This is a genomic window from Ochrobactrum sp. AN78, assembly GCF_029909885.1.
GTDB lineage: Bacteria > Pseudomonadota > Alphaproteobacteria > Rhizobiales > Rhizobiaceae > Brucella > Brucella quorumnocens.
In genome coordinates this window covers 115343-172156 of the sequence record NZ_JASAMU010000007.1, presented here as the reverse complement: position 1 = coordinate 172156, position 56814 = coordinate 115343, and the positions used below count along the sequence as shown (strand labels likewise).

Here is a 56814-nt window from a genome sequence, read left to right as displayed (position 1 = left end):
AGCCATAATATGCCGCACGTCTTTGAAGTTGCTGATCGCATCCATATTCAAAGGCTTGGAAAACGAGCAGCGGTTGTAAAGCCATCGGAAATATCGATGTCAGATGCGGTGGCAATTATGACCGGTGCCAAAACACTCTGATGCATTTTTTGCACGAGTGTTTGCTGGATAGAAGTGAGCTGGCCGGAGCCTATTTAATATAGTGCTCCGGCTTTTTTGCTCGGAGGCCTTTATTTCTGGCTCGATGCAGTCTGGCGTTCGATGAGTTTGAAGCCGACATCGACGAGTGATGACGCTACAGGACGTTCTTCTGTGTCGCCTTTCTCGAAAAGATTGAGCAGTAATTCTCCGGTTTTCACGCCAATTCCAATCGCGTCGACACGTATTGTTGTTATCGCAGGAACCGATTGGCGTGCGATATCGAAGTCGCCAAAACCCATCAACGACAATTGCTCGGGCACTTTAATGCCACGGCGATGACATTCCATCAGGGCGCCGAAAGCAGAAATATCCGACACTGCAAAAACGGCTTCAACATCAGGTGCGCGCTCAAGCAGGGTTGAAAGAGTTCGCGCGCCGTGATCATGCGAAACGGGTGCTGTTCCTTCGCGAACGATCAGTTCATCACTCACCCCCGCTTCGCTCAAAACAGAGGCAAAGCCCATCAGTCTGCTTTCACCACGTAAATCGATAGCATCGGCGTCAGTGCGTGAACCGAGCGCGCCGATGCGTCGATGTCCGAGCGATAAGAGATATCGTGCGGCAGCGCGCCCTACTTCGTAATTGGAAAAGCCGACTGAATGGTCAATAGGCTTGTCAGGCTTGCCCCATATTTCAACGATTGGAATATCGGCACGTAGCAGCATTTCATTGGCAGCTTTTGTATGAACTGTTCCCGCGACTACAATCGCATCAGGGCGCCGCTCAAGCATAGCACGAATAATGCGCTCTTCTTCTTCGAGCTTATACATCGTGAAGCCGATCAGTAGCTGGTAGCCTTTCGGGCGTAAGGATTCTGCCAGTCCTTGAGCCGTATCGGCAAAATTGGAGTTCGTAAGGGTTGGCAGAATGGCCGTGATAAAGTTGGTGCGTCGCGAAGAAAGGCTACCCGCAACCCGGTCCGGGACATAGCTTAGCTGCTCGATGGCTTCCATCACCCGTTTGCGGGTCGCTTCAGACACGAGATCTGGGTCTGCGAGCACGCGTGACACAGTCATTTGCGATACGCCCGCGAGGCGGGAAACGTCTCGCATGGTTGCTTTTCTGGCGGGCGAGGTGATCATGCAAAGTCCTGTTTGATCGGTTGGTTCATCACACGGTCAGGGTCACTTGAGTCGTCGGTATCTGCTCGTAAACGACATGGTAGAAGCGCCCTTCGAACATTTCCATCATCCTGTCTGTGATGACACGTCCTTCGAGCCGCACAGGCGAAGCTAAGGCTTCTTCCACTGCCGCCAACGACGGATAATCTATTTCTTGCACCATGGCGATAGACGGTGAACCGGGGTCCACATTCAACATGCGCATGACCCGCACCGCTTGCGCATTTGGCATGCGTTTCCAGACCGGAAGCAACTGTTCTTTCACGATGCGAAAGAATTCCTCCTCGCGTCCAGGGTGAATTGTACCTTCAAAAATTGCTGAGCGTGTATGCATGAAGAGTTCCCTGCGAGCCAGTTTTGGTATTGCAATGATATCGATAACATGCACTATTGCAAACAGCAAGAATAGGAATGACTAACTTCGCAGTGGGATCTGAGTTCAGGTGTTAGGATTCGGCATAATTAGACGATCCGAAGCGATTTACCTGGAACTGTCGCGCTGCAAGGAGATCAAGATCGAGTGTGGCTTTAGGGGTAGTAATTCTTGAGTTTTCGATGTTATCGAAAACATCGAACAATAATATAAGAGCGAATGTCAACGTATAACGATGATGTCTTGCTTTCATTCAAGGAGGATTGAGTGAGGGTGGGAATTGGAGGAGAAATCATGCGTATTCTGAAAACAATTCGTGACTTAGCCATGGGGTTAACAATGGCTGGTGTGGCTGGCATGTTCAGTATGGTCGATGCCCATGCTGTGACTATCAGTGATATTACGGCTCGTGGTACCGTCAAGATAGGCGTTCTGACAGGTGCCCCACCGATGGGTATGGTTGATGAAAAGGGTAATCCAACTGGTTACGACGTAGACGTCGCCAATCTGCTTGGTACCTATCTTAACCTCCCGGTTGAAGTTGTCCCGCTGACGCCGCCAGCACGTATTCCTGCTCTGCAAACCGGCAAGGTCGATTTCCTCGTTGCAACGCTTTCTCCCACGGGCGAGCGCGCAAAAACCGTGATGTTCACCCAGCCGTACAATGCGTTCAATATGGACATTATTTCTGGTCCTGATCAGAACTTTGCCAAGCTGGAAGATCTGGCTGGCAAGCGTGTGTCGGTAAACCGTGGCTCGACCCAGGAAACAGCGCTCCGTAAAGCAGCAATTCAGGGCCTCGAAATCGTTGTCTATGAAGATGATTCAACAAGCGCGCAGGCATTGATTGCCGGGCAGGTGGATGCCGTCGCGCTCCCTTCAACGGTTGGTGAAGCGATCATCAAGCAGCGCCCGGAAGCAGGTCTTAAGGTCGGTTTCACCTTCTTCCAGCAGGGCAATTCAATGGCGACCAAGCTTGAAGATTTCGAGCTTCGTCAATGGCTGAATACCGCTATCTATCTGATGAAGATTTCCGGCGATCTGGACAAGATTGCGGTGAAGTGGACCGGCCGTCCGATGCCAGACCTGCCATCTTTCTGATTGTTTTCCCGTCGGTGCCTCAGCGCACCGACGGATTTTTATCACATCGATGCATAGAAGAATCCGCACAAGCGCTGATATTCAGCGGGAGGCCGGACCATGTCCTACACTTTTCAGTTCGGGGTCATCGCCCAATACCAGGATGCGCTGCTGGCGGGCATTTGGCTGACGATCAAACTGTCAATCATGTCTATCATTTTGGGTTGCGCAGGTGGCGTTTTGTTCGCCTCGCTGCGGTCAATGAATAGCGGTATAATTCGCTTTCTGATCGATGCTTATGTCGAGATCATACGCAATACGCCATTTCTGGTGCAGTTGTTTATCATCTATTTCGGTCTGCCTGCTGCAGGCTTCCGCGTGGGTGCTGAAGTCGCGGCCCTCATCGGCATGACAATCAATCTTACAGCCTATTCCACGGAAATCATCCGCTCAGGCATTGAAGCGGTACATAAATCGCAGATTGAGGCTGGTGAGGCACTCGGGTTCACACGACTGCAGATTTATCGCCATGTGATCATTCTGCCAGCCTTGGCAAAAGTCTATCCCGCCTTGTGCAGCCAGTTCGTGTTGATGATGCTCGCATCCAGCGTCTGTTCGGTGATTTCAACGCAGGAACTCGCCGCATCTGCCGCCTTTGTAGAATCGCAAACCTACCGCTCATTCGAGGTCTATATCGTCGTGACCCTGATTTATCTGGGGTTAGCATTGTGCTTGCGCGGGGCCCTTGCGCTGGTCGGGCTCTGGCTGTTTGGTCGTCGGGTTGCCCGCCGAGCGGTCGTAGCAATTCCGGAGGCCTCAGCATGACGTTTAGAAGTTTTGGTCCCGACGAATTTCTGTTTCTGCTTACGGGGTTGCAGTGGACGGTATTGCTGACCGCGATCGCATTGATTGGCGGTGGTATCGCTGGTTTTCTGATCGCTTTGGCTCGTGTTTCAACAATCAAATGGCTGCGTGTGGCCGCTGGCACTTACATCCAGATTATTCAGGGCATTCCGGTGCTGATGATCCTGTTCCTCTCTTACTATGGTTTGAGTCTTGCAGGGTTTGATTTGCACCCTCTACTGGCTGCCGGGGCATCGATGTCGATATATGCTTCGGGCTATCTGGCAGAGATTTGGCGCGGCTGCATTCAGTCGGTTCCCAAACAGCAGTGGGAAGCATCGGAGTCTCTCGCTCTGACCCGTGTTCAACAATATCGCTATGTGATCCTGCCGCAAGCTGTTCGCATATCGTTACCGTCAACGGTCGGTTTTGCAGTACAGGTTGTCAAGAATACCTCCATCGCGTCGATCATCGGCTTTGTCGAACTCGCCCGCGCAGGCACACTCATCAATAATGCAACGTTCCAGCCATTCCGCGTATTTGTGGTGGTCGCAGCGCTCTATTTTGCCGTTTGCTACCCATTGTCATTGCTATCGCGCTGGCTGGAAAGGAGGCTTAATGTCTGAAGTCATCATCAAGAATGTGCACAAGAGTTTCGGTAGCGTCGAAGTGCTTAAGGGCGTTTCGCTTACGGTCGAGCGCGGAGAAGTTTTTGCTCTGATCGGTCGCTCAGGATCGGGCAAAAGCACATTGCTGCGTTGTATCAATGGGCTCGAGAAGATCAACTCCGGTGAGATCGAAATCGCCGGGCACAAGGTGACAAGTGACGCGGCTCAGTTGCGTAAACTGCGCAAAGACGTGGGTATCGTCTTTCAAAGCTATAACCTGTTTCCGCATCTGACGGTCGGCGAAAACATTATGCTCGCGCCAAAAATCGTGAAGAATGTTTCAAAAGCCGACGCTCGTAAAAAGGCCGAAGAGGTTTTGAAGCTCGTCGGGCTTTCTGAAAAATTCGATGCTTATCCTGATCAATTGTCTGGCGGACAGCAGCAACGCGTCGCAATTGCACGCTCGCTGGCAATGCAGCCTAAAGTCATGCTGTTTGACGAAGTGACATCGGCACTCGATCCGGAACTGACGGAAGAAGTGTTAAACGTGATGGAAGAACTGGCGCGTGGTGGCATGACGATGATCCTCGTTACGCACGAAATGGCGTTTGCCAGACGCGTCGCGACGAAGACCATCTTCATGCATCAGGGCACGATCTGGGAGGAGGGGCCTTCAGCTGAGCTGTTTACCAATCCAAAGACAGCTGAACTTCGTCAGTTCGTCAAATCGGACGTCAAATAATTCCCGAAATATCCAATAAAGAGAAATAGTATGTCCGTTGAAATACTCCAGCTTTGCCCGTTGATCCCCGCAATGGAGCTAAGCCTGAACGAGCAATATAAAGTCCATCGCTGGTTCGAGGTCAAAGACCAGAATGCCTTCCTGAATACACATGCTGACAAAATCAAGGGCGTCGTCACCGGCGGTCATATTGGGATTCCAAATGAACTCGCAGATCGCTTGCCTGGTCTTGAAATCGTTGCCATCAACGGCGTCGGGTTTGACAAGGTCGATCTGCCAAAGGCACGCCAAAGAGCATATCGCGTTTCAAATACGCCCGATGTTTTGACAACGGATGTCGCTGATACGGCGGTTGGTCTCATTATCGCTCAGGCGCGCCACATTGCGAGTGCTGATGACCATGTCCGTAAGGGTAGCTGGCCAAAGGCCGAAATCGGGCTTGGTACACGCGTCAGTGGGCGTCGCTATGGAATATTTGGGCTCGGTCGTATAGGCAAGGCAATTGCCCGGCGGCTGGAAGGCTTTGATGGTCAGATCAGCTATACAGGCAGGGCGAAACAGGATGTTGCTTACGATTATTACTCGAGCCTTCTGGAACTAGCGCAAAATTGCGATGTTCTGGTGATCGCAGCCGCAGCCAGTGCTGAGACACGCCATGCGATCGATGCTGACGTGCTCGCGGCCCTTGGATCAAATGGTGTGCTGATTAATATCGCGCGTGGTTCTCTTGTCGATGAAAAGGCGCTGGTTAAGGCCTTGCAGTCCGGGCAACTTGGTGGTGCCGGACTGGACGTCTTTGATAATGAGCCAACGGTTCCTGCAGAACTCTTTGACATGCCCAATGTGGTGCTGACACCGCACATCGGCAGTGGAACGCATCAGACCCGAAAGGCTATGGCTGATCTTGTGTTGGCAAATCTGAGCGCGCATTTTAGCGGCAAAGAACTGGTGACTCCGGTCGTATAGCCAACATTTCAAACAGGCTGAAAACAATGAAGGCGACCAATGGCCGCCTTTCTTACGATAGCTTGCCGTCGAGCAGGCGCATCATTTCGGCGGAATCCTTGTCGCCCAATCCTGCCGCACAGAGAAGCCGGTGAATTTCAACAACCTGACCGGTCATTGGTAGCGGGGTTTTCGTCTTCATGGCGAAAGCTTGGAGTGCGTCCAGGTCTTTCAGCATATTGTCGATGCGTCCGGTAAGTGTGTAGTCGCGGGCCGCGAACTTTCCCATGAACTCCTGCATGATACGGTTGTCGGCTCGTCCGCCTGCCAGTGCTTGTGGAATGATTGCCGGGTTCACACCGCCAGCTTCTGCGAGTTTGACTGCTTCCGCCATGGCCTGAAATGCTACGGCACAGAAAAGCTGGTTGATGAGCTTGGTTGTCTGGCCCGCTCCGCTTGGGCCCATCAATGTATAGTTGGCGCTAAGATGTTGCATCACGGTATAGGCGTGATCGAAATCTGCCTTTTCTCCGCCCGCGACGATGGTCAATTCGCCAGTCAGTGCGCGCGGTGCGCCACCTGAAAGAGGGCAATCAACCCATTTCATGCCGGTTTCAGAGGCGAGCTTCTCGGCCATCTTCACGGTTTCTGACGGATCGATGGACGACATATCGATGAGGGTTTTCGCCGCCGATGCGGCTTGTGCAACACCACCTTCTCCAAACACAACGCTGCGCACGATATTGGCATGGTTGAGGCTCAGAATGACAAAGTCACTATCTGCGGTAGCTTGAGCCGGGGATGCTGCGGCTGTTGCACCTTTGTCGACCAGCCTTGCGACTTTATCCGCATCAAGGTCAAAAACGCTCACCTGATTGTCTGTTTCCAGTAATCGGGTGGCGATTGCTGTGCCCATAATGCCTGCGCCAATCACAGCAACATTTGAAGTCGTCTTCATCACTCTTCTCCCATGACTGACGCCAGTTTCTGCAATCAAACGCTTGCGGTCATACCGCCATCGACATGAAGCACTTGACCATTGACGAACGACGAGGCGTTACCGCTCAAATAGATTGCTGCACCCACCAGTTCTTCGACATTGCCCCATCGACCTGCCGGTGTCCGCATTTCAAGCCAGCCCGTGAATTCAGGATTATCGACCAGCGCCTGATTGAGTGGAGTTTTAAAATAGCCCGGAGCGATAGCATTGATCTGGAGGCCATATTTTGCCCAGTCTGTTGCCATGCCGCGCGTCAGGTTGCGCACTGCGCCTTTCGTTGCAGTATAGGGTGCGATGGATGGGCGGGCTAGTTCACTTTGAACTGAGGCAATATTGATAATCTTGCCGTGTTTACGACCGATCATATGACGCGCGACGGCTTGCCCGACGTAAAAGACGCTGGAAACATTGGTTGCGAGTAATTGTTGCCATTTGTCGTCGGGAAAGTCTTCAAGCGGCGCACGAAATTGCATGCCAGCATTGTTGATGAGAATTTCGATAGGCCCGATTTCGCGTTCAATCGCGTCGATGCCTGCCTTCACCGCTTCAATGTCGGTGACGTCGAAATGGGAGGCATGTGCCTTGTGGCCCATATTGTTAAGGCTTTGAACTGCCGTTTCGACTTTGGCATGATCGCGACCGTTGATAACTACTTCGGCACCATGCTCGGCGAGACCCTGAGCCAGAGCTAACCCGATCCCCTGGCTTGAGCCGGTAATCAGGGCCAGTTTGCCCGTCAGGTCGAAGAGCGGAAATGTCATTGGTTCCTCCCGGATATTCAGATGCTTTAACAGTGATCGACAGTATTGTTCTTGCATAAATGTTATCGATAACATATGCAAGTTAGATCAGGGAGGACCGGATGAAAACTGTCGTCATTCACGCAGCGAAAGACCTCAGAATTGAGGAGCGCGAACCTGAAGCTGTAAGCTCAGGTCAGGTCGAGATTGCCATTCAGGCAGGTGGGATTTGTGGTTCCGACCTCCATTATTATAATCATGGCGGTATTGGTGCCATTCGCCTGCGCGAGCCGATGATACTTGGTCACGAAGTGGCGGGAACCATCACAGCTCTGGGGAGTGGTGTGAGTGGTTTGGCTATTGGCGATCAGGTGGCCATCTCGCCAAGCAGGCCGTGCAATGCCTGTCAATATTGTCTCAAGGGCATACAAAACCACTGCCTCAATATGCGCTTCTATGGCAGTGCCATGCCTATGCCGCATATTCAGGGTGCCTTTCGTCAAAGGTTGGTTGTGGAAAGCTGGCAATGCCACAAAGTCGCCGATAGCATCTCCATTCATGAAGCTGCATTTTCAGAACCGCTAGCTGTCACGCTTCATGCTGTCGCGCGCGCTGGATCTCTGCTGAATAAGCGAGTTCTTGTAACCGGTTGTGGACCGATTGGCGCTTTGATTGTGATTGCAGCACGCGCCCATGGTGCGCGCGAGATCGTGGCAACAGACGTGATGGAGTCTGTTCTCAAAAAGGTGAGGGAAGTTGGCGCAGATCGCACTATTAATGTGGCGTCGAACCTCGAGCAACTGGAGAGTTATGCCGCAAACAAAGGTTATTTCGACATCATGTTTGAAGCGTCTGGGAATGAACACGCGATGCGGGCAGGACTAGAGATCTTAAAACCGCTTGGCATTCTGGTACAAGTAGGCCTCGGTGGCGACGTCTCCATTCCGCAAAATCTAGTCGTGTCGAAAGAGATCGATATGCGCGGCTCGTTCCGTTTTCACGAAGAGTTCGGCCTCGCGGTCGATATGATCAACCGCAAAGCCGTCGATGTGAAGCCACTTTTGAGTTCGGTCTATCCGCTTGAAGACGTTCTCTCAGCTTTTGAGATTGCCGGGGACCGCAGCCAATCCATGAAGGTTCAGTTGAGTTTTTAAGACTTAGTTGCCGGGAGCTCTCGCATAGCGGTTCATCCCAATGTCTCGTGACGTTGCACGGCGGTGAATTTCGGCCATGGTCGAATGAAACGCTGCGTTGCGTTGCTCCAATTTGGCATGCTCTGCGAGGTGAGCCGGAACGAGTTCACGAATTTCGGCGAGGATAGCGGCCTCATCGATTGAGCGCATACGACCTTGATGAACGATGATTTCACCGGCGACCATAACAGTCTCGATTGATGAACCGTTCTCTGAATAGACGAGATGCCGTGCAATGTCATTGAGCGGGGTAAAGCTGAGTGTAGTGAGATCGAGTATCACTAAGTCTGCTGCTTTGCCGACTTCGAGTGAGCCAGTGACGTTTTCGAGCATCGCACTGCGCGCACCGTTGATGGTGGCCATCTTTAGAATTTCGTCGGCATAGATCCACTGTTTGTAGTCTGGGCCAGATACACTATGGATCAGTCCTGCCACACGCATAACGTCGAAAATGCGCGCGGTATCGTTTGAAGAAACGCCGTCCGTTCCAAGTCCGATGGTCACACCTGCATCCATCAGCTGGCGAATGGGCGCAATGCCTGCGCCGAGCTTCTGATTGGAAATAGCGTTATGAGCGATGGAGCATCCGGCCGCGCCCATCAATTCTATGTCTTGTTCGCTGACCCAGACAGAATGCGCAACAGTAGTGTTACGCGAGAGAACCCCCAAATCGTGCATGTAAGAGATTAGGGTTTTGCCATAGAGTTCGTGGCCAGTAACAGCTTGGGTTTTTGTTTCCAGAATATGGGTATGCAAAGGCACGCCCATGTCCACAGCAAGCGCGTAACACGCCTGAAGCAACTCCGCTGAGCAACGTTGTGGTGCTGATGGTGCCAGCATGAAATTGATACGTCCGGCTGTGCCGTGCAGCGTCGAAAAAGCTGAACGACAATAATCCATATAGGCGTCAGCCGACATCGGTGGCCCGAAGTCGAGCTGCTTCTGCAATTCGAGCGGCGTTACTTCGCGGGCATAAGGCAGCGCATCCAATGTATGAATATTCATTGCAGCGCTCGACACATTGGCCCTAATGCCAGCGTCTTCATATGCTTTGAAAACTGCTAAAAGCCGTGAAAGATCATGTGCAGGGGGGTCGAAGAAATCGTCGCATATGGTTGTGACGCCATTGCGCAATGACTCCATCGCTAAAAGCAGGCTGCGAAGATAAAGCAGTCTTTCATCAATGACTGGCCCCATTAGCAACGGATAGGCATAGAGCAACCAGATTTCGAGAGGCATGCCTTCATAGCGCCCGCGAAAGAACGTCTCGCTGGAATGGGTATGAGCGTTGACAAGACCAGGCATGATCAGCCGGTTCTTGCCATCAATAATGGTTGCATCGGGAGCAGACGCGATTTTTTGCCCGATAGTAGAAATTCGGCCGTTCTCAATCAGGATGTCGCCCTGAAATGGGCGACTTCCATGCTGTGCGCACATTGTCAGAACAGTCGCGTTTTTGATTATCGTCTGCTTCTGTATCAAGGTCATCGATCCGTCCTGAAATATTACACTCTAATTCTCTTACTGATCTCGCAACTCACTAAAACCGCTGACAGCTTTTATGCCACCGCGTAACTGTGTGCTGACCCATATGCCGACAACAGTGGCAATGTATGGAAGCGCAAGCAGGAGATCATGCGGAACGCGATCGCCGAAAGCGAGCTGTGCCCTGATGCCAAGCGCACCCACGACTGCGAAGAATGTGGCAGCCAGACTTGCACCAATCGGATGGCCCGCACCGAAAATGACGGCGGCAAAACCCATGAAGCCGCGACCGGCAGTCATGTTCTGAGTAAAGATCTGAAGGCTACCCGCTGCAAGTTCTGCACCCGCAAGTGCACATAATATCCCGCCAATCATCAGTGCGACGAGGCGCATCACAGCTGGATTGACGCCAACGCTGCGCGCAGCAAACGGATGCTCACCAGCGGCAGCCAGACGCAAGCCGAAGCGCGTTCTCCGCAAGACGACCCACATGGCGATGACAACAAATGGCATCATCAGAACGAGGACCGAAAGAGAACCGTATGCGCCGAAGGACGGGCCCAAACGTGGTAGACCGAAAGGGGCGCTTACGGCTGCTTGTGTTCCGAAAATCGACTGTACGGCAAGAGCTGTGCCACCAAGACCCAATCCCGTGAGCCCGAGACCCGCAATGATCTGATTTGCTTTGAGTTTTTCGATCACAAACCAGAACAGGATCGATCCGACAACACAGACGACAATTGCAATCAGAAGTGCCAGCCAGATCGATTGTGTGAGTACAATGCCGATGATTGTCGCGCAGGCACCTGCGATCATCAGGCCTTCAAGGCCCAGATGCCAGATACCGGTTCGCTGAGCGATGACGCCTGCAAGGGTGACATAAATCAATGGTGTACCTGAACGCAGGATCGCGATTACGAAGTCTTCCATATCCGGCCTCCGAGTTTTGCTATCCGGTCGACGACACTGGATTTTGCGGTAATGAAAAGAGCAATAGCTGCATTGATGATGTCGATTGCCGAGGAAGGCAGACCAGCCATAATGGGGAGATAAAGAGCGGCTGACGCGAGGCCACCGAAAAACAAAGCTACAAAAGCGGTTCCGACAACAGAGAAATTGGCCACAAGTGCGATAAGGATCGCCGTAAACCCATGCCCCGGCAGGAAGCCGCCGGTCAGACGACCGTTGGGGCCCATGAATTCAATTGTACCTGCAAGACCTGCAAGGGCACCGCTCAAAAGGAAACTGGTAAGTCCGATACGCCATGTCCGCGCACCCTGCCATTGCACCATTGTCGGGTTGCGCCCGGCGAGTCCCGACAGCACGCCGAAAGCCGTTCGATTGACTAAAAACCACATCGCAAGACCAACGATAACGGCGATGGCAATGATGGTGGGCGATAGTCCGAGAGAGTCGCTGATGCGGTAGACGCTCGCAAGTGGGCGGCTCGATGCCTGCTGTCCTGTCCGGGAGGGGTCTTTGAGAGGCCCCGCCGTGACATAGAGGAGAAACAGCCCCGCAATGAAATTTCCCATGAGGGTGGTGATGACTTCATCAGCGCCGGATTTCAGTCGCAGCAGTCCGGGCCAGAGAGCCCATAACGCGCCACCGGTCATGCCAGCAAGGAAGCAACCGGTTATGAGGACTGGCGCTGGCGCACCATTCAGCCATTCGGCCATGAATGCAGCTGCAATGGCACCCATATAGAATTGCCCTTGCGCACCGATATTGAAGTAGCCAGCGCGAAAGGACACGGCCACACCAACCGCTGTGATGAACAGTGGCAGGCCCCATCGCAGAGCCTGTTGCAGCGCGCCGGGCCGCAGGAAGGCGCCTTCGGCAATCGAATGGAACATCAGTCCTGTTGAGTAACCAGCAGCTTGAAAGATGATGCCACAGAGCGCGAGGCCGATCAGAATGAAGATCAGCGCGCGAAAAACGGAAACGAGCCGGTCAATCATTGATGGACTCCTGTCATAGCGGCACCAACCGCAGCAAGGTCGTAAGGCGGTCGGAATTCGGCGACGATGCGGCCTGAAAGCATGACGATAACGCGATCCGAGATGTCAAAGATTTCATCAAGATCAGATGAGATGAACATCAATCCGCAACCGCGCGCACGTGCCTTGCGCATGGAATCCCAAACGAAAGAGGTCGCACCGATATCCAGTCCGCGAGTCGGTTGCGCTGCGAGTATAAGCCGTGCGTCCTGATCCATTTCGCGAGACAGAATGACCTTCTGTGCATTGCCACCCGAAAGCGAACCTGCGCGTTGGCTTACTTCTGAATAGCGCACGTCCCATTCTTTGAGAGCCGTGTCGCATTGTTTACGGATGGTTGCTGGACTGATTGTTGACAACAGCGATTTCTGAAGAAGGCTGCGTGCAGCCCAGTTTTCCCAAAGCGAACTGGTCAGGCTGAGGCCTTCTACATTGCGTTCAAAAGGAATTATGCGCAGGCCGGCTGCTCTTCGTGCAGCAAGAGGTGCACTGGTTAAACTCTTACTGTCGATAGTAATGTTGCCATCCAATACATCTGCCATCGCGGCAATCGCGCGGACCAACGTTCGCTGCCCATTGCCTTCAACACCCGCCACACCGATTATTTCGCCGGGGTGAATATCGAGATTAACCTGGTCAAGCGCCGGACCTTCCGGGTCGGGCCGCGTTGAAACATTAGTCATGCTCAGTATTGGTCTGCTTTCTTGCACAACCACGTCTTCATGTACGTGTGTGACGATAGTCGTGCCGGTCAGTGCGGCTTTATCGTCCTCATTGAGATTTTTGGCGGCAGTAGCACCTATAATCAACTCGGCTAATTTGTCGGCATTTATCCCTTCACAGGGCAGTGGTCCATCAACGAGCTTTCCACCACGCAGGACCGTAACAGTATCGGCAATCGCAAGAACTTCTCTGATCTTGTGCAGAATAAGGATTACTGTAACGCCGCGTTCTTTAAGACGGCGGACGCGCTCAAACAGTTTGTCTGCACCTTCCGGTGACAGAACTGCGGTCGGCTCATCGAGGATCAGGAGCTTGGCATCGGAGACGAGAGCACGCGCGATTTCAACGCCTTGCTGAGTTTCAACCGGCAGGTCGCGGATACGCTGTTGGGCTTTCACCTTCACATCAAGCGCGTCGAGATGTGGTTGCCAGCGCTTTTCCAGGCTTTTTTTTGAGAAGAGACCTCCACCTTCTGCGCCGAATTGCATGGCCTCGGCAACGGTGAAGGACGGTGGAAGCGCAAAACTCTGATGCACAAGTTCGACGCCCGAACGACGAGCATCCTTGACGTTGCCGCCCAGTAATGGGCGGCCATCAATTTTCAGTTCGCCAGATGCTGGACGAACGAGGCCAGCCAGAACTCTGGCGAAAGTCGTTTTTCCGGCGCCGTTCTGGCCAACGACGGCGTGGATCTTGCCACGTTCGAAGACGGCTCCGACATCGGAGAGCGCAACGATGGAACCGTATCTCACGGTCACGTCGTGGCATTCGAATATGGGGGGGCTGGCCTTGTTCATAGAAGCATGATCCAGTCGGAAATCAGAGCGTTGTATTGAACGGAACTTTCAGTGATCCGTTTAGGATCGCTGTGCGTGCCGCTGCTATTTCCGGTTCGACTTCTTTTGCCTTGGCGACAAGGTCTGCCGGTCCCTGCTCCGCGAAAAGCGGTGACGGAATAAAATCGATCACACCGGTTCCAAGCCCCGTATGCTCATGCGTGCCGCCAGCAAAATCTTTTCCGACAGCCTTGGTGACTTCATTATAGAGCGAATTGCCGAAGTCGAGACCTACGATCGAAATCACGTTCTTCGGGCCTTGGGGGAACTGAGCAGGATCAAGCACGCTTACGAGGCGTCCTTCGCCTTCTTTCGCTGCAGCAATAATGCCGAAATCGGTTGCCGCAGCGTCCGTCTGAATGAAATCGATGCCGCTTGAATACATCTGTGTCGCGATTTCCTGACCCTTTGCCGGGTCTTGGAATGAACCTGCAAAAGCAACCGCCACAGATGCATCCGGACGCACAGACAAAGCACCAGCCTTGAATGCATTATAATCGGCGTTGATTGGTGGAATAGATACGCCGCCGATGAAGCCAAGCTTACCGGATTTGCTTAGGCGCGCTGCAAAAATGCCTGACAGATAACAGCCAAGATAATAGTCATAGGAGACTGTTACGACGTTTGGAATTGCAGGCTCAAAAGGATCGGCGAAGAGCTGGACCCATTTGGTATTTGGATAGGAAGGGGCTAAAGCCTTAAAGGGTTCTGCAACTTCGTTGAACGTTGAAACAATCACGGAAGCGCCTGCATCGCCCAGAGTGCGGAAGATAGTTTCGTAAGTCGCAGGGTCCTGCGCATAGACAGCGCGTGACTGAAAGCCGTGTTCGTCGGCAAGTTGCTTGAGCTTGGCAATCATAGAATCCACAGCACTCGCATCACCTGCAGCCTGCGTATGGACAAGCGCGACGAGCCCACCTGCGGCATAGGATGCTGCGGTCAGCAGGCCATTGGTCATGCTGAAAGCGGCCAGGCCTGCCGTAGTCTTCAGAAAGCTTCTGCGGTCGACGGAGCGGTGCAGTAGATTAATTTGATTTGAATCTTTGTTCGTCATGTTCCCATTTCCTTGCTCTGGAAGTTCGGTATCCGAATTTTTATTGGGGCGGCTCACGCGCCGCCCTTGGTTTTACGGATGCAATGTTGCATTCGTCTGCTTATGCGCCGGGCGAAAATGATGCCGGGTTCATAATCATCACGTCCTGCGTCTGGATTGCATCAAGCGCCCAGACACCGGAGATAAATGTTTGCCATTCGGGATCAGCATACATGGCGGTACGCCGCGCTTCGCGATCTGCGAGACTATCATAGCGCCACATCAGAACAGTCCGGTGGAGATGCCCGATTTCGCTGACATAGAGGCCGAGAAACGTATTGAGGTGCCGTTTCTGGATCGGCAGACCTTCGGTTTCATATTTCTTGAGCCAGCCTTCGACTGTGCCGGGCTTGAAAGTATAAGTGCGATGCTCGACGATCATTAAGAGGCCTCCTTGAGAATGAATTCAGCGGCGCGCTCCCCGATCATGATCGCCGGAGCATTGGTGTTACCGCTTGAGATGATTGGCATGATTGAAGCATCTGCAACGCGCAGGCCTTCAATGCCGTGAACTTTCAGCTGCGCATCGACAACTGCCATCGGATCGTTGCCCATTTTGCAGGTGCCAACCGGATGGAACGTTGTCATGGCATTGGCGCGCAGCCATTTGGTCAGTTCCGCATCGGTCTCCACCGCCGGGCCGGGAGCGAGTTCCTTACCACGATATTTGTCAAACGCTTTCTGCTTGATGACATCCCGCGTCATGCGGATGGCGTTGATCATCGTGCGAATGTCGAACTCGGTTTGCAGATAATTGGCATTGATGCGCGGACGGTCCATCGGATTGGCTGAACGCAGACTGATCTGGCCGCGACTTTCCGGATTGACAGGACCGACACGCAACGAGAAACCATGATTGGCTTCTACGCGTTCCTTCTTGAACGGGTTTGGGAAATGTAGGTTTGCGGTCTTTTCAAGCGCAGGCATGAAATGCAGCTGGATATCGGGTGCTGCAAGATCAGCGCGTGACCTAACGAATGCACCTGCCTCGTAAGGGAAGGTCGTGGTGATACCTTCCCCAAACAACATTCCCTGAATGACCGATAATGTCAGTTTGTCGGCGCGCAGATCAGAATAGAGCGTGACTGGCTCGCGGCATTCATAAGCCATGACACAATCGACATGGTCCTGAAGGTTCTTGCCAACGCCGGGCAGGTCCTGCACGACCTTGATGTTGTGTTCGGCCAGTTCGTTGGCTGCGCCAATACCCGAAAGCATGAGGATTTGCGGGGAGTTGACCACGCCTGCCGACAGGATGACCTCACGATTTGCGTGGACTTTGGTGACATTGCCTTTTCGGCTGTACTCGACTCCGATGGCGCGGCCATTTTCGATCAGCACACGTCTCGTGTGGGCGCGGGTAATGATTGTCAGATTTGGGCGTTTCTTCGCAGGACGCAGGAACGCATAGGCCGCAGAGCAGCGCTTGCCTTTAGTAATGGTAAAGTCGTATCGACCAAACCCTTCCTGCTCTTTGCCGTTAAAGTCGTCGTTCAATGGATACCCGGCTTGTTCGCCAGCTTCGTTGAACACGTCGAGCAAACCATTCCAGCCGCGGGCGCGGCAGACTGTCAATTCGCCTTCAGTGCTATGAAAATCATCCTTACGCTGCACATGGGTTTCAGATCGCAGGAATGCCGGAAGTACCTCATCATATGACCATCCCGTTGCTCCCATTTGCGCCCAGCGATCATAGTCGTGACGGTTTCCTCGCACATAGATCATGCCGTTGATTGTGGAGGTGCCACCAAGCACTTTTCCACGCGGCCAGTAAAGTGAGCGGTCATTGAGGTGCGGCTCTGGCTCTGTGTGATAATGCCAGTTGTAGATGCCCGAATGAAACAGCTTGCCCATCAACATGGGGAGCCGGAACAACGGGTTGAGGTCCTGCCCACCAGCCTCCAGCAAAAGCACCTTGTTGGCCGGATCGGCGGAAAGGCGATTGGCGAGAACACACCCAGCCGAACCGGCACCGATGATGATATAATCGAATTTCTTCGTTGCGGCCATGTTACCAAGCGATGGGCTGAGCACCCATCTCCTCCAGAAAATCGTTACAAAGAATGAATGGATTGGGACGGGCCAGTACTTCGTCAGCGCGAGCCGGATGATCGCGCAGGACACAGCGCAGATTTCCGCCTACTGTTTCGTCAATGCCTGCCAGTTTGAGTGCTTGTGCGGCCGCGTCGCCAAATCCGAGAAACACCAACGGCTTTCCACGTGCTGCAAGGGCCAGCAGTGTTTCTACGATCAAAGGTCTCCAGAGAACCAGGTGGCCTTGTGATTGATGAGGGTCAATATCGACCTTGAAACGGGTCAGTGTCAGCGAAGCATTAAGCAGCAGCGCGCCTTCCGAAACCCATCGATCGGCAATTTTGGAAGGGTGTTCCAGCTCGACTGTACCGTTTTCAATTGCAGCCAGTGTCTTTGGCCAGTCGTTGAAACTCCGCGCATAAGACAAGTCGCCCGTACGTGCAGCGACAGTTTGTTGTGTGTAAGCGCGGATGCTTTTGGAGAACATTTTGTCGAGCTCGTTCCAACCCGCAAGATTTCCCGCTTCAAAAGCGCGTCCGGTCGCAAAGCCCGGTTCAGGATAGGGGTCCTGACCAAGGACCACGCAAGTCACTTGGTCTGGGGAAATGCCATCGAATGCGCGCAAGCAATGAGTTCCGACAGGCATTCCCGGAAAGTGTTTTCCACGGCGAACGGGAAAAATTGGCTCCCATACTTCCAGTTCCAGTTCGGACGGGATTCCTTGGAAATTGAGTGCGGCATGTCCGAGCAGAGTACGCCATGGCTCATGCAGATCGGCAGACCAATCTGACAGAAACTCCTCCATTGCAGCCCGTAGCAGCATAGCCATTTGCACCCTCCCCAAGGTCGCGGTCATCAGGCGTTATTCAGGAACCTGACCGTTTTGTCAGCTTTTTATGAAAAGAAGTTGACCATCTTGTCAACTTCTTTTTTATTAGTGCTTCGATTCCAAAGGTCTCATACAGTCGTATTGATAGGCCTGTGGATGATTGCGCGTTAATGAACGGGGCAATAGGTCCGGGATAAGATATTTAAAAACAATGGGATAACCAATGGTAGAGCAAAGCAGATCGGTTGAAATGGAGCCTGCACATCAGGCGGCTTCTGATGAGCCGATCAGAGCGAGAAACGTTCTAAAGATACTCACAGCTGCCGTTGAGATTTTTTCTCGCAAGGGTCTCGATGGGGCGCGTATCGTTGAAATTGCGAAGGCATCGGGGCTGCCCAAGGGCAATGTCTATTATTACTTTTCGTCCAAGGAAGAGATTTATAACGCGGCGATTGACCAGCTGATTCACAGCTGGGATGATGCGTTCAGGCATATTGCAGCTGACCGTGAACCGGCGGAAGCGATTGAAGCCTATGTCCGTGCAAAGCTTAATCATGCATGGGAAAATGCAGCCGAAACGCGCCTTTTTGCCAATGAGATACTGCAGGGTGCAGAGCACCTTTCTATAAACGCACGCGAACACATGCGGCGCGTCACATCAGAAAAAGCAGGCGTGATCGATGCGTGGGCCGCACAAGGCAAAATTGTGCCTGTGGATGCGCGACATCTGTTCATTTTGCTTTGGTCAGCAACGCAATTTTATGTCGAGTTTGAAGCTCTCGCCTGCGATGCACTTGATGTTAGTGAGCTGAAGGAAGCCGACTATGCGAAAGCTGCAAAGACCATAACCGAGACGATCCTGCGCGGACTCTTAGTGGCGTAGAATGCATTTGGCGCTGATATTTACAGCGCCAAATGATTGTACTTTCTTTGGCTGATTTAGTGTTTTTGCTGGCTGAGTGTATCGCGCAGTTTCAACATATCTGCGCAGACTTCTTCCAGATCCGCCACATCAAACCCGTCGGCATAGCGGAAGCCGTGCCGCGCAAGGACTGCTTTCAGAGCGCCCGTATATTCTGCACGACCCTCCTTGATGACGAGCCCTTTTTCCTCTTCAAAAGATGAGTTCCAGTCAATTGCTTCCTGCTGACTGACGCCTTTCGGCAGGTTCAGATGCAAGGCTCTGTTTTCGAGTTTGACCGGATAGCCACCCGGTAAACCATTTGGTCCCGGAACATGGCCGGTCCATGATTTGTTGGCCGCATAGGCCGCAATCAGAGTGACGCCGCTTGCGCCGGAAATTTCGATTGCCGGTTCGGTGGTTAGTTTCACTGCTTCAAATTCCTTGAAGACGTCAGTGATTTCCTTGCCGTCAATGAACACCCTACACGGGCGAGTGCGAATCCGTTCGGCAGCGTGTTTGCGCCATGCTGCAAGGTTTTGATAATGCGCGATCACTTGCACCCGTTTTTGATCAGTGATGCCTTTCGCTCCGGCAAAGACATTGGAAAGTATAGCAACATTGCCGGTTCCACTCAGCACTTTGTAACCCATCGCAGTGATCATGCCGTTCACGACGTCTGGAAAGCCACAATTGATGAGTGCAGTTTCAGGTGAAAGCTTGCTTATTGATCTTGCCATGCGGCTTGAAATGAGCGCCTGAAACACCGCGGTCGCTGAAAGGCCACCTTCAGCGACAAGGGCTGTCCACTGGTTACCGGTATCCGAAATGACGCTGGAAGTTTGTATTGATGCGCCCTGCACGGCGATGGCTGGCTTTGTGTCTGCAATCAGCTGATCGGTTGCGCCTTCCTTCACCAGATCAATTTCATAGGTATCAAAGGTGATTGATTTACTGAACATGGCTGCGCGTGCGTTGCACGCTGTCTTCAGCCAGCTGAGGCGATCACGATTACGCCCGGCAATCACCACATGCAATACTTCTTCCGAAGTGGCAGCAAGGTCGAGCGCGATGCGACCGGAAAAAGCGCCGGTACCGGAAATCAAAACGTCAGTCTTCAGATTTTTTTCGGCTAATGTCATGGGCTTGTTCCTCCTTATTATTGATTGAGCCGGTCCCAGCAATCATCTTTGGTTTTGGGTAGCTTGTGCTTCATGATGCGCTGGCTTGGCGTGCGTTCAAACGCTTCGACGAAAGCGATGTAACGCGGCAGCTGATAGTGAGCGAGACGACTTTTCAGCCAGTCGTTCAATGAGTTGGCATCGGGTGCGCTGTCAATTTTTGGTTGGACGAAAAGCTTGATGTCCTGCTCGCCAATCTCGGCAGCAACACCGATCATTGCGCAGTCCTCCACATCAGGATGATCGGAAGCGACATGCTCAACTTCCCAGGCCGAAACATTTTCGCCCTTGCAGCGTACGCTGTCTGTCATACGTCCATGGAAGAAGAGGTTCCCGTCTTCACCCCAGGATCCCAGATCGCCCGTAAAAAAGCCGTCTGCACGTAAAGCTTTGGCAGTGGCTTCGGGATTGCGATAATAGCCGGGGAAAATAGCACCTTCGATTGAGGTGGTTACGACAATCTCGCCTTTCCCCTCTGTAACGATTGTGCCGTGTTCATCGACAAGCTTGACCGTGAACCATGGAACCGTTCGCCCCACTGCGCCGACAATGCCGCTGTCATTAAATGTGGTGAGGCTGGAGGCTTCTGTCATGCCGTAGCATTCTCTAATTTGAATGCCGAAACGCTCCTCAAAAGCCCGCCAAACTTCCGTCGCGCAACCACCGCCCCATGCGATGCGCACGTTGTGATCACGGTCTTTTTCCGATGGTGGTTGTTTCAAGAGGATCTGGATGATGCCGCCCAAATGGTGGATATGAGTTGAACTTGCCTGTCGCAATTCATCCCAGAAGCGGCTGGCGCTGAAACGGTCAGAGATTGTGAGGGTGACGTTTCGTACAAGTGGCAAGAGCAAAACCTGCGCTCCGCCAATGTGGAAGAATGGCTCCCACATATAAAAGTCGTCATGGTCTTTTGCATCCGAGCACACTGCGACAGCTTCTGCTGCGAGACGCAGCATTCGGTGTGTTACCAACACGCCTTTTGCGGGGCCGGTTGTGCCGGATGTATACATGATTGCTGCAATATCGTCGGCAATAGGAAGTGCTGATTCAAACTGCACACTCGCTTCATAATCGGGCATTGCTGGGCTGCTGATTTCGATGATGGCGGGCAATTGGGCCGCGTCGCAATCGGCAAGGATCGAACAATATTCGCTGTCTGCAACGATCAGCGAAGGCTGGCTGTGACTTACTATATACTCCAGCCCCGCGCCCTTGAGTGCGGTATTGACGGGAATCCATATCGCGCCTGAACGCGTAACAGCGTAGATGACTGCAAGTGCTGCCGGGCTGTTGCGCATCATGACCGCAACGCGATCTTTTGGGCGGATACCGTTTTCGCGCAGCTTGTTGGCGATTATCGCAGATGCGTTCTCCAGCCTTGCAAAGCTGATGTCGCCTGTGGGGTGCCGGGCAAACAGGTTATCAGGGGTGTTTGCAGCCTTTTCCAGCAATAGATCTATGAATGTATGGGAGGTCGGCATGGTCTTTAAACCTGTAAATTTGGATTAGCCTGTCTCACATTGCCGGCCTGTCCATCAGACCAGCAATCGGGAGGAAATGGTGAGAGTTTGGTTGGAAGCTTGCCGGGGTCAGCTCCGCTTGAACTTGTCTGCCAGAAGCAAGACAACTGTGACGATAGTTAGAACCACAACGGAAACGGCAGCCAGTGTCGGATTGAGCTGCAGGATCATGTCGTCCCACATCTGTTTAGGCAGCGTTGATTTCAGTCCACCACTCACAAAGATCGCGATAGTCAGTTCATCAAAGGATGTGACGAAGGCGAACAGAAATGCAGAGACGATGCCGCCGCTAATCAGTGGAACGGTGATCAGCCGCAATGTTTGGAAGCGACCTGCGCCCAAGGACAATGCTGCCTGATCGAGCCGCCAGTCGTAACTTTTCAATACAGCGGCAATCGCAACGAAGGTGAATGGAATAGACAGAACCGTATGACCAATCACCAAGCCTGTGTTGGTTGCGACTAAGCCAATCTGTGCGAACAGATAGAACAGGCCCACTGCGATGACGATACGTGGAACGATCATCGGCGCCAGCATGAAGGCGAAGATCAGTCCACTCCAGCGCGAGCGGGAACGTGCAACTGCAAGCGCTGCAAATCCACCAATAAGTGTTGCAAGAATGGCTGTGACGAAGGCTACGCCGAAAGATCGTACAGTGGCAGATGTCCAGATCGGAGAGTTGAAATAGGTCTCAAACCAGCGAAGGCTGTAGCCCGGAGGTGGGAACTCCAGGAAGTTGGAGCTGGTGAATGCAATCGGGATCACAAGCAAAGTTGGCGCGATCAGGAATACCAGCACTGCTGTTACATAGGCCGGAAGAATATGCAGGCGCGGCGGCAGATGGTCGCTGAAAATTGCCGTAACGCTCGCGAGCTTTTCGAGGAACACAAGGCCCCAACGGCGCAGAATACTGTCAGAAGTCGCGTCGCGTGTTCCTGCACCCGATGAGAGTGAGGACAGGCCGAAGAGATGATTGTAAATCCAGCAGGCGAGCATGGCCGTGACCAGCAGCATCGTGGCAAGCACGCCAGCAAAGGCCCAATTTACCAGCTCCTGCACCTGCACGATGATCAGCTGAGCCAGCATTGTTTGCTGACGTCCGCCGAGGAAAGCCGGTACGATAAAGAAACCGAGCGAGGTGATGAAGGTGAGCAACCCACCCGCAGCCATTCCGGGAATCGACAGAGGGAAATAGACCATCCAGAACCGGTGTGAGTTTCCTGCACCAAGAGTGCCCGCCGCCTGGCCGAGCCTGCGGTCAATGCCTGCCATGACTGGCATCATGGTGAGTACAGCCAGCGGCATCATGGCATGGACCATACCGACGATCACGCCGAACTCGTTATACATTAATGGCAATGGCCCGTTGATCAGCCCGGCACCGCTCAACAGCCGGTTCAAGATGCCATCATTGCCGAGAAGCAACATCCAGGAAAACGTCTTGACGAGATAGCTGGTCCAGAAGGGAACGAGCACCAGCAACAGCATCTGATTGCGACGGCTTTCTTTCAGGCCCGAAAGCCAATAAGCAAGCGGATATCCCAACAGCAGAGAAAATAGGGCCGTCAGGGCTGCAATACGAAATGTGATGCTGAGAATGCGCCAATAGACCTCAGTGTCGATTAGGCGCGCATAGTGAACAGTTGTCAGAGTTCCACTGGTGTCTTGAACACTCAGCGCGAGAAGACGGAACACTGGCACCAGAAAAAAGATGCACAGAAAAGCGATTGCCGGAAGCGCCAGCCACAACGGTCCGAATTTGAATGGACCCGATTTCAGAAAGGCGGGCAAGCCAGATTTGTTTGTTGCTGTATTCATGCCACCAACACCGCTTGCTGATTGTGCCAGTGATAGGTAATCGGATCACCCGCAGATGGCATGTCGCTTACGCCATCATGAAGAACGATAATTGTCTCACCACCCTTCAGGGTGACAAGAAGGCGGGTATCGGAACCGACGTAGACGACTTCAGAAACAGTTCCGCTGATATTGCTGACTTTGGAGTTGTCATTATTGCCCTGTTTCATCTGTTCTGGGCGCAGAACGATGTGTGCTTCACTGCCGACCGGAAGCTTATGCTTATTGAGAACGGAGAACTGTCCATGTTGCGTTTCAACGAGAGCGTGATCGGCTAACTGTTCAGTTATTTTACCGCCAAGAATATTGGACATGCCTATAAACTTCGCCGCAAACACGCTGGCCGGTTCGCTGTAAATCTGGCGTGGCGTGCCTAACTGTTCAATCTTGGCATGATTCATCAGGCAGATGCGGTCGGAGAGAACCAGCGCTTCTTCCTGATCATGTGTTACGTAGATGACCGTTGTTCCGAATTCGCGATGCAGGCGCTTGATTTCAAACTGCATATGTTCGCGCAGGTTCTTGTCCAATGCGCCAAGCGGTTCATCCATCAAAATAATCTGCGGGCGGTAAACGAAGCAGCGGGCGAGAGCCACGCGCTGCTGTTGCCCACCAGAAAGCTCGCGCGGAAAGCGCGACGCGAATTTTTCGAGCTGCACCTTGGCCAGTGTTTCCGAAACACGAGCGCTGACTTCCTTTGAGTTTGTACCACGCATTTTCAACGGAAAGGCAATGTTCTCGCTGACCGTCATGTGTGGAAACAGCGCGTAATGCTGAAACACCAAACCCATGTCGCGTTTGTTCACCGCCGTGTGGGTGTAGTTTTTCCCATCAACCCACAGCTCGCCGTGGGTAGGCTCCACCAGACCGGAGATCATCTGCAAAAGCGTGGTTTTCCCGGAACCAGAAGGGCCAAGAAGGGTGACAAACTCGCCGGTATTGACGGTCAGGTTGCTGGGCTCAAGAGCTGTGACGCTGCCATACTCTTTGCCAAGTCCCTTAATCAGCATCTTCGGGTTTTCTTGTGGTGTTTCTGCATTCATGTGGGAACCCTGGATACGCTGATAGCAGCGCAAATTAGTGTAATGTTCATCGGGGGATGCAGACAAACACTTTGCGGACTGCTTTCACGTCACGTGAAAGCAGGGCAGTGTGGTCGTCTGGAAGCGTATGTAAGCCTGTCTTAAAACAGCAACCAGCTATTGAACCGCTCAGTCATTTCCGCGCGGTTGGCGCTCCACCAGTCTTCATCCGCAAGGCGCATTTTGCTGATGTTGTGTGGTGCAGTTGGCAGAATTTTCGCGCGCTCAGCCGGGATGAAGTCGTAAGCCTTCTTGTTAGTGGGGCCGTAAGCAAGCTCTTCAGTAAACAGTGCCTGCTGTTCCGGGCGCGCACAGAACTTGATGAACTCGCGTGCTTGATCTGCGCGTGGATTGCCTTTTGGAATGGCCCATCCTTCGATGGAATAAAGTCCCTGATCCCAATGGATTTCGGCAGCTACATTGCCATCTATTGCCGACTGCAGACGAGCATTCCATCCGCTGATCATTGAAACTTCACCGCTTTGCAGGAGCTGTGTCGATTGTGCGCCGCCTGTCCACCACACGGAGATGTGATCCTTAATCTTGTCAAGGCTGGCAAAGGCGCGATCAACGTCCAGCGGATAAAGCTCTGCGAGCGGAACCCCATCGGCAAGCAGTGCCTGCTCAAGTGTGTCGATTGGGTTTTTGCGCAAGGAACGGCGTCCGGGGAACTTTTCAACATTCCAGTAGTCGGTCCAGCTTTGCGGAATATTATCTTTCAACAGGTCCGTGCGGGTCGCAAAGATGTGGCAATAGATCGTGATGCCGAGAAAATCGTCAAAGACGGCTTCCGGCATGATGTCTGGCACCTGATCCTTGGTGATGCCGGTCGGTTCCAGTAGACTTGATTCGGAAAGGATTTTACGCGCCGAAAGTGTCAGCGTGCTCAAATCCCAAATGTAGCTCTTCGTTTCAACGATGGACTTGAACTGTGCTGTCGGCTCCGCTTCGCGGGCAACATTGACAATCTTGATGCCGGTTTCTTTTTCAAACGGATCGTAAAATGCCTTGCGGAAAGCGCTGTTAAACGGGCCACCCGGATCAGCCAGCGTCAGTGTTGACTGAGCGTAAGCAGGGCGGAGAATAGCGGGTGTTGCAAGTGCTGCGGTGGCGCCTGCAAGCAAAGTGCGGCGGGTCAGCGTGAATGGTGATTTCGTAGTCATGATGCTCCCTTTATTATTCTTTCAAAACGTTCTGGTGTTCTGAAGGGGTTCCCCTGCCTAAGCAGTTTTAATTCTGATCGGTGTGCCGATCTTATAGTGCGGGAATTAGCGTTCACCACATCCCGCAGACTTTGATACAGTTAAAAATCAGGATGCCTTGCGGGCCTGACGGGCAGCAAAAAATGCTTCCATCATGCGGGCAGGTTCGCCTGTTGCGTAAGCTTCGCGCTGAATACGTACGCCAGCGGAAAGCGCATCCTGCAGGCCCGGTTCGGTCATTTCATAGAAACGCTGACGGTTAAGACGCATTGCGACTGGCGGCTTACCAGCTAGTTCTTCGCCCAATGCCTGTGCTGCAGCATGAACCTGATCCTGTGGAACGATGGTGTTGATGAGGCCAATCTGATGCGCTTCGTTTGAATCGAGCAAACGACCTGTGAGAACCAGATCCACTGTACGGGCAAAACCGATCATTTCACGCATAATCCACGAACCAGTGGTTGTCGGAATACCGGAATTGATTTCCGGCTGCCCGATGCGAACATCCGCATGAGCAATGCGGATATCGCAAAGAAGAGCGACCTGAAAGGCAGAACCGGCGGCGACGCCGTTCAGCGCTGCAATGATCGGCTTGGATAGAGTTCTGATCCGCGTGTAGAGCTTTTCCCACTCTCCGATCCAGACTTCGGCACGATCGGCATCGAATGTCTTAGTTTCGTTCAGGTCTTGGCCCGCTCCGAAGGCACGTTCACCGGCTCCGGTCAGAATTACAGCCTTCACCGCTGTATTTTCTTCTGCAGCCTGAAAAGCTTCGATTAGCTGATTGCGCATCGTAACGTTCCACGCATTCATCACTTCTGGTCGGTTCAACGTGATCGTCAGTACCGAATTTTTAAGTGAGGTGAGGATGAACTCAGGCATCTATGTGTTCCCATCGACTATTGTAATGCAATAACTACTATTGTATTTTGAATTTTGTAATTGTAGTTTGTCAAGGCTGTTTTAGTAATTTATGGAAAAGGCATGACGAAGCGGGAGCAATGCTCGACCGTTTCAAGGCCAGTTTGTTTGTGTATAAATAGGCGGTAAATCGCTCTTAGGTCAGGGCGTGGTAATGAAAGAACCAGTGGATTTGACAAAAGAACAGCAATCGAAATCGCCGGAAGATTCAGCAGATGCTAGCGGCGAAAACTCTGGTCGTGGTGACGCGCTTATGGTGCGGTCTGTGGAAAAGGCTTTCCGCGTTCTGGGGGCTTTTAACTCGGATCAGTCTACGTTGAGCCTATCCCAAATTGTTACTCTGACAGACCTTGATATGAGTGCGGCACAGCGGTTTACCCATACGCTGATGAAACTTGGATTTCTCGCGAAAGATCCAGTCACACGCCAGTTCGAGTTGACGGCAAAGACGCTGGATTTAGGTTTTCACTATGTTCGGGCAAACAAGCTGATTGATCGTGCGATGCCCTATTTGCAGCATCTGAGCAAAGAAACAGAAGAAACGATCAATCTCACAGTGCCCGATGGCACCGAGATTGTATTTGTGTCGCGTTTTCTGAGCCGTCATGTGCTGAATACCGACGTTATCATCGGCACACGAATGCCTGCCTATTGCACTGCTCCAGGACTGGCGATTCTCTCGCGCTTGCCTGAAGAGGAAGCACAGGCGATTCTTGATCAGACTCAGTTCCGTAGCTTCAACGCCAATACGATCATCGATCCGAAAGTGATCATGGATGATATTCGTCGCTTCCGCGAAGACGGTTACGCGACTGCGTTTGAGCAGGTTTATCATGGAGACGGGTCGATTGCATCGGCGATTACTGGGCCGAACGGGCGGCCCATTGCTGCAATCAACATTGCAGCATCGCTGGCGCGGTATTCGCGCGAGGATATCGTTTCGCGTTTCAGCCCCTATGTGATTGCGGCTTCAAGGACGATTTCCAAAGCCTGACGCCACGCGCTACCAATACCGTCGTAACAACAGACGGTATCCCACTCTGTCGCAGGTTCTAAAAACACCGTTGACAGATTTGTTGCCATGCGAAATGTTTGTATAAAAATAATAGATATTGCATTGCAATAGCAAATGGGGAATCAAATGAATGCGACGCCTTCAAAAGGGCAGCTCGTTGCCGCAGTTGCGCCAACGGGCAAGCCCCTGACTTTTGCTTTTGACGGAGTTGAAATTCAGGGATTTGAGGGGCAATCGGTTCTCGCAGCACTTCTGCAGAGTGGCCATGTGTTGCGCTATTCCGAATTTGACGGAATGCCGCGTGCGGGGTTTTGTCTTATGGCTGCTTGTCAGGATTGCTGGGTGTGGACGTCCGAGGGGAAACGTCTGAGGTCCTGTTCAACCGGCTTGCATCAGGGCATGAACTTGTTGAGCCGCTTTGAAGCTTGGGGGCAGTCATGATGCGACCTCTCATCGTCGGATCAGGTCCTGCTGGTATCAGTGCTGCCCAAACCGTTGTCGATAATGCGAAGCTGATTGAACAACTGACCGGCCAGATTGTGAAGCCAGTTGTGCTGAGCGAAGCTAAGTTTCCAGGCGGTCAGGGATTGCATAGGCTCAATTCGCGGATGGGATTTGACCCTCGGAAATTATATAGAAATGAAGAGGCGAAATATCGGAACTTTCATGAAAATGCCGATGCGCTGATCGAGCAAATCGATTACCGTCCGCTTACGACCGTCTGGTCACTTTATGAAGGTACAGCCTTTGTAGAAAGTGCGGGTGAAGTGGATGAGCTACCTTATTCGCATGTGATTATTGCGACTGGTGCAACTGATAAGGTCATGCCGTTTAAGGGCTGGACCCTGCCGGGAGTTTATTCGCTCGGTGGGTCGCAGGTTGCCTTAAAAGATCAGGGCAGTTTCATCGGCCGAAAAGTGGTGTTTGCAGGCAGCTCGCCGCTGCTGCTTCTGGCTGCATTACAATATCATCGGCTGGGCGCAAAAAACATTGTGGTGCTGGACACGACACCGTTTCGCGCGAAACTCAGCGCCTTGCCCGGTCTGCGACACAGCTTCAAAACGGCGTGGCAAGGTGCGCGCTATATGGCCGAGTTGAAGAGCGCAGGAATTCCAATTCACAGCGGCGTTGTACTCGAAGAGGTTCGAGGCGAAACCCACGTTGAAAGTCTTCTCTACCGCGACCGGAAAGGCCGTACCCAGAAGCTCGATTGTGATGCGATTGCTCTGGGATATGGGCTCCGTGCCGAAACCCAGCTTGCTGAACTTGCCGGTTGTCGTTTTGAATTTGACAGCGATTTTCGGCAGTGGCTACCTGCTACTGATATGGATGGTCGCGGCGCTGAAGGCGTCTATCTGGCGGGCGATGGCGCTTCAATCGGTGGGGCCGATTGTGCAATTCAAAGCGGAAAGCTGGCAGCGCTTGCGATGATTGAAGACATTGCTGTTAAGGCAAGCGTGACGATGCCGCAAGTCGCGAGGGCCGAATTGCAACAAGCAAAACGCCGAACCAGTCATGCCGTTCGTCAGTACCGAGCATTCCAGCGCAATCTTGCCCAGATATTCCGCTGGCCTGTCGATAATGTGTCTGTGATCAGTGACGATACTGTTGTCTGTCGCTGCGAAGGCGTTTTAGCTGGCGACATCAGACAGAGTATAGCTAAAGAAGTCGGCCCTGTTGAAGTGAACCGTGTGAAGGCAATTACCCGCTGCGGCATGGGGCGTTGTCAGGGACGCTTCTGCGGTCTGGCGCTCGCGGAAATTACATCACAGGCAAGTGGTCGTCCGATTGAAGATGTCGGTCGGCTGCGCGCGCAGGCGCCGGTCAAGCCACTTAATGTTGGCGCTGCACGAGTTGTTTCATCATGACATCGGCAAGAGAAACACAAACGCTTGTCATCGGCGGCGGTTTGAATGGGGCATTCACGGCCCTTTTTCTGGCGCGGGCCGGACATCGTGTGACGGTTCTTGAAAAGGGATATGTTGGCGCGCAGTCGAGTGGTGCCAATTTTGGCAATCTGCGTTTGCAGGGGCGTGATGTCCGGCAATATCCACTCTCCTTGCGGGCGCAGGAATTATGGGAGCAACTCGATCAGCTTATCGGTGATACATGCGAATATGACCGTTCGGGACATATCTATCTTGCCTATAATGATGAGGAAGTGGACAAACTTGAAGCTTATGCAAAAACTTCGCGTCAGTTTGGTCTGCAAATCGAAGATTTGGACGGCGCCGAGATACGCAGGCGTTACCCCTATCTGAGTGACAAAATCGTCGCGGGAACTTATTCAGCGCGTGATGCGACAGCAAATCCGCGCCTTACTACGCCAGCCGTTATGCGCGCGGCAAGGGCACTTGGGGCTGAGCTGATTGAAAACTGCGAATTTTTGACGGCAAAGACCATGCGAAATGGCTTTGTGGTTGAAACGCAGTCGCATGGCATATTTAGGTCTGATCAGCTGGTCAACGCAGCCGGAGCTTGGGGTAGAGCCATTGCTCAGCAATTTGATGAGGAAACACCGCTTTTCTCAGCCGGGCCCCCGCAATTTGTGACCGAGCCTTTGCCTTACTTCATCCGCCCATCGGTACAGGCGGTGGCGGGTAACGTCATTTTCCGTCAGATCCCGCGTGGGAATGTCATTGTTGCGGGCTATCCTCGCACGGCCAGTGATCTCAAGCATCAACGTACCGTGGTTCCGCCATTGAAAACCCTTGCCGGAATGAGGAGCCTTGCTGAAGTTGCACCTGTGCTGGGTGATGCGCAGGTCATCCGGGTATGGTCAGGCATGGAGGGCTATCTGCCAGACATGATCCCGATCATTAGTCCAAGCGCTACAACGCAAGGGCTTTTTCATGCTTTCGGCTGTTGCGGTCACGGGTTTCAGATTGCTCCGGGCGTAGGTGCAGTTCTTGCCGAGATGATCCTGCATGGAAGTTCCGAAACGCCCGTTGGCGATTTCTCGATCCATCGCTTTCACGATGCAGTTGTCGCTCACGATAAAATCAAAAAAGAGTTCGATTAAGTTGCTGTGTTGCGCCGATAAGTTCTCGCGTATCGGCGCATTGCAATTGCGATCATTTAAGAAAGTGTCAGAAGCGCGTCGGCGGCATCACCATCTATGATGAGGCCGTTGACAATGCCGCTTTTTAACAGCGCTTTTGCTGCCGCTGCTTTTTCTTGACCGGCGATAAGCAACACCACTTGAACTTTCTGCAACTCTTCAAAACCAAGCGCTATGGTGCGCTGGTTCATTTCATGATCGATCTGGCGACCTTCCTCGTCAAAGAAGATGCCGTTGGTATCACCAATCGCCCCAGCAGCCCGCAAGCTTTCCAATTCGGATTTGCTCAGCATGTTCTGACGGCGTAACAATGAATCCTCGGTCAGTTCACCAGCACTGATGAAGCAGACCGAAACGGTGCGGGCGATCTCCATTGCACGTGCGACTGAGCGTTGGGAGATCAGCACCTTTCTGTCTTCTGCAGAATCGGCGATGAACGGCACTGGCAGGAAAAAGCCCTGTCCACCAGTGCGGCGGGCCAACATATGCACAACCTCAAACGGATTATAGGCAGAGTTTGCCGTCAGCGATCCCATGACCGAAATGAACCGGGCTTGCGGTGCGCGTACACCCGCTAGTTGTAGTGTCATCTGTTCAATGGTGCGGCCCCATCCTGTGCCCACTGTCGCTTCCTGATTGTCAGCCAGAAAATTCTTGAGGTAAGTTGCAGCTGCAACGCCAACGGCTCGGAACGAAACCTGCTTGCGAATTTCTGAAGCTGTATCGTCCGCCGCATCGAAGCCAAATGGTGGCGTAGAAACGCAAAAATTCAATCCAAAGCGCTGCATCAGCGCATTCTCGACGGGTAGTGTACCTGCATTCTGATGATCGATAGAAATACTGACAAGACCACTTTCGCGGGCTTCACCGAGGATTTTGTTTACGCGGGCACGCGTTAATCCCAGTCTGGAAGCAGTCGCCTCCTGGTTGAATCCTCCAACGTAATAGAGCCACGCCACGCGCACCATCAGGCCGTCTTCAGATTCACTCATTGGTCCCTCACTCGATTACCTGGTTCGAAATTACAAATGTATTTCTATTTGACATTTGTAATTTGTCGACGCTTAATATCAAATATTCCGAGGGACAAGAGCGCGAAAGAGCGACCGGGTCAATTGGAATGCGGGACTGACGCGATAGCGGGATGAGGACGTCTTTCTCTGGAGGAGCAGAGTCTGACGACCGCGCTACGACAGTTTTGGAGGAGCAGCGAAGGTAACGCGGGGCGTGTGTAGCTTTCGCTGAAAGCGTCTGGGGTAGATGCGGCATCAAAAGCGATGACGTCACTAAACTGAGGTGCGGAAGTTTAACAATTTGAAGCTGGACAGTGGAGCCAACCACGTCACTTCTGGGAGGAATAAAATGGGATCGGGATTTTTCAAGAAATCTGTCGCTGTTGCAGCTTTGGCCGTGCTGATGGGCACTGCGAGCGCATCGGCGACTAATGTTGCATGGGTGCATTCCAATGCTGCCGCACAGTCTGAACAGCGTGCGAAGGCCGGCTTTGATGCATGGCTGAAGGAAACCGCCAAGGACTGGAAGATTAGTGTTCTTGATAGCGGTGGCTCCGGCGAGCGCACGGCTTCTAATATTCAGGATGCTGCCTCGCGTGGCGTGGATGCGATCATCGTCAGCATGTCCGATCTGCGCGCATCGCGCGCTGCCATCGATGCAGCTGTTGCCGCTAAAATTCCGGTTTTCGCTATCGATAGCGGTCAGGTCGATGGCGTGCTCGTCGATGTGACGACCAATAACTGGGCCATGTCAGCGTCGGTATCTCCTTATCTGCTCAACGAAATGGGCGGAAAAGGCAATCTTATTTTCCTGCGTATGGCGGAGCATCATGGTACGCGCAAACGCGGTGACGTTATGGCGACGGTTCTGAAGGAATATCCTGAAATTAAGGTCATCGCCGAACACAATATCGACTATACGGCCTTCTTCGAAGACACCACCAGTACCATGCAGGACTATGCTTCGCGCTTTGGTGAAGAGATCAACGCCGTATGGGCACCTTGGGACGAGCCAGCACAGGCCGCTATCAATTCGCTCACCGCAGCAGGCCTTAAGAATGTGAAAGTCATCGGTATTGATGGCCATCCACAAGCCATCGAGGAAGTCTGCAAGCCAGATAGCCTTATGATCGCAACGGTTTCTCAGCCTTTTGAAAAGATGGGCGCACAGACTGGCGAATGGATCGAAAGCATCGTGGTCAAGAAGGAAGATGCCGCAACTGTCATTCCGTCCAAAACCGTCTATCTCGATGCGCCGCTTGTAACAAAGCAGAACTGCAAGGACTTCCTCCCGAAGAAATAGGCACCCATGCCTGCAACTGGCCGGGGCGTGTTCGTTCCGCGTTCCGGCCTCTTTTTCTGAAACTCGAAATTTATCCACGGGAGTTCTTCGATGGCCGTGAGCCTTTCACAGATCGTCATGTCCTATCCCGGCACGCTGGCACTCGACCAGGTCAGCGCTGAATTCCGATTTGATGAGGTGCATGGCCTGATCGGAGAAAATGGTGCCGGGAAGACCACGTTGGTCAGCATTCTTGGCGGCAGCAAAAGCCCAACTTCTGGCAATATCACCATCGATGGGACAGAGGTTAAGCTTAGCAGTGCCGGTGACGCTCTGCGCAAAGGTATTGCACATGTCTCACAGGAAGGTAGCCTTGTCCCCGGTTTGACTGCTGCGCAGAACATTCTGCTTGGCGACGAGCCGCGCATGGGATTTGGCGTCATCGACAAGAAAAAACTTGTCGCTCGCGCAGAAGAACTTCTCAAGCGCTGGTTTCCGCAAGTTTCCATCGATCTCGATAAACAGGTCGATATGCTGCCGATGGCAGATCAGAAAATTATCGAAATTATCCGCGCTCTGCGCGGCAATGTGCGACTGCTCATTCTGGATGAACCAACGGCAACATTACCCGCTCGCGAAAAAGAGAGCCTTTGGGAAATCATCAAAACCTTGCCACAACAAGGCGTTGGTATCGTCCTGATCAGCCACTTTCTGTCCGAAATAAAAGCGCTGAGTGATCGCATTACCGTTCTGCGGGATGGTCGGCATATCGCGACTCTTCAGGCCGAAGATTCGAGCGAAGCGCACTTGATCGACCTGATGCTTCAGCGTTCTGGCGGTAAGGACACCGTCGAACAGGACTTTCAACATACCCGCAATCTTGGACCGGTGGTTTTGGAGGTCAGTGACTGGCACACGGGCGGCGTCAGTGCCGATCATTTTGTCATCCGCGCGGGCGAGATCGTCGGATTTATCGGTTTGACGGGAGCAGGGCATTTTGGCTTCGCCCGCTCACTTTATGCTGCGAGCGGAGTGACTTCTGGAACGTGTCGGTTTCAGGGCGAGGTGCTCAGCAAAGTCGATGCCCGAACCATGCAGAAGAACGGTGTTGCGCTCGTCCCCGACCATCGCATGGAGAACTCTCTCATCGGCGATTGGGATGTGCGGGAAAATCTCGCAATGGTCCATCCGTCGCACGCGACTTTGGGCGGTACAGGCATATTGTCTATGCGCCGCGAAGCAAATGAAGCCGATCGCACAATGCAGCTTATGAACGTCAAAGCGCAGTCACGCAGCCAGTTCGTGAAAGATCTGAGTGGCGGCAACAAACAAAAAGTTTCGATCGGCAAATGGCTTTATGGCGCTGACAATCATTATCGTTTGATGATCTTCATCGAGCCCACGGAAGGTGTCGATATTGGTGCCAAGCGCGAGATTCACGCACAGATGCGCAGGCTTGCCGACAAGGGTGTCGCTATTCTCGTTACCACATCCGATCTTCTGGAAATCGCTGACGTGGCAGACCGCGTCATTCCCTTCGTGAATGGCAAGCCCGGACCTCAGATCGAGCGCGGCACGTTTTCCGAAGCGAAGTTTATTGCTGCAATGGCAGGAGTTACCTCATGAATGCCCGATCTTCAGCGGTTTCACCGCAATCATCCCGTCACGCCCAGAGCTTCGGTAAAAAACTGAAAGGCGAATGGCTGCTCAAATATAGTACGCTCTTCGTGCTGTTTCTCTTGTTTGCAGGATTCTCGCTGACGGTTGATCGCTTTCTGACAACAAACAATCTGCTCAATATTATCCAACAGATTTCTATGCTGACGATAGTGGGCGCTGGGCTGACCTTCGGATTTGCGGCTCGTGAGATGGACTTATCGGTTGGCTACATGGTCGGCATGGCGGGTATTCTGGTGCCGCTTATGCTGGTTGCAGGATTTCCTTTGCCTGTGGCCTTGCTTGCCGGTCTGGGGGCCGGTCTGGTGGTTGGCTCCGTCAACGCAATTTTGGTCACATTTGTCGGCGTGCCGTCGCTTATTGCTACATTGGCCATAGGCTCAATCCTCTACGGCATCAACTTTCTGATGACTGGTGGGCGCGCTATCTATGGCGGACTGCCGGCGAATTATCTCTGGCTCGGCCAGGGGCAGCTGTTCGGAATTCCGGTGCTCGCTTATGCCATGGTGATCGTGGTTCTCTTTGCCTGGTTCCTAATGGAACGCACCGTGTTCGGTCGTTACATTTATGCCGTGGGCGGCAATCTGAAAGCTGCAGAGCTTTCGGGCGTAAATGGTCGCTTCTATCGCGCTGCGGCTCTTGTTGCCTGCTCGATTTTTGCAGCGGTAGCGGGTGCACTTCTTGCAGCACGGCTTGGCTCAGGGCAGCCAAATGCAGGCGAACGCTACCTGCTCGACGGTCTTGCCACCGTGTTCATCGGCATGACGATGTTCCGTCCGGGCACAGCCACAATCGCAGGCACATTTTTCGGCGCACTCTTTATCGGTGTCATCAATAACGGCCTCAACCTCATTGGCATGGATACATACATCCAGAGCATTGTGAAGGGCCTCATTATTCTCGTAGCGGTCGCAGTTGTTTCGCGCACCACCAAATTGAAGCTCCTTTGAGAGCACACGCAAGGCATTGAACTCAACATCATGAAACAAAAACAACAGACAAGTCCGTCGGAGGCGCACGTGCAAAATCCGAGTAACTCTAATCTTCTCGAACTATACCGGACGATGCGGCGCATCCGCACTTTCGAAGAGCGTGTTGGCGAATTGTTTGTACGCGGCCAGACAGCAGGTTCCATGCTTCATCTTTCCATTGGGGAAGAAGCAGCAGCTGCCGGTGTTTGCGCTGCCATGCAGCCCCAAGACACGTTCACGACTCATCATCGTGGCCATGGCATTTTTCTGGCGCGCGGCGCTGACCCAAAACAGATGATGGCGGAAATCGGCGGTAAGGAAACTGGCTATTGCCATGGCAAGGGTGGTTCCATGCACATTGCCGATATGGCGCTGGGCCATCTTGGTGCCAATGCGATCGTTGGCGGCGGCATTCCTTCGGTCGTTGGCGCTGGTCTTTCCAGCAAATATCTCAAGAAGAACTCCGTTTCGCTCGCATTTTTCGGCGATGGCGCAATGCAGCAGGGCATTCTTTATGAGAGCATGAATATGGCAGCGCTTTGGGGCTTGCCCGTGGTTTTCGTGTGCATCAACAACCAGTATGGCATGGGCACACGCGTCGATCAGGCGACAGCCAATACGGCATTTGATCAGCGCGCACATGCGTTTGGTCTCAATGGCGCCATCGTCGACGGCATTGATGTGGAAGAAGTGAAGGCGACTGCACAATGGCTGATTGATGATGCACGCCTTGGCAAGCCGGGCTTCCTTTCCGTCAATTGTTATCGTTTCTTTGGTCATGCTCGTATGGACAAAAGCCCGTATCGTGCAGAAGCGGAAGAGGCGGAAGGTCGTAAGAAAGACCCGGTGAAATTCACACGTGACCGGCTGGTTTCGGAAGGTCTGGCGCAAGAAACGGCGCTTGATGCGATGGATAGCGGTATAACTGCCGAAATGGACGCGACCATTGATTTCACCGTCGAGTCTAAGGCCCCGCCGCTCACCTCAATGTTCAGGGATGTCTATGCGGTGGGCGAACCCGAGCCTGAACCCGTCCGCACCCGTATCGACCGCGTACTTTCCAGGGATGAAGCATAATGGTTGCCATGACTTACCGCGATGCGCTGCGTAAAGCGCTTGATGATGCCATGGCTGAAGACAACACCATTGTCGTCATTGGAGAAGAAGTGGGCCGCTACGGTGGTGCTTATGGGGTGACGAAAGACCTTATCGGCAAATATGGGGCTGAACGGCTTATCGATACCCCTATTTCCGAGCCTGCAATTATCGGTGCCGCAGTGGGCGCTGCCATGACTGGCCTGCGTCCGGTCGCGGAGCTGATGTATATCGACTTTCTTGGGATGACGATGGACCAGCTTGCCAATCAGGCGGCCAAAATTCGCTACATGTTTGGTGGCCAGATCGGTGTGCCGATGGTGTTGCGCACACAGGGTGGTACGGGACGTTCGGCGGGCGCACAGCATTCGCAGAGTTTAGAGGCGTGGATCATGCATACGCCGGGCTTGCGGCTTGTTATGCCTGCCACCGTGCAGGACGCCTATCATTTGTTGCGCCAAAGCTTAACGAAACCTGATCCGGTCGTCTTTATCGAGCACAAGGCACTTTATACGCGCAAGGAAGAAGTCGATCTGGATGCGGAACCGCTTGAGTGGGGTAAGGCCGCAGTACGCCGTACGGGCAAGGATCTGGTTATCGTGACCTATTCGCGCCAGCTTCACTATGCGCTGGAAGCCGCCGAAAAGCTGGCTGCCAAGGGTATTGAAGCGACGGTCATTGATCTTCGCACGCTCAACCCGCTTGATTTTGACACTGTACGCGAACATGTCGAGCGCGTCGGTAAAGCCATGGTTGTTTCCGAAGGCGTGATGACAGCGGGCGTTGCAGCCGAACTTTCGGCCCGTATTACAGAAGAATGCTTCGACTATCTGGAGCAGCCTGTCGTTCGCGTTGCCGGTGAAGATATTCCGATTTCGGTTTCGCAGGACCTTGAAGCTGGCAGTGTGCCGACAGTGGATCTTATCCGGTCGGTCGCAGAGAGAATGCTGTCATGACAGAACGTATTCTGAAAATGCCGCGTCTCGGCGAGACGATGGAAGAGGGAAAGATTGTCGGCTTCCTCGTCAATCCCGGCGACAGTTTCAAGCGCGGTGATTCAATCATCGAGATTGAGACCGACAAGACGGTTGCCGAGTTTCCTGCACTTGGCGACGGCACGCTCAATGAATGGATCGGATCGATTGGGGATCATGTCGTTGTCGGTGCACCGCTGGCGCGCATCGAGATCGGCTCTGGTCCCGACTGGACCGAAGAGGCTGGCGAAAGCGCGGCCTCCTCGGTGGAGCCGGCTGCGTCGCACCCCGCGCCCGCGGCCGGCTCACACCATGCACATGTTGTGACCGATCTCGACATGCCTCGTCTTGGTGAGACGATGGAAGAGGGTCGCATTGTCCGCTGGTTGAAAGCGGAGGGCGATAGTTTCGAGCGTGGTGAAGCCGTTCTTGAAATTGAAACCGACAAGACGGTTGCCGAGTTTCCGGCGCTGGTCAGTGGTAAGCTCGTTGAAATCCTGCGCCATGAAGGCGACATGGTAGCTGTCGGCGATGCCATTGCTCGTATTGAAGTGGCGGCGGATTCAATCACGCAAAAGACTGAAGCTGTCTCTCATGCAGAGACAGCGGCTGAAACGGCTCAACAGTCCGCAGTGGTGCGGTCTGCGAGAGCAGCAAGCCATGATCAGCGCACGCGTGCGACGCCGCTTGCACGCAGGCTTGCGCGCCAGAAGGGCATAGATATCAACACGCTTTCCGGCTCTGGCCGCAGAGGTCGTGTGGAGAAAGATGATGTTCTGGCCGCGTCTGGTAATCCGCAGGCAAGTGCTGATGTGAACTTCGTTGAACTTACAGATGGTCGCGTTGCTTATACTGATATAGGCCCCAAAGACGCACAGGTTTTCGTGCTGCTTCATGGCTTTTCGGGTGACCGGACGACATGGAGCAACGTCGCGTCTGGATTGCGTAGGGCTGGCTTCCGTGTGGTTGTTCCTGATCTTCCGGCCCATGGGTTGACAACGATTAATGCGGCGAATGCTGATCAGCTTGGTCAGTTCCTTCCCGCTTTCCTTGATGCTCTGTCGATCAATAAGCCGGATGTCGTCGCACACTCTCTTGGTGCGGTTGCGGCAACTGCATTTGCCTCGGCGCATCCTTCTCGCGTTGCAAGTCTGACACTTGTTGCACCAGCAGGCATTGGCTCCGATATTGATGCGGGTTTCGTATCAGGCATGGCACAGGCAACGACAGCGGGCGAGATAGCGCATCTTCTGCGGCGTATTGCGGCAAAGCCTGTCGAACTCTCACCTGTGCTGGTGTCCGATTTTGCTGCAACTATGGCTAAAGGACGTCTGAAATATCTGGCAGAAGCGGTGGTTGGACCTTCAGGACAGCGAACCGACATTATTGCGTCACTGGAAAAGCTTTCGCGCTCAATGCCCGTCCGCGTGCTGGTCGGACTACAGGATCGTATTATCCCGTGGCAGCAAGTGACTGCATTGCCGCCGTCAATCGGTGTTCATTTCCTCGCCCAGTCAGGTCATATGCCGCAATGGGATCAGGCGAAGGATGTGACCGATCTGGTTATGAATTTTGCAGGAGGCTCGAATGACTGATGTGAAGCTGCGTCTGAAAGAAGCTCAGTCGCGACTGGGTGTTTTTGCTAAAGCCACGCCGGAACTTATGTCCGGTTTTGCGAAGGTCAGCAAATCGGCAACAATAGCGGGCGCGTTTTCGTCTGCCCAGCGCGAGTTGATTGCGGTCAGTATCGCTGTTGCCAAAGGTTGCGAAGATTGCATCCTCTATCACGTTGATGCAGCTATCCGTCATGGTGCGACCGAGAACGAGTTGATCGAGGCGCTTGAAGTTGCTGTCGAGATGGGTGGCGGTCCGGCTGTGATGTATGCGGGCAAGGCGCTGGAAGCATTTCGCGGACTAAATTGAACGGTTGCACGGTGATGCATTCCGAGAGCTGGAGGCGCTTTCGGAATGGCATTTGGGAGGATGTGAATGGCCTATTTTCTGACCGCCGATGGAGGAACGGAAAGTATCCGCGCGCGGGTCTATGATCTTTCTGGCACTTGTCTGGCGAGCGCCGCTGTGCCCTATGAAACAAAGTTTTCCAGTGGAGCGCGGGCGGAACAGAATCCTGAAGACTGGTGGTCTTCCTTCGTTCTGGCTGCACGCAAAGCGATATCAGATTCCGCGATCGACCCGGTGGCAATTGAAGCTATCACGCTGGCTACGACAAGCTGCACAGTAGTCGCGCTCGACGTCGATGGTAAGCCTCTGCGCCCGTCGATCATCTGGATGGATGTGCGTGCCAGTGCCGAAGCTGATGCCGTACTCGCCACCGGTGACGACGCACTTCTCGCAAATGGTGGTGGACGCGGCCCCGTGTCAGCGGAATGGATGATCCCCAAGGCGCTATGGATTGCACGCAATGAGCCTGAAAGCTTCGCAAAGGCAGAAACCATCTGCGAGTATCAGGACTTTATGACGCTGCGATTGACAGGAGAGAAGGCTGCAAGCCTCAACAATGTGTCGTTGCGCTGGCATTATTCTACAGATCGCGGCGGGTTTCCCATAACTCTTCTGGAGAAGTTGGGCCTTGAGGCGTTGTTGCAGAAATGGCCGTCACGAGTTGTCGCTCCGGGCGAAGTAATTGCAAATCTGAGTAGTAGTGCCGCAGCTGAACTTGGCCTCTCGCAAAAGGTAAAAGTCGTGCAGGGCGGTGCGGACGCGCTGATCGGCATGATCGGTCTTGGCGTTGCCAAGCCAGGGCAGCTTGCTTTGATAACCGGCTCGTCTCACTTGCAATTCGGTGTTTCAGACAAGCCGCTTCATGCGGCAGGTATCTGGGGTAGTTACCCCGATATGGTCTATCCGAAACGTTATATCATTGAAGGTGGGCAGACATCGACCGGTTCAGTCATTGCATGGCTTGGCCGCATGATGAACGGTACAATGGATATGGAAGAACTGAACCGCAAGGCTACAACTCTTGAACCGGGTGCGGATGGGCTTCTGGTGCAAGATCATTTTCAAGGCAATCGCACGCCTTATACCGATGCCCTGTCGCGCGGCGCGATTGTCGGTCTGACCCTGGCTCATGAGCCGCACCATGTTTTCCGCGCCATCATGGAAGGCATCAGTTTTGGCACACGGGCGATCCTTGATGCTATGGCAGACGCGGGTTATCGTGGGCAGGAAATCACGGTTGGCGGTGGGGCCAGTGCGTCACCCCTGTGGCTTCAAATCCATGCAGATACGGCTGGATTACCAGTTTGTGTGCCCCAGTCACGCGAAGCGCCTTCGGTTGGTGCCGCTGTTCTGGCGGCTCACGGTGCGGGTCATTTTGCCAGCATTGATGACGGTATCGCCGCCATGGTCAAGCCTGGAACGCGTATTGATCCGCGCCCGCGTGAGGCGGCTATCTATAACGAGATTTATCAACAGTATCGCGCGCTATATCCGGCTTTGAAGTCGGTTCGTGGAGCTTGAAGAAAATACTCGGGAGAAGATAATGCTCAAGGATTTTCAGCTGACGGGTAAAAGTGCTGTTATTACCGGCGGTGCGAAAGGTATTGGACGCGCTATCGCCGAACTTTTCGTCGAGGCCGGTGCTAATGTCATCATTACCGACCGCGATGAGGCTGCAGGCACGGCGACTGTTGCCGAACTCAACGCACAACGAGCCTCGTCAGCGCGATTATATCTGCTCGATGTAACAGACAAGAATGCTGCTGAACGGGTGGCGGAGGCAATTGCCAACGAGATTGGCGTGCCGGATATTCTGGTCAAAAATGCCGGTATTGTCAGAAATGCCGTCGCCAGCGATGTCACGGAAGATGACTGGCGGGCGGTGATCGACGTCAATCTCAATGGCGTTTTTTACTGCGCGCAAGCTTTCGGAAAGCGTATGGCAGCGGCTGGTCGAGGCGCAATCGTAAATATCTCATCCATGTGCGGGGAGATTGTCGTCCATCCTCAGCCGCAGGTGGCTTACAACGCCGCAAAAGCGGGCGTAAATCTGATTACCAAGTCACTGGCTGTTGAATGGGCTAAGCAAGGCGTGCGCGTCAATGCGGTAGCTCCCGGCTACACCGCAACAGAATTGACGCTTGCAGGACGTAGCAACGAAGAATGGTTTTCGACATGGCTCGCCATGACACCACTAGGGCGGCTTGGTGAGCCTCGCGAGATCGCCAATGCTGCTTTGTTTCTTGCATCCGACGCCGCAAGCTTCGTGACCGGCACAGTGTTGACTGTCGATGGCGGCTATACGGCTCTTTGATTTTTGGAGGATGAAATGACCGAACAGGTAAAAGTAGCACTCGTCACAGGTGCCAGCCGTGGAATTGGACGTGCGATCGCTGTCGGTATGGCTAAGCGCGGTTTTGATGTAGCGATCAACGATATCGAACGCCAGAAAGACGCGTTGGAGGAGGTTGCGGCGGAAATCGAAGCAGCTGGTCGTCGCGCATTGACCGTTTATGCCGATGTCAGCCTCAAGGCCGATGTTGAAGCGATGGTAAAGAAGACCATCGACGGTTTGGGTCGTATCGATTCTGTCGTCAACAATGCAGGTATCCTGATTGCTAGCGAAGTCGAGCATCTCAAGGAAGAACATTGGGACAGCGTTCTTGATGTGAATGCCAAGGGCACGTTTTTGGTCGTTCAGGCTGTGTTGCCGCACATGAAAAAGCAAAAATACGGCCGCATCGTGAATATTGCCTCTATCGGCGGCAAGCATGGCGCGCCGGAACAAGCACATTATTCAGCCTCGAAGGCTGCGGTTATGGGGTTCACGCGTGTCTTAGCACAGGAAGTGGGGACTTTCGGCATTACCGCCAACTGTGTCTGCCCCGGTATCATTCTGACTGACATGGGTCGCGTCAATCTTGAGGACGTCGCAATACGTGAAGCATGGCAGGAGAAGACGGCCATGCGGCGGATTGGTGACCCCGAAGATGTGGTTGGTCCGGTCGTATTCCTTGCGTCCGATGACGCAGCCTTCGTGACCGGCCAGAGCCTTAATGTCGATGGCGGTATCGTATTGAGCTGATCATAGTAGTTTTGCAGCCACGACAAAGCGGTCCGCAGTGATACCAGCGGGCCGTTTTCATTTGCGATGCGTTTCACAACATCGAATAATTTCTACTGTCTCGTATTAGCCACTTCAAATCTCATTCATTGAGAGATAAATTGTCATGGGTGAATTCCTGTTAAAGTAGGACAATCGATGTCTTGTAATGATCTTGTGACTTTCGATGTGTGGCAACCTACGCTGGAGATGCGCAAAGGAACCACCAAACATCGGCTTCTGACTGAAAAGATCGTTGAGGATGTTGAGAAGGGCGTCCTGAAACCCGAGACGCGAATGCCGACGCATCGCGATCTGGCGCATAAGCTTGGGCTGTCTGTTCAGACGGTGAGTATCAGCTACAAGGAAGCGGAGCGGCGTGGCTATTTGCGTGGTGAGGTTGGACGCGGCACCTATGTTTGCAATCGCGTGACCGAACGTGCAGATCGCTTCATGCTCGATCGTGATCCCAGTGGTATTGCTGATCTTTCCATCATCCGTGCAGTTTACATGGGCGCGCATGAAAGTGCATCGCGGCGACTATTTGAGGAAATGAGCCAGTCGGACAATGCGAGCTTCATGCGTCCATGTCGCCCGATTGCGGGGCTGGATCGTCACCGCAGCATCGCGCGTGACTGGTTGCGCGGTCTGTCAGTGGATGTCGATCCGGGGCGGATTATCATCACGAATGGCGCCGCTCATGGCTTGTTTCTTGCAGTCGCAGCGGTTGTGCAGCCGGGGGAGGTGGTGCTGACTGAAAGTCTTACTGATCATGGCATCATCGGTCTTGCCAATGTACTTGGCTTCACGCTGCGTGCGCTGCCGACGGATAGAGAAGGCATATTGCCCGATGCCTTTGAAACTGCGTGTAAGGCTGGAGATGTAAAGGCGCTGGTGCTCATCCCGACGCTTGGTAATCCGACCAGTCATCTGATGGGAGCCGAGAGGCGCATCGCGGTCGCGGACATCGCGCGGAGATATGGCATTTGTGTTATTGAGGATGAAGTCTATAAGTCAATCCTAGAAGAGCCTCTGCCGTCAATGCCGGAGTTGCTACCGGAGCTGGGCTTCTTTGTAACAAGTTTCACTAAAACAGTTATGACCGGCTTGCGGACGGGTTATCTTGTTGTGCCGGCGCATTATTCTATCCGCGTGACGTCGATTTTGCGCGTGACGAGCTGGAGTGGCGTTAATCTCGTTGCAGAGATGGCCAGCCGCTGGATTGAGGACGGAACCGCCACTGAGCTTCTGGATATTCAACGCAGCGAATTGCGTTCAAGGCAGACATTGGTAACTGATATTCTTGGGCCTCAAATCGCAGGCAGCAATCCGCTGTCGCTTTGCGCTTGGCTGAAAATCCCGCGTAACTGGTCGGAGGATGGTCTTGTCCGCGCACTGGCAAGTAAAGGCGTTGCTGTTACCCCTTCTGATCCATTTGTGGCAGGTGGTGAGCGAGGCGATGGCGGCATCCGCATCTGCCTTGGCGGAAGGCTTTCTCGATCCGCCTTGCAGACAGCTCTTGAAACTATTCGCGAAACCTTCGCGCAACTGCCGCCGGTCTATGATGTCAGTTCTATAGCTTGAGCGCTATAGAACTGATTGCAGAAATTCTTTTGTTCGTTCTTCTGTCGGAGACTGAAATATCTGTTCGGGCGTGCCCTGTTCGCAGATGCGTCCCTTATCGAAGAAACAGACACGATCAGACACTTCGCGTGCAAAGCGCATCTCATGGGTGACGAGCAGCATAGTCAGATCATGTTCTTGCGCGAGACTGCGAATGACCGCCAGAACTTCGCCGACAAGCTGCGGATCGAGTGCCGATGTCGGCTCATCAAAGAGTAGAACACGCGGTCGCATCGCCAATGAACGCGCAATCGCAACACGCTGCTGCTGGCCGCCCGAAAGCTGCGAAGGGTAGTGATCTTTCTTGTCTGTCAGGCCGACAAGAGAGAGAAGGTCGAGCGCGCGTGCCTCTGCTTCGTCCCGCTTCATACCGAGAACATGGATAGGCGCTTCGATGATATTGCGCAGCACAGACATGTGTGGAAACAGATTGAAGCTTTGGAATACCATGCCGACGTGCGATCTTATTTTGCGCAAGTGAGCTTCGCTCGCCTGAAACTGCCCTTTGCCATTCGGCTCGTGATAAGACCTTCCGGCAAGCTCAAGCTTACCTTCCTGAAATGGCTCCAGCGTCATGAGAATGCGGAGCACTGTTGATTTTCCCGATCCTGATGGACCGATCAGCGTTACTTTCTCACCCGTCTTGACCGAGAAATTGAATTGATCCAGCACAGTTAGTGCGCCGAAGCGCTTGGATACGTCCTGAAAGCGGATAATTTCTTGGGTCATTTGAGGGCGATCCCGTTCTTTGGAAGTGTGCGTTCGAGCAGTCGAATGCCTGCCGAGCAGATGAGAGTCAGGATGAGGAAGATCAGGCCGACCATCGATAGCGGCACCAGATATTCGAAGGTACGATCGCCGATCAGATTGGCAAGGTTGAGCATGTCGACGATACTGACTACAGACAGCACCGGCGTCTCTTTGAGCATCGACACAAGATAATTGCCCATGGCCGGTGTGATGCGCGGTACGGCTTGAGGAATGACGATGTCACGATAGGTACGCCATGGTGTAAGATTCAACGCACGTGCGGCTTCCCATTGTCCACGTGGTATGGCCTCGATGCCACCCCGATAGACTTCCGATGTATAGGCTGAATATTGCAGGCCGAGAGCCAATGCACCGGTGAGGAACGCGGGCAGTACGATGCCGTAGACTGGCAGAACGTAGTAGAGGAAAAACAGCTGAACCAGCAGCGGTGTATCACGCAAAAATTCCACAACGACAACTGTCGGCCATGAAATGACTTTGTAAGGGCTGCGCCGCAAAAGTGCGAAGACAAGGCCGAGTATCAGTGCAATTGCGAAGCCTGTGGCTGCGGCCTTGAGGGTTACGGTGAGGCCGATTCCCATAATTGGCAGAATGGAAATCGCAAAGGATAGCGTGGACGAGGTGTCCCAGGCATAACCGTAAATCATGCGAAGCCTCCTGCCATAGTCTGACGTTTCAGGCGCCGCTCAAGCCAGCGGATGGCGGAGGCGAGCACCAGGGCCATTGCAAAATAGCCGAGTAGTGTCAGCGAATAGATTGTCACATTGTCGAGCGTCAGATTGCGCAAGCGCTGGGCCTGGAAAGTCAGATCGCTGATCGCGATAAGCGAAGCTAGAGCTGTATCTTTCAGGTTATGAATGGCCAGATTACCGAAAGCCGGCATCATCTCTACAACCGCTTGTGGCAGGATGACGTGAAACAATGTGTGGCCTCTGCTGAAGTTGAGGGCTCTAGCGGCTTCGTGCTGTGCTTCGGGAACAGACTTCAGCGCGCCGCGAACCACCTCCGCACCATAGGCCCCAATATTAAGGCCAAGCCCCATGATGCCGGTGGTGAGCGGATCGAATGAAATGCCGATCAATGGCAGGGCGTAATAAAGCCAGAACAATTGCACGAGCAGCGAAGTGCCACGGAATATCTCGATATAGATCACCGCAATCGTGGAAAGGATCGGTCCACCCGTGAATCGGGCGATTCCTGCAGCAAATGCCAGCACGGTGCCGATGGCCATCGAACTGAGCGCAAGAATGACGGTGATTTGTGCGCCTTTGAAAAGAGCGGGAAGATACTCCGTCCAGTGCATATGGTCTTCTCCCGGTAGAGATGAGACAAGGCCCGCCGAGCCAATCATTATGGCTCGGCGGGCGACAAAAGTGTTACTTCGCGTCGCAAAGGGTCGTTGTATCAACTGTGCGTGCCGCTTCGACACTCTCTTCGCTTAACCCGTAAGTCATCAGGATTTTGGCGTAGTCATCGGTTTTCTTGAACTCGATGAGTTCCTTGTTAAAGGCCTCAAAGAATGCTTTATCTTCAGGACGGAAGCTGAAAGCGCCAAAACTACGTGCAGCTTTGCCGTCCACAACCGGATCGGCAAATGGATGTGCCTGTTCCAATTCTGGGGAATTCGCAACAAGGTTCGCTACCGTCAATTCGGTTGCCGCATAAGCATCGGCACGGCCAGCCTGTACCGTGGACGGCGCGTCAGCATTGCCCTGAATCATGACAATCTGGGATTCATCAATACCCATGCCATGCAGGAAGTCGATTTGATCCGCACCTGAAACGATCGCAACTTTCAGGGAAGGATCCTTCTTGATGTCTTCATAGGAATGGATGTTTTTTGGATTGCCCTTGGGTACCAGAAGACCTTCACCATAGCTGGAATTGGCAACGGTGAACTGCACCTGTTTGCAGCGGTCGGGAAGAATGTTCTGTTCGGCGGCAACAAACTCAAAGCGTTTGGCCTTCAACCCGGGAATGAGCGAGCCGAATGGCGTGACAGTCCAGTCAACTTCATCAATGCCGAGCTTTTTGAAAATTGCTGCGGCAACATCCGGACCGATGCCTTTGGCCGCACCGCTTGCGTCCATATAGCCATAGGGCATTTCGTTAGCGGTTGCACCGCGCACGAACCCTGCGCTTTTCAGGTCGTCAATTGTGACTGCCTGTGATGGGATTGTTAGGGCTATAAATGCCGCCGCAGAAAGCAGGGCAGAGATCGTATGAAGTTTCAAGCGCATAGTGTTCACTCCTCTTTATGGATGCCGGTTGTTTTGATATCCGGCTTTTCAACGGGTCAATACGGACTGATTTAGGATGAAGATGGCTCCTTGCTGATCGTGGCAATCACTGAAAGGCAATCTCCCATCTTGATGAGACCCGGAAAATGGCGAGCGGCGAGAATGCCGTCGAGTGCAGCGCGATATTCCTGTGGCGTTCCGCCGGTACGAGCAATCGAATGAACGCGCGCGATGACATCACCTTTTCGCACCTCGGCGCCCAGATCGACGAGTGGTTCCAAAAGCCCATCCGAGTCGGAAAAACCGAAACATTCCTGCGATGGCATATCGAGCCATGTGGTGGGTGAAAGCTCGACGTCACCTTGCAGAATGCCTGCATGGCGCAAAAGGTTGCGAATGCCGCGCTTGGCAATTGTTGCCGACCGTGCCGAAATTGTGCCGCCACCCGAAAGCTCCGTGGTTACAAAGACCTTCCCCGCTTCTTCAGCGGTCGTGTCGTACATGCCTACAGCATCAATCTCGATCATTCGCATCGAAAAGGGTGCGGAGAACGCTTTGACGGCCGCGAAGCAGTGGGCTTCCTGCGCTGCATCGGTCAGGGCATGTGCTGCAGCGTAGGGCAGAAAATCAAGTGTGCGACCGCCTGAGTGGAAGTCCAAGACGATATCGGCTGTGGGCAGCAGATAGCGTGTGAAGTAATCGGCGATTTTTTCCGTCACAGTTCCGTCCGGGCGTCCGGGGAAACTGCGGTTAAGATTGCCTTTGTCTATCGGTGAAGTGCGTGTTCCGGCCATGAAGGCCGGAAAATTCATTGCAGGCACAATGATAACGCGCCCGTTGATTTCAGTCGGTTTCAGATTGACGGCCAGATCGTAGAGTGCAACCGGCCCTTCATATTCGTCGCCGTGATTGCCACCCGTTAGAAGCGCTGTGGGACCATCACCATTACGAATAACGCAGATCGGCACCATTAAAGAGCCCCAAGCGGAATCGTCTCGTGACCATGGCAGCCGCAAGTGACCATGCTGCACGCCGTCTCGATTAAGATCAACAGTCGGCGTGATTGGAGAAGGGCGGGAGGGGGGCGAAGTATGCATCATCGCGACACCTTAATCCTTGACCAGCAGCTTGCGCGGTACATTCGACAAGCACTCGACACCTGTTTCGGTGATGACGATACTCTCGGTGATTTCCAGTCCCATGGTTTCGAGCCACAGCCCTGTCATGAAATGGAAGGTCATGCCCGGTTGCAGTTCAGTACGGTCGCCCGGGCGAAGGCTCATGGTTCGTTCACCCCAATCTGGAGGATAGGACAGACCGATCGAATAGCCTGTTCGATTGTCTTTGACGATCCCGTATTTCTTCAATACGGCAAAGAAACCGTTGGCGATATCTTCGCAGGTATTGCCGGGGCGAGCGGCTGCAAGTCCGGCTTCCATGCCCTCAAGCGTCGCCTTTTCAGCATCAAGGAAAGCCCGTGTGGGCTTGCCGAGGAACACCGTGCGCGACAACGGACAATGATAGCGCTTGTAGCACCCAGCAATCTCGAAGAACGTGCCTTCACCGGTTTTCATTGGAAGATCGTTCCACGTGAGATGCGGCGCTGATGCATCCGCGCCGGACGGCAGCAAAGGCACGATTGCCGGATAATCGCCACCAAAGCCATCAACGCCGCGTGTGCCTGCGTCATAGATCTCTGCCACTAGATCGCATTTGCGCATGCCCGGCTCGATCTTGTCAGCAATGCGCTGATGCATGGCTTCCACGATGCGGCCAGCCTTGCGCATAAATTCGATTTCGGTCGCGCTTTTCACTGCGCGCTGCCAATTGACGAGCCCCTGCGCATCTTTGAATCGTGCATTGGGCAGATGCTTCTGCAAAGCGTGGTGTGCAGCAGCCGTGTACCAATAATTATCGAACTCGACGGCTATCGTCTTTTTACCCCAACCTTTTTCCTCAAGAATTGAGGCCAGAAGATCCATAGGATGGCGTTCCAGCGATTGAACGTAATGATCAGGATAGCCGATGATGTTGTCGTGGCCTATCCATGCCGTGCGTTTTGCGCCATTGCCGTCTTGACCCCGACCGTACCAGATCGGTTCGCCATCCATCGCCAGCACCACACATTGATGGACATAGAAGGACCATCCGTCATAACCGGTGAGCCAATGCATGTTCGACGGGTCGGTGACGATGATGATATCGACACCTGCCTTCTCCATCGCGCGGCGGGTTTTGGCAACGCGTTGGTCGTATTCCGCGCGGGTGAAGTTGAGTTCCGCACTCATCGGCTGGCTCCTGCTTTTTTGTTGGAATCGATTTTGGCACCTGCGTCCTCAACGCTTGCGCGCTGCGTCGCGAGACGGGCAATGGCTGTGTCCTGAACACCAGTTCCGGTCAGGTCGCAGACCGTGATGGCAGCGGGATCGCGGCGGAATGTTTCGGGCGCAAGGATAATCTGGCCGAGCTCCGGGAAGGTGGTGTCAGAGGTAACGGCTCCTGCGGTGATCGCGTGATGCAACTCGCCGAGCCTGCGTGTCTGTTTCAGACTGTCTGCAACATAGATAATCGAGCGTTCGAAGATTGACGGATCAAGCTCGTTCTTATGTTCCGCATCAGAGCCCATAGCGGTGATATGTTGGCCGGGATCCAGCCAATCGGCCTTGAGGAGCGGCGTTTCAGAAGGGGTCGTTGTGACGATGATATCCGCATCGCGACAGGCCTCGCGTGCATCAGCGATTGCTTTCACAGGAATGCCGAGCTTCGCTGTGAGGTCCTTGGCGGTTTGCTCTGCTTTCAGATGATCGCGTGCCCAAATGTGCGCTTCTTTGATGGGGCGAACAAGCGTCAGCGCTTGCAATTGCAGCCTGGCTTGCATGCCTGCGCCAAAAATCGTGGCTATATTTGCGTCAGTACGGGATAGATGTTTTGCGGCAACTGCGCCAGCTGCGGCCGTGCGCACATCAGTCAGATAGCCATTGTCCAACAGCAGCGCTTCAATCAGTCCGGTCTTGGCTGAAAACTGGATCATCAACCCATTGGTAGATGGCAGGCCGATGGAAGGATTGTTGAAGAAGCCGGGGCTGACTTTGATCGCAAAGCTGTCCAATCCTGGAATGTAGGCGGTCTTCACATCGACTTCGCCGCGTTCACCGGGAATATCGAGACGCAGGATTGGCGGCATGCCAACTCCGCCACCTGCGAGCGCCCGAAACGCATCCTCCACACAAGCTACACTTTCGAGATCCAATGATATGATCTGCCGCAAATCGGTTTCGGTCAGAATTCGCATTTCAGCCATCAACCAGCCCTCCGATAGCGGTCTTCCATAATTGCACGGTGCTGTTCGAGATCGATATTCCCGCCTGAAATGATGATGGTCGTTGGACCAGAGGGGGTGATTTTTCCAGCAAGCAAAGCGGCAATGCCAACAGCCGCAGCGCCCTCAATAATCTCGCCTTCCTGCATGGCTGCATGGCGGATGCCAGCGGCAATCTCTTCCTCGTCAAGCAGGATCACATCATCAAGCAGGGTGCGGCACATGGCGAAGGTCCAGCTATTATCGAGACCAATGCCGCCACCTAGAGAATCTGCCAGCGTATCCAGTTCCTCAACATTTATCGGCTTTCCCGCTTCAAGGCTTGCCTGCATGGCTGCACCCCGTCGCATGGAAATTCCTATCACCCGCGCGTGCGGGCATTTTGCTTTCGCTGCTGCGGCCACTCCGGCAGCAAGGCCGCCCCCGGAAAGCGGAATAAGCACGGTGTTCAATTCGGGTAGGTCGTCGGCGATTTCCAACCCCGTGGTTCCCTGGCCGGCAATAATGCGCGGATCGTCAAAGGGTGGGATGGCATTCATACCTTCATCGCGCGCAAGACGCGTGACTTCATCCATCGCATCATCTTGAGATTTACCGATGATGCGCACATCAGCGCCAAGTTCACGAATGGCCTCGACCTTATTGTGAGGTACAAGCGATGAAAGACAGATAGTGGCCGTCAGTCCCTGTGCGGTTGCGACGTGAGCCAATGCGCGCCCATGATTTCCAGTGGAAGCCGTGACAAGCCCGCGTTCGCGTTCGCTCTCGGACAAGCTGAGAACCGCATTCGTTGCGCCGCGCAGTTTAAAACTGCCTGTTGGCTGATGGTTTTCAAGTTTGAGAAAAACCGGAATTCCGCATCGCTTGCTGAGACTTTCGGAGCGGATCAGCGGCGTTCTTTTGATATGACCGTTCAGCCTGTCTTGCGCTTGTTCTATTTCCTTAAGACCGATCATTTGCGACAAATTTCCCGACATTCGCACCACCGTTCAAAGCGGTATAGCAATAGGGAGAACTGCACGAAGCAAAGCATGTCTTTGCTTCTGGCCAGCAAATTGAGGGCGCAATAAAGCACCATATGCGAAACCGTCAGGCCGCATTCTCGTTCCCCATTTATTTGATTTTTGTTCTTGTATGTATGTGTGAAAGACCAATTACATCATGTCAATAATTATATTGGATCATTACAATATTGGTTGACGATGACTTTTTATTGGCATGGCCTTGCCTGCGATAGACGACCATGCCAATGAGAATAACTTCGAAGTAAAAAGCTCACTTACATTGGACCGGCATAATGAAATCCGCCTTCAAGCTTGACGCTGTCGATCTTCGCATTCTGGAAGCGGTGCAGCAGAATGCGCGGATCACCAAGCTTGCACTTGCCGAGCAGGTGGGCCTGTCACCGACGCCGTGCTGGCTGCGGCTGCGCAAGCTGGAAGAGGCAGGCATTGTAACGGGTTACCACGCGCGGATTGCCTATCGCAAAATCGCCCCCATCGCGCATGTCATGGTCCAGATAACGCTTGGTAATCACCGTCAGAGCGATTTCGACCGCTTCGAGCGCGCAATTGCAACTATTCCTGAGATTGTCTCGTGTTGGTCGGTTGGTGGTGGGGTCGATTATTTTCTGATGATCATGGCCCGCGATATCGACGGTTACCAGCGTCTGATTGATCGCCTGTTGGATCAAAATATCGGAATTGAGCGCTATTTCACTTACATTGTGACGAAGCTGGTCAAAGACGAGAAGACCGGAGTTGCCTTGTCATTGCTGTCCGACGGTATTGAATAGTCCAAACGAGCTGTTTGACCAGCAAGTTTAGTCCAATGCTTCTGTTGGCTGTCCTGCCTTTGGTCTGAATGTGATCTCATCTTGTGAGATGCTTCTTCCAGAATTGGGAGAAGCGCAATGAATGCCGTTTTGGATCATCCGATACAACATGACGGGCTTAACAGGCTTCGGGACAAACATCTTTTTCGCGAACTTGCTTATATAGACGGGCGCTGGGCTGCGGGAGAAAAGGCAGAGACATTTGCCGTTCTCGACCCGGCAACCGGGCGACGACTGGCACGCGTTGCTAGCCTGGGAGAAGCCCAAACAACACTTGCGATAGATGCCGCTGAAAAGGCCTTTCCTCAATGGCGCAACAAGCTGCCACAGGAACGGGCTGCAATTCTGCGTCGCTGGTATGAGCTTATTCTGGCAAACCGCGAAGATCTGGCATTGCTGATGACGCTCGAGCAGGGCAAGCCGTTGGATGAATCGCGCGGTGAGATCGATTATGGCGCAGCGTTCATCGAATGGTTCGCAGAAGAGGGCAAGCGCCTTAACGGTGAGACCATCACAAGCCATTTGCCCAATGCTGAAATGCTGGTGCGACGAGAAGCACTGGGCGTCGTGGGCCTAGTGACGCCATGGAATTTTCCAAACGCCATGATTACTCGCAAAGCGGCAGCGGCAATAGCCGCAGGCTGTCCGGTGGTGGTGCATCCATCATCGGAGACGCCGCTTTCAGCGCTGGCATTGGCAGAGCTTGCAGAACGTGCGGGGCTTCCGTCCGGTATTTTCAATGTTGTGACAGGCAAGGCAGCGCCCATCGTCGATGTGCTGTGCCGCGATGAACGCGTTCGGGCATTGAGTTTCACCGGCTCCACAGAGATTGGCAAGCTGATTGCATCTAAATGTGCTGCAACGGTAAAACGTCTTGTAATGGAGCTTGGTGGGCACGCGCCTCTGATTGTCTTCAGCGATGCAGATGTCGGCCGCGCAGTTGATGTGGCCATGGCTGCGAAGTTTGCGACTTCGGGACAGGATTGTCTTGCTGCCAACCGCGTCTTTGTTCAGCGCGAGATTCTTCCGGCTTTCACCCAGGCTTTTGCTGCGCGCATAAGTAGCCTCAAAACAGGTAACGGTCTTGAAGCGGACGTCGAAATTGGTCCGATGATGCATAGCCGCGCGGTGGAAAAAATAGAGGAACAGGTGCGCGACGCGGAAAAGCGCGGTGCGCGCATCGACGTTGGCGGCAAGCGCATCGGCGATCATACGCTTTTCTTCCAGCCGACGTTGCTGACCAATGTTTCTGATGATGCATCGATCATGCATGAAGAAACATTTGGTCCCGTCGCTGCAATCTCAGTGTTTGATGATGAAGATGAAGTCATCAGGCGCGCCAATGCCACACAGTATGGTCTTGTTGCCTATGTGGTGACATCGAATGGTGCGCGGCAGCTGCGCATGGGGCGTGCGTTGGAATACGGAATGGTTGCTATCAATCGCGCAAAAATCACCGGTGCGCCGATACCGTTTGGCGGCTGGAAACAATCTGGGCTCGGCCGAGAAGGCTCGCATCAGGGCATCGAAGCCTTCACCGAACTCAAATATCTCTGCATTGATACCGCTGCGTGAAAACGGGGCGGCAGGAAAGGAACATAACCATGTTGAACAATAGCAACGAACTCACTGCCTGGGATCGCGATCATTTTTTTCATCCGTCCACGCATATGGGAATGCACGCACGCGGTGAAACGCCTACGCGTGTGCTGGAGGGCGGCGAGGGCGTTTACATTGCCGACGTGAATGGTCGTAAGAGCTTGGATGCCTTTGCTGGGCTATATTGTGTCAATGTTGGTTATGGCCGTACAGAAATTGCTGATGCGATTGCCGAACAGGCGCGCAAGCTTGCCTATTATCACGCCTATGTCGGCCACGGCACCGAAGTATCGATTACGCTCGCCAAGATGATCATTGATCGCGCACCTGAACATATGAGCCGCGTATATTTCGGCCTTTCGGGTTCCGATGCCAATGAAACCAACATCAAGCTGATCTGGTACTACAACAATATCCTTGGCCGCCCGGAAAAGAAGAAGATCATTTCGCGCTGGCGCGGCTATCATGGCTCCGGCGTGATGACGGGAAGCATGACTGGTCTTGCAACTTTCCATAATGCGTTTGATCTGCCACGTGCACCGATCCTGCATACGGAATCTCCTTATTATTTCCGCCGTGCGGATCGTTCGATGAACGAAGAGCAGTTTGCGCAACATTGTGCGGACAAGCTCGAAGAAATGATCCTCGCTGAAGGGCCGGATACAATTGCTGCGTTTATTGGTGAGCCGGTTCTGGGTACGGGCGGTATCGTGCCGCCGCCTGCGGGTTACTGGCAGAAAATTCAGGCGGTTCTTGACCGTTATGACATTCTGCTGGTCGCTGATGAAGTGGTCACGGGCTTTGGTCGTCTGGGCAGCATGTTCGGTTCCGATCACTATGGAATGAAGCCTGATCTGATCACTATCGCCAAGGGACTGACATCGGCCTATGCGCCTCTTTCTGGTTCGATCGTTTCTGATCGCATGTGGCAGGTGCTGGTTCAGGGCTCTGATCAGATGGGGCCCATTGGTCATGGCTGGACCTATTCGGCACATCCGATTTGTGCGGCGGCTGGCGTTGCCAATCTTAAGCTCATCGATGAACTCGACCTTGTAAAAAATGCAGGCTCGACCGGCGCTTACTTCCGCAAGGCGCTGCAGGACGCAATTGGCGGTCATAAGCACGTTGGTGAAGTACGCGGCGAAGGATTGATGGCTGCGATTGAGTTCGTTGAAGACCGGGACGACCGCAAGTTCTTCGATCCATCGCTGAAGATTGGCCCGCAGGTTTCAGCCGCACTTCTTGCCAACGGCGTTATCGCTCGCGCCATGCCTGAAGGGGACATTCTCGGTTTTGCTCCGCCTCTTTGCCTGACGCGCGAAGAAGCTGATAAAGTCGTCGATGCCACCAAAAAAGCAATTGCGACTGTATTTGCCTGATCTGATTTTATGTCTGCGATATCAGCCTTTACCATCTTACCGGGTGGTGAAGGCTTTCTTTTAGGGTTCAGAATTGTCGATTCATTGAACCCGTATGTCGATTGGTCCTAAAGCTATTGCTGATTTAAAGAAACACACCAGAAACTACTCGCTGATTTGAACATACTTCGGGGCGGCGAGGAATGACTGTTTTTGATTTGGGACGAGGCAACACTTTTGTCCTTACTCAACACCATCGCGGACAGGCAGGTTCTGTCGAGCAACTAAAACCCAGTATTCAAATTCGAAGGCAATCGTTGAGAGCATCGACAGCGATGTCATGCGTTCTCGCTGCTATTACAACCATAGCCGTTTTTTTTAGCCTTACATATTCGGCTGCGCCAGTTCTAGCGCAGCAAGTTTCTGGTCAAGGGGGCGCTGGCGGACAACATGCAATCAGTCGCCCGCGGGCGGGGGGCTCCGGTGCCGCTGCCATTTCCTATTCAGGTGGTGGCGGCGGTGGCGGTGGTGGAAAAAACTCGACGTCTGCTTCAGAAGGGATTGGTGGACGTGGCGGTAGCGGACCAAAGGCTTGGGGCGGCGGAATAGGTGGTCGCTGGAATGAGCACGGAAACGACGGCACCAAAGGGGCTAATGGTTTAGCAAAGGGCTGGATTTGGGCACCCGGTAACTTCGGTCATGACGGTGGAAGCGGTGGAGGCGGCGGTGGCGGTGGCGTTAAGACCACGCTTGCTTCCAGCGCAATTTACGACATTTCGACCTCTATTGTTGGAGGTAAAGGCGGTGGTGGTGGCAATGGCGCTATAGGAGGGATTGGGTATTCAGCGGCGATTTATCCGTTCTCCGCATATTGGGATGGAACCGGTGGTGGCGGTGGTGCGGGTGGCGGCGGTGGCGGTGGTGGAGCTGCTCTGACTTTTCGTTCTTCGGGCCAAGGACCGATGCCAGCCGGGGAAGTTGCGGCCAATATTTCGGCCAACATTACCGGTGGAGCAGGTGGTGACGGTGGTTACGGTGGTGATGGTGGTGCCGGTGAAACCAAAGCCAGTATGCACAATGCCGTTGGTGGTGATGGCGGTTCTGGAGGCAGTGGCGGAAACGGTGGGGCCGGCATTCTGGCGGGTAGTTTCATCTCATCAATCTACCTCACTCCCGGGACTGCTGTTGCGGGCGGTAACGGCGGAAAAGGCGGTAGTGGCGGTTGGGGTGGTAATAGCGATTATGCCAACGACTATAACCTTGGAAATGGCGGGAATGGTGGAGATGGTGGTGTCGGTGGAACGGGTATTGTGCTTGGCGGACCGAACGCGGATCAAAGCCACGTCATTCTGGGCGACGGAGCCAGCGTTAGAGGTGGACAGGGTGGACAGAAAGGCTTCGAAG

General features: G+C 53.4%; 54 protein-coding genes (2 of these 54 only partly in view). 27 read left to right on the top strand and 27 right to left on the bottom strand.

All coding sequences use genetic code 11. From position 1 onward, the window contains the following. Window positions 1-141, top strand: partial view of an ATP-binding cassette domain-containing protein gene (locus QBD00_RS14955; protein WP_318579905.1) — the 3' end only. 621 nt of this gene lie to the left of the window's left edge; only the last 141 of its 762 coding nucleotides appear in the window; the start codon falls outside the window, past its left edge; the stop codon is at window positions 139-141. 89 nt (window positions 142-230) lie between these two features. Here QBD00_RS14955 and QBD00_RS14950 read toward each other — a convergent pair whose 3' ends face one another. Both QBD00_RS14950 and QBD00_RS14945 read right to left on the bottom strand, forming a co-directional pair. After that, a complete protein-coding gene (locus QBD00_RS14950; RefSeq protein WP_318579904.1) occupies window positions 231-1253 on the bottom strand; it encodes a LacI family DNA-binding transcriptional regulator in 1023 nt (340 codons plus the stop codon). A gap of 58 nt (window positions 1254-1311) precedes the next feature. Further along, on the bottom strand, window positions 1312-1656 hold the full coding sequence (locus tag QBD00_RS14945) for a hypothetical protein (RefSeq protein WP_318579903.1): 345 nt from the start codon (window positions 1654-1656) through the stop codon (window positions 1312-1314). Between the two features lie 333 nt (window positions 1657-1989). Between QBD00_RS14945 and QBD00_RS14940 the strand changes: the two genes are divergently transcribed. The 5 genes from QBD00_RS14940 to QBD00_RS14920 all read left to right on the top strand — a co-directional run bounded on the left by QBD00_RS14940 (window position 1990) and on the right by QBD00_RS14920 (window position 5934). Continuing rightward, on the top strand, window positions 1990-2796 hold the full coding sequence (locus tag QBD00_RS14940; RefSeq protein WP_264231480.1) for a transporter substrate-binding domain-containing protein: 807 nt from the start codon (window positions 1990-1992) through the stop codon (window positions 2794-2796). A gap of 99 nt (window positions 2797-2895) precedes the next feature. Further along, a complete protein-coding gene (locus tag QBD00_RS14935) occupies window positions 2896-3600 on the top strand; it encodes an amino acid ABC transporter permease (protein WP_318579902.1) in 705 nt (234 codons plus the stop codon). Next, window positions 3597-4244, top strand: a complete 648-nt coding sequence (locus tag QBD00_RS14930) for an amino acid ABC transporter permease (RefSeq protein WP_264231478.1) — start codon at window positions 3597-3599, stop codon at window positions 4242-4244. Before QBD00_RS14935 ends, QBD00_RS14930 begins: the two co-directional genes overlap by 4 nt. Next, window positions 4237-4968, top strand: coding sequence for an amino acid ABC transporter ATP-binding protein (locus tag QBD00_RS14925; RefSeq protein ID WP_318579901.1), 732 nt, complete (start codon window positions 4237-4239; stop codon window positions 4966-4968). The genes QBD00_RS14930 and QBD00_RS14925 overlap by 8 nt, the downstream gene beginning before the upstream one ends. Before the next feature lie 30 nt (window positions 4969-4998). Then, complete coding sequence (locus QBD00_RS14920; protein WP_318579900.1) at window positions 4999-5934, top strand: 2-hydroxyacid dehydrogenase; 936 nt, start codon at window positions 4999-5001, stop codon at window positions 5932-5934. Window positions 5935-5986: 52 nt separating this feature from the next. Here QBD00_RS14920 and QBD00_RS14915 read toward each other — a convergent pair whose 3' ends face one another. Next, entirely contained in the window at window positions 5987-6871 is an 885-nt protein-coding gene (locus QBD00_RS14915) for an NAD(P)-dependent oxidoreductase (protein ID WP_318579899.1), read from the bottom strand. Between the two features lie 35 nt (window positions 6872-6906). Further along, on the bottom strand, window positions 6907-7674 hold the full coding sequence (locus tag QBD00_RS14910; protein ID WP_318579898.1) for an SDR family oxidoreductase: 768 nt from the start codon (window positions 7672-7674) through the stop codon (window positions 6907-6909). A 101-nt stretch (window positions 7675-7775) separates the two neighbouring features. On the opposite strand from QBD00_RS14910, the gene QBD00_RS14905 reads away from it, so the two are divergent. Then, a complete protein-coding gene (locus tag QBD00_RS14905; RefSeq protein WP_318579897.1) occupies window positions 7776-8807 on the top strand; it encodes an L-idonate 5-dehydrogenase in 1032 nt (343 codons plus the stop codon). A 3-nt stretch (window positions 8808-8810) separates the two neighbouring features. Here the strand turns inward: QBD00_RS14905 and QBD00_RS14900 are convergent, their stop codons facing one another. The 8 genes from QBD00_RS14900 to QBD00_RS14865 form a co-directional block, all read right to left on the bottom strand. Then, window positions 8811-10334: an amidohydrolase gene (locus tag QBD00_RS14900; protein WP_318579896.1), complete on the bottom strand. Its 1524-nt coding sequence runs from the start codon at window positions 10332-10334 to the stop codon at window positions 8811-8813. 33 nt (window positions 10335-10367) lie between these two features. Next, window positions 10368-11261, bottom strand: coding sequence for an ABC transporter permease (locus QBD00_RS14895; protein ID WP_318579895.1), 894 nt, complete (start codon window positions 11259-11261; stop codon window positions 10368-10370). Next, window positions 11246-12292: an ABC transporter permease gene (locus QBD00_RS14890; RefSeq protein WP_318579894.1), complete on the bottom strand. Its 1047-nt coding sequence runs from the start codon at window positions 12290-12292 to the stop codon at window positions 11246-11248. The genes QBD00_RS14895 and QBD00_RS14890 overlap by 16 nt, the downstream gene beginning before the upstream one ends. Next, complete coding sequence (locus tag QBD00_RS14885) at window positions 12289-13812, bottom strand: ABC transporter ATP-binding protein (RefSeq protein WP_318579893.1); 1524 nt, start codon at window positions 13810-13812, stop codon at window positions 12289-12291. The genes QBD00_RS14890 and QBD00_RS14885 overlap by 4 nt, the downstream gene beginning before the upstream one ends. A 61-nt stretch (window positions 13813-13873) precedes the next feature. Beyond that, window positions 13874-14944: a BMP family ABC transporter substrate-binding protein gene (locus QBD00_RS14880; protein WP_264231468.1), complete on the bottom strand. Its 1071-nt coding sequence runs from the start codon at window positions 14942-14944 to the stop codon at window positions 13874-13876. 100 nt (window positions 14945-15044) lie between these two features. Continuing rightward, on the bottom strand, window positions 15045-15365 hold the full coding sequence (locus tag QBD00_RS14875; protein ID WP_318579892.1) for an NIPSNAP family protein: 321 nt from the start codon (window positions 15363-15365) through the stop codon (window positions 15045-15047). Further along, the gene (locus QBD00_RS14870) at window positions 15365-16993 is read right to left on the bottom strand and encodes a choline dehydrogenase (protein WP_318579963.1); all 1629 of its coding nucleotides are present in this window, start codon (window positions 16991-16993) and stop codon (window positions 15365-15367) included. Before QBD00_RS14870 ends, QBD00_RS14875 begins: the two co-directional genes overlap by 1 nt. Before the next feature lies 1 nt (window position 16994). After that, the gene (locus tag QBD00_RS14865) at window positions 16995-17846 is read right to left on the bottom strand and encodes a uracil-DNA glycosylase (protein WP_318579891.1); all 852 of its coding nucleotides are present in this window, start codon (window positions 17844-17846) and stop codon (window positions 16995-16997) included. Between the two features lie 223 nt (window positions 17847-18069). Here QBD00_RS14865 and QBD00_RS14860 point away from each other — a divergent pair, with 223 nt between their 5' ends. Then, window positions 18070-18729, top strand: coding sequence for a TetR/AcrR family transcriptional regulator (locus tag QBD00_RS14860; RefSeq protein WP_264231464.1), 660 nt, complete (start codon window positions 18070-18072; stop codon window positions 18727-18729). Between the two features lie 56 nt (window positions 18730-18785). Here the strand turns inward: QBD00_RS14860 and QBD00_RS14855 are convergent, their stop codons facing one another. The 6 genes from QBD00_RS14855 to QBD00_RS14830 form a co-directional block, all read right to left on the bottom strand. Further along, window positions 18786-19889 carry a hypothetical protein gene (locus tag QBD00_RS14855; RefSeq protein WP_318579890.1) on the bottom strand — a complete coding sequence of 368 codons (1104 nt, stop codon included), beginning with the start codon at window positions 19887-19889 and terminating at the stop codon, window positions 18786-18788. Window positions 19890-19906: 17 nt separating this feature from the next. Beyond that, the gene (locus tag QBD00_RS14850) at window positions 19907-21412 is read right to left on the bottom strand and encodes a class I adenylate-forming enzyme family protein (protein WP_318579889.1); all 1506 of its coding nucleotides are present in this window, start codon (window positions 21410-21412) and stop codon (window positions 19907-19909) included. A gap of 108 nt (window positions 21413-21520) precedes the next feature. After that, the gene (locus tag QBD00_RS14845) at window positions 21521-23269 is read right to left on the bottom strand and encodes an ABC transporter permease subunit (protein WP_264231461.1); all 1749 of its coding nucleotides are present in this window, start codon (window positions 23267-23269) and stop codon (window positions 21521-21523) included. Beyond that, window positions 23266-24351, bottom strand: coding sequence for an ABC transporter ATP-binding protein (locus QBD00_RS14840; protein WP_264231460.1), 1086 nt, complete (start codon window positions 24349-24351; stop codon window positions 23266-23268). The genes QBD00_RS14845 and QBD00_RS14840 overlap by 4 nt, the downstream gene beginning before the upstream one ends. 140 nt (window positions 24352-24491) lie before the next feature. After that, on the bottom strand, window positions 24492-25553 hold the full coding sequence (locus QBD00_RS14835) for an ABC transporter substrate-binding protein (RefSeq protein ID WP_318579888.1): 1062 nt from the start codon (window positions 25551-25553) through the stop codon (window positions 24492-24494). Window positions 25554-25700: 147 nt separating this feature from the next. Next, a complete protein-coding gene (locus QBD00_RS14830; protein ID WP_318579887.1) occupies window positions 25701-26474 on the bottom strand; it encodes an enoyl-CoA hydratase/isomerase family protein in 774 nt (257 codons plus the stop codon). Between the two features lie 193 nt (window positions 26475-26667). On the opposite strand from QBD00_RS14830, the gene QBD00_RS14825 reads away from it, so the two are divergent. The 4 genes from QBD00_RS14825 to QBD00_RS14810 all read left to right on the top strand — a co-directional run bounded on the left by QBD00_RS14825 (window position 26668) and on the right by QBD00_RS14810 (window position 30550). After that, a complete protein-coding gene (locus QBD00_RS14825) occupies window positions 26668-27507 on the top strand; it encodes an IclR family transcriptional regulator (RefSeq protein WP_264231457.1) in 840 nt (279 codons plus the stop codon). Between the two features lie 147 nt (window positions 27508-27654). Beyond that, entirely contained in the window at window positions 27655-27969 is a 315-nt protein-coding gene (locus QBD00_RS14820; protein WP_318579886.1) for a (2Fe-2S)-binding protein, read from the top strand. Next, window positions 27966-29396 carry an NAD(P)/FAD-dependent oxidoreductase gene (locus tag QBD00_RS14815; RefSeq protein WP_318579885.1) on the top strand — a complete coding sequence of 477 codons (1431 nt, stop codon included), beginning with the start codon at window positions 27966-27968 and terminating at the stop codon, window positions 29394-29396. The genes QBD00_RS14820 and QBD00_RS14815 overlap by 4 nt, the downstream gene beginning before the upstream one ends. Then, a complete protein-coding gene (locus tag QBD00_RS14810; RefSeq protein WP_318579884.1) occupies window positions 29393-30550 on the top strand; it encodes an FAD-binding oxidoreductase in 1158 nt (385 codons plus the stop codon). Before QBD00_RS14815 ends, QBD00_RS14810 begins: the two co-directional genes overlap by 4 nt. A 56-nt stretch (window positions 30551-30606) precedes the next feature. On the opposite strand, the gene QBD00_RS14805 is transcribed toward QBD00_RS14810, so the two are convergent. Further along, the gene (locus QBD00_RS14805) at window positions 30607-31581 is read right to left on the bottom strand and encodes a sugar-binding transcriptional regulator (RefSeq protein WP_264231452.1); all 975 of its coding nucleotides are present in this window, start codon (window positions 31579-31581) and stop codon (window positions 30607-30609) included. 370 nt (window positions 31582-31951) lie between these two features. Here QBD00_RS14805 and QBD00_RS14800 point away from each other — a divergent pair, with 370 nt between their 5' ends. The 11 genes from QBD00_RS14800 to QBD00_RS14750 all read left to right on the top strand — a co-directional run bounded on the left by QBD00_RS14800 (window position 31952) and on the right by QBD00_RS14750 (window position 44250). Further along, complete coding sequence (locus QBD00_RS14800) at window positions 31952-32905, top strand: sugar ABC transporter substrate-binding protein (protein ID WP_264231451.1); 954 nt, start codon at window positions 31952-31954, stop codon at window positions 32903-32905. A 90-nt stretch (window positions 32906-32995) separates the two neighbouring features. Continuing rightward, window positions 32996-34510 (top strand): sugar ABC transporter ATP-binding protein, encoded by a 1515-nt coding sequence (locus tag QBD00_RS14795; protein WP_318579883.1) that lies wholly within the window; start codon window positions 32996-32998, stop codon window positions 34508-34510. Further along, entirely contained in the window at window positions 34507-35511 is a 1005-nt protein-coding gene (locus QBD00_RS14790) for an ABC transporter permease (protein ID WP_318579882.1), read from the top strand. The genes QBD00_RS14795 and QBD00_RS14790 overlap by 4 nt, the downstream gene beginning before the upstream one ends. Before the next feature lie 69 nt (window positions 35512-35580). After that, the gene (locus tag QBD00_RS14785) at window positions 35581-36609 is read left to right on the top strand and encodes a thiamine pyrophosphate-dependent dehydrogenase E1 component subunit alpha (RefSeq protein ID WP_264231448.1); all 1029 of its coding nucleotides are present in this window, start codon (window positions 35581-35583) and stop codon (window positions 36607-36609) included. Next, the gene (locus QBD00_RS14780; protein WP_318579881.1) at window positions 36609-37583 is read left to right on the top strand and encodes a pyruvate dehydrogenase complex E1 component subunit beta; all 975 of its coding nucleotides are present in this window, start codon (window positions 36609-36611) and stop codon (window positions 37581-37583) included. Before QBD00_RS14785 ends, QBD00_RS14780 begins: the two co-directional genes overlap by 1 nt. Then, a complete protein-coding gene (locus QBD00_RS14775) occupies window positions 37580-39196 on the top strand; it encodes an acetoin dehydrogenase dihydrolipoyllysine-residue acetyltransferase subunit (RefSeq protein WP_318579880.1) in 1617 nt (538 codons plus the stop codon). Before QBD00_RS14780 ends, QBD00_RS14775 begins: the two co-directional genes overlap by 4 nt. Continuing rightward, the gene (locus QBD00_RS14770) at window positions 39189-39524 is read left to right on the top strand and encodes a carboxymuconolactone decarboxylase family protein (protein ID WP_264231445.1); all 336 of its coding nucleotides are present in this window, start codon (window positions 39189-39191) and stop codon (window positions 39522-39524) included. Before QBD00_RS14775 ends, QBD00_RS14770 begins: the two co-directional genes overlap by 8 nt. A 66-nt stretch (window positions 39525-39590) precedes the next feature. Further along, a complete protein-coding gene (locus tag QBD00_RS14765; RefSeq protein WP_318579879.1) occupies window positions 39591-41084 on the top strand; it encodes an FGGY-family carbohydrate kinase in 1494 nt (497 codons plus the stop codon). A gap of 22 nt (window positions 41085-41106) precedes the next feature. Beyond that, the gene (locus QBD00_RS14760; RefSeq protein WP_412535031.1) at window positions 41107-41877 is read left to right on the top strand and encodes an SDR family NAD(P)-dependent oxidoreductase; all 771 of its coding nucleotides are present in this window, start codon (window positions 41107-41109) and stop codon (window positions 41875-41877) included. 15 nt (window positions 41878-41892) lie between these two features. Continuing rightward, a complete protein-coding gene (locus QBD00_RS14755) occupies window positions 41893-42648 on the top strand; it encodes an SDR family NAD(P)-dependent oxidoreductase (RefSeq protein ID WP_264231443.1) in 756 nt (251 codons plus the stop codon). 177 nt (window positions 42649-42825) lie between these two features. Further along, window positions 42826-44250, top strand: a complete 1425-nt coding sequence (locus QBD00_RS14750) for a PLP-dependent aminotransferase family protein (RefSeq protein ID WP_318579878.1) — start codon at window positions 42826-42828, stop codon at window positions 44248-44250. Between the two features lie 3 nt (window positions 44251-44253). On the opposite strand, the gene ehuA is transcribed toward QBD00_RS14750, so the two are convergent. The 8 genes from ehuA to eutB form a co-directional block, all read right to left on the bottom strand. Then, complete coding sequence (ehuA, locus tag QBD00_RS14745) at window positions 44254-45018, bottom strand: ectoine/hydroxyectoine ABC transporter ATP-binding protein EhuA (RefSeq protein WP_318579877.1); 765 nt, start codon at window positions 45016-45018, stop codon at window positions 44254-44256. Continuing rightward, on the bottom strand, window positions 45015-45707 hold the full coding sequence (gene ehuD / locus QBD00_RS14740) for an ectoine/hydroxyectoine ABC transporter permease subunit EhuD (RefSeq protein ID WP_318579876.1): 693 nt from the start codon (window positions 45705-45707) through the stop codon (window positions 45015-45017). The genes ehuA and ehuD overlap by 4 nt, the downstream gene beginning before the upstream one ends. Beyond that, the gene (ehuC, locus tag QBD00_RS14735; protein ID WP_264231439.1) at window positions 45704-46363 is read right to left on the bottom strand and encodes an ectoine/hydroxyectoine ABC transporter permease subunit EhuC; all 660 of its coding nucleotides are present in this window, start codon (window positions 46361-46363) and stop codon (window positions 45704-45706) included. The genes ehuD and ehuC overlap by 4 nt, the downstream gene beginning before the upstream one ends. 73 nt (window positions 46364-46436) lie before the next feature. Further along, window positions 46437-47300, bottom strand: coding sequence for an ectoine/hydroxyectoine ABC transporter substrate-binding protein EhuB (ehuB, locus tag QBD00_RS14730; RefSeq protein WP_318579875.1), 864 nt, complete (start codon window positions 47298-47300; stop codon window positions 46437-46439). A gap of 71 nt (window positions 47301-47371) precedes the next feature. Next, the gene (gene doeB / locus QBD00_RS14725) at window positions 47372-48400 is read right to left on the bottom strand and encodes a N(2)-acetyl-L-2,4-diaminobutanoate deacetylase DoeB (protein WP_318579874.1); all 1029 of its coding nucleotides are present in this window, start codon (window positions 48398-48400) and stop codon (window positions 47372-47374) included. A gap of 9 nt (window positions 48401-48409) precedes the next feature. After that, window positions 48410-49588 (bottom strand): ectoine hydrolase DoeA, encoded by a 1179-nt coding sequence (doeA, locus tag QBD00_RS14720; RefSeq protein WP_318579873.1) that lies wholly within the window; start codon window positions 49586-49588, stop codon window positions 48410-48412. After that, window positions 49585-50601: a cyclodeaminase gene (locus QBD00_RS14715; RefSeq protein WP_318579872.1), complete on the bottom strand. Its 1017-nt coding sequence runs from the start codon at window positions 50599-50601 to the stop codon at window positions 49585-49587. The genes doeA and QBD00_RS14715 overlap by 4 nt, the downstream gene beginning before the upstream one ends. Beyond that, window positions 50601-51575 (bottom strand): hydroxyectoine utilization dehydratase EutB, encoded by a 975-nt coding sequence (gene eutB / locus QBD00_RS14710; protein ID WP_318579961.1) that lies wholly within the window; start codon window positions 51573-51575, stop codon window positions 50601-50603. The genes QBD00_RS14715 and eutB overlap by 1 nt, the downstream gene beginning before the upstream one ends. 341 nt (window positions 51576-51916) lie before the next feature. On the opposite strand from eutB, the gene QBD00_RS14705 reads away from it, so the two are divergent. From QBD00_RS14705 to QBD00_RS14690, 4 genes are all read left to right on the top strand, one after another. Next, window positions 51917-52414, top strand: a complete 498-nt coding sequence (locus QBD00_RS14705) for an Lrp/AsnC family transcriptional regulator (RefSeq protein WP_318579871.1) — start codon at window positions 51917-51919, stop codon at window positions 52412-52414. A gap of 117 nt (window positions 52415-52531) precedes the next feature. Then, window positions 52532-54028: an NAD-dependent succinate-semialdehyde dehydrogenase gene (locus QBD00_RS14700; protein WP_318579870.1), complete on the top strand. Its 1497-nt coding sequence runs from the start codon at window positions 52532-52534 to the stop codon at window positions 54026-54028. Between the two features lie 29 nt (window positions 54029-54057). Next, complete coding sequence (locus QBD00_RS14695) at window positions 54058-55431, top strand: aspartate aminotransferase family protein (protein ID WP_318579869.1); 1374 nt, start codon at window positions 54058-54060, stop codon at window positions 55429-55431. Window positions 55432-55727: 296 nt separating this feature from the next. Then, a protein-coding gene (locus QBD00_RS14690) for an autotransporter-associated beta strand repeat-containing protein (protein ID WP_318579868.1) crosses the window boundary here: on the top strand, window positions 55728-56814 show its 5' portion. The gene runs 5210 nt beyond the window's last position; 1087 of the gene's 6297 nt are visible here — the first part of the coding sequence; the start codon lies at window positions 55728-55730; the stop codon falls past the right edge of the window.

What these genes read in the sequence shown, in the direction of transcription:
- ehuB (WP_318579875.1), bottom strand. Translation starts at nt 47,300, where the DNA reads ATGCGCTTGAAACTTCATACGATCTCTGCCCTGCTTTCTGCGGCGGCA.
- QBD00_RS14845 (WP_264231461.1), bottom strand. Translation starts at nt 23,269, where the DNA reads ATGAATACAGCAACAAACAAATCTGGCTTGCCCGCCTTTCTGAAATCG.
- QBD00_RS14830 (WP_318579887.1), bottom strand. Translation starts at nt 26,474, where the DNA reads ATGCCTGAGTTCATCCTCACCTCACTTAAAAATTCGGTACTGACGATC.
- QBD00_RS14855 (WP_318579890.1), bottom strand. Translation starts at nt 19,889, where the DNA reads ATGACATTAGCCGAAAAAAATCTGAAGACTGACGTTTTGATTTCCGGT.
- QBD00_RS14790 (WP_318579882.1), top strand. Translation starts at nt 34,507, where the DNA reads ATGAATGCCCGATCTTCAGCGGTTTCACCGCAATCATCCCGTCACGCC.
- QBD00_RS14755 (WP_264231443.1), top strand. Translation starts at nt 41,893, where the DNA reads ATGACCGAACAGGTAAAAGTAGCACTCGTCACAGGTGCCAGCCGTGGA.
- QBD00_RS14870 (WP_318579963.1), bottom strand. Translation starts at nt 16,993, where the DNA reads ATGGCCGCAACGAAGAAATTCGATTATATCATCATCGGTGCCGGTTCG.
- QBD00_RS14860 (WP_264231464.1), top strand. Translation starts at nt 18,070, where the DNA reads ATGGTAGAGCAAAGCAGATCGGTTGAAATGGAGCCTGCACATCAGGCG.
- QBD00_RS14800 (WP_264231451.1), top strand. Translation starts at nt 31,952, where the DNA reads ATGGGATCGGGATTTTTCAAGAAATCTGTCGCTGTTGCAGCTTTGGCC.
- QBD00_RS14950 (WP_318579904.1), bottom strand. Translation starts at nt 1,253, where the DNA reads ATGCGAGACGTTTCCCGCCTCGCGGGCGTATCGCAAATGACTGTGTCA.
- QBD00_RS14705 (WP_318579871.1), top strand. Translation starts at nt 51,917, where the DNA reads ATGAAATCCGCCTTCAAGCTTGACGCTGTCGATCTTCGCATTCTGGAA.
- QBD00_RS14875 (WP_318579892.1), bottom strand. Translation starts at nt 15,365, where the DNA reads ATGATCGTCGAGCATCGCACTTATACTTTCAAGCCCGGCACAGTCGAA.
- QBD00_RS14865 (WP_318579891.1), bottom strand. Translation starts at nt 17,846, where the DNA reads ATGGCTATGCTGCTACGGGCTGCAATGGAGGAGTTTCTGTCAGATTGG.
- QBD00_RS14700 (WP_318579870.1), top strand. Translation starts at nt 52,532, where the DNA reads ATGAATGCCGTTTTGGATCATCCGATACAACATGACGGGCTTAACAGG.
- QBD00_RS14795 (WP_318579883.1), top strand. Translation starts at nt 32,996, where the DNA reads ATGGCCGTGAGCCTTTCACAGATCGTCATGTCCTATCCCGGCACGCTG.
- doeB (WP_318579874.1), bottom strand. Translation starts at nt 48,400, where the DNA reads ATGATGCATACTTCGCCCCCCTCCCGCCCTTCTCCAATCACGCCGACT.
- eutB (WP_318579961.1), bottom strand. Translation starts at nt 51,575, where the DNA reads ATGATCGGTCTTAAGGAAATAGAACAAGCGCAAGACAGGCTGAACGGT.
- QBD00_RS14695 (WP_318579869.1), top strand. Translation starts at nt 54,058, where the DNA reads ATGTTGAACAATAGCAACGAACTCACTGCCTGGGATCGCGATCATTTT.
- QBD00_RS14715 (WP_318579872.1), bottom strand. Translation starts at nt 50,601, where the DNA reads ATGGCTGAAATGCGAATTCTGACCGAAACCGATTTGCGGCAGATCATA.
- QBD00_RS14765 (WP_318579879.1), top strand. Translation starts at nt 39,591, where the DNA reads ATGGCCTATTTTCTGACCGCCGATGGAGGAACGGAAAGTATCCGCGCG.
- QBD00_RS14840 (WP_264231460.1), bottom strand. Translation starts at nt 24,351, where the DNA reads ATGAATGCAGAAACACCACAAGAAAACCCGAAGATGCTGATTAAGGGA.
- QBD00_RS14900 (WP_318579896.1), bottom strand. Translation starts at nt 10,334, where the DNA reads ATGACCTTGATACAGAAGCAGACGATAATCAAAAACGCGACTGTTCTG.
- QBD00_RS14775 (WP_318579880.1), top strand. Translation starts at nt 37,580, where the DNA reads ATGACAGAACGTATTCTGAAAATGCCGCGTCTCGGCGAGACGATGGAA.
- QBD00_RS14850 (WP_318579889.1), bottom strand. Translation starts at nt 21,412, where the DNA reads ATGCCGACCTCCCATACATTCATAGATCTATTGCTGGAAAAGGCTGCA.
- ehuA (WP_318579877.1), bottom strand. Translation starts at nt 45,018, where the DNA reads ATGACCCAAGAAATTATCCGCTTTCAGGACGTATCCAAGCGCTTCGGC.
- QBD00_RS14770 (WP_264231445.1), top strand. Translation starts at nt 39,189, where the DNA reads ATGACTGATGTGAAGCTGCGTCTGAAAGAAGCTCAGTCGCGACTGGGT.
- QBD00_RS14880 (WP_264231468.1), bottom strand. Translation starts at nt 14,944, where the DNA reads ATGACGAACAAAGATTCAAATCAAATTAATCTACTGCACCGCTCCGTC.
- doeA (WP_318579873.1), bottom strand. Translation starts at nt 49,588, where the DNA reads ATGAGTGCGGAACTCAACTTCACCCGCGCGGAATACGACCAACGCGTT.
- QBD00_RS14815 (WP_318579885.1), top strand. Translation starts at nt 27,966, where the DNA reads ATGATGCGACCTCTCATCGTCGGATCAGGTCCTGCTGGTATCAGTGCT.
- QBD00_RS14930 (WP_264231478.1), top strand. Translation starts at nt 3,597, where the DNA reads ATGACGTTTAGAAGTTTTGGTCCCGACGAATTTCTGTTTCTGCTTACG.
- ehuC (WP_264231439.1), bottom strand. Translation starts at nt 46,363, where the DNA reads ATGCACTGGACGGAGTATCTTCCCGCTCTTTTCAAAGGCGCACAAATC.
- QBD00_RS14780 (WP_318579881.1), top strand. Translation starts at nt 36,609, where the DNA reads ATGGTTGCCATGACTTACCGCGATGCGCTGCGTAAAGCGCTTGATGAT.
- QBD00_RS14760 (WP_412535031.1), top strand. Translation starts at nt 41,107, where the DNA reads ATGCTCAAGGATTTTCAGCTGACGGGTAAAAGTGCTGTTATTACCGGC.
- QBD00_RS14940 (WP_264231480.1), top strand. Translation starts at nt 1,990, where the DNA reads ATGCGTATTCTGAAAACAATTCGTGACTTAGCCATGGGGTTAACAATG.
- QBD00_RS14945 (WP_318579903.1), bottom strand. Translation starts at nt 1,656, where the DNA reads ATGCATACACGCTCAGCAATTTTTGAAGGTACAATTCACCCTGGACGC.
- QBD00_RS14835 (WP_318579888.1), bottom strand. Translation starts at nt 25,553, where the DNA reads ATGACTACGAAATCACCATTCACGCTGACCCGCCGCACTTTGCTTGCA.
- QBD00_RS14905 (WP_318579897.1), top strand. Translation starts at nt 7,776, where the DNA reads ATGAAAACTGTCGTCATTCACGCAGCGAAAGACCTCAGAATTGAGGAG.
- QBD00_RS14810 (WP_318579884.1), top strand. Translation starts at nt 29,393, where the DNA reads ATGACATCGGCAAGAGAAACACAAACGCTTGTCATCGGCGGCGGTTTG.
- ehuD (WP_318579876.1), bottom strand. Translation starts at nt 45,707, where the DNA reads ATGATTTACGGTTATGCCTGGGACACCTCGTCCACGCTATCCTTTGCG.
- QBD00_RS14920 (WP_318579900.1), top strand. Translation starts at nt 4,999, where the DNA reads ATGTCCGTTGAAATACTCCAGCTTTGCCCGTTGATCCCCGCAATGGAG.
- QBD00_RS14915 (WP_318579899.1), bottom strand. Translation starts at nt 6,871, where the DNA reads ATGAAGACGACTTCAAATGTTGCTGTGATTGGCGCAGGCATTATGGGC.
- QBD00_RS14895 (WP_318579895.1), bottom strand. Translation starts at nt 11,261, where the DNA reads ATGGAAGACTTCGTAATCGCGATCCTGCGTTCAGGTACACCATTGATT.
- QBD00_RS14910 (WP_318579898.1), bottom strand. Translation starts at nt 7,674, where the DNA reads ATGACATTTCCGCTCTTCGACCTGACGGGCAAACTGGCCCTGATTACC.
- QBD00_RS14820 (WP_318579886.1), top strand. Translation starts at nt 27,655, where the DNA reads ATGAATGCGACGCCTTCAAAAGGGCAGCTCGTTGCCGCAGTTGCGCCA.
- QBD00_RS14935 (WP_318579902.1), top strand. Translation starts at nt 2,896, where the DNA reads ATGTCCTACACTTTTCAGTTCGGGGTCATCGCCCAATACCAGGATGCG.
- QBD00_RS14925 (WP_318579901.1), top strand. Translation starts at nt 4,237, where the DNA reads ATGTCTGAAGTCATCATCAAGAATGTGCACAAGAGTTTCGGTAGCGTC.
- QBD00_RS14890 (WP_318579894.1), bottom strand. Translation starts at nt 12,292, where the DNA reads ATGATTGACCGGCTCGTTTCCGTTTTTCGCGCGCTGATCTTCATTCTG.
- QBD00_RS14825 (WP_264231457.1), top strand. Translation starts at nt 26,668, where the DNA reads ATGAAAGAACCAGTGGATTTGACAAAAGAACAGCAATCGAAATCGCCG.
- QBD00_RS14805 (WP_264231452.1), bottom strand. Translation starts at nt 31,581, where the DNA reads ATGAGTGAATCTGAAGACGGCCTGATGGTGCGCGTGGCGTGGCTCTAT.
- QBD00_RS14750 (WP_318579878.1), top strand. Translation starts at nt 42,826, where the DNA reads ATGTCTTGTAATGATCTTGTGACTTTCGATGTGTGGCAACCTACGCTG.